This window comes from Clostridium lentum (genome assembly GCF_014287815.1).
Taxonomy (GTDB): Bacteria; Bacillota; Clostridia; order Clostridiales; family Clostridiaceae; genus Clostridium; species Clostridium lentum.
This window is the reverse complement of record NZ_JACOOQ010000008.1, coordinates 1-57,671: the sequence shown is the minus strand read 5'-3', so window position 1 is coordinate 57,671 and position 57,671 is coordinate 1. Positions and strand designations below refer to the sequence as shown.

The following is a 57,671-nucleotide window of genomic DNA, read 5'->3' as shown; positions in this document are numbered from 1 at the left end:
TGATAAATGAAGCAACATTAAAATGGCTTAATGATCCAGAGGTTTTTAGAGTTAATAGAATAGATGCTCATTCAGATCATCTTTTCTATGAAAAAAAAGAAGACTTAAAATTAGGATATAGCATGCCATTAAGACAAAGTTTAAACGGAAAATGGAAATTTAGTTATGCAGTAAATCCTCATGAAAGAATTGCTGATTTTTATAAAGAGGATTTTAATTGTGATAATTTTGATGAAATAAATGTACCAGGGCATATTCAAATGCAAGGTTATGATAAGTGTCAATATATTAATACAATGTATCCATGGGATGGACAAGAATTCTTACGTCCTCCATTTGTTTCAGAAGAGTATAATCCAGTAGGAAGTTATGTGAAGAATTTTGAAATAAAGGAAGAATTAAAGGGTAAAAGAACTTTTATTTCATTCCAAGGTGTAGAAACAGCATTTTATCTTTGGTTAAATGGTAAATTTGTAGGATATAGTGAGGATACATTTACGCCATCAGAATTTGATATTACGGATTTCTTAAAGAGCGGAGAAAATAAGCTAGCGGTGGAAGTATATAAAAGAAGTAGTGCTAGTTGGTTAGAGGATCAAGATTTCTGGAGATTTTCAGGAATATTTAGAGATGTATATATTTATGCAGTACCGAAAACTCATGTAAAGGATATGTTTGTTAAGGCAAATTTAGATAGAAATTATAGTGATGGAATCTTAAGTGTAGCTCTTAAATTAGAAGGCTATGAAGAATGTACTGTAGAAGTAGCTCTTAAAGATAGGCTTGGAGAAATAGTATATAGCAGTGGAAAGGAAGACTTTAATAAAGAAATTTATTTTGATGCAATTATTGAAAACGTATATAAATGGAGTGCAGAAGATCCATATTTATATACATTATATGTAGAAGTAAGAGATAGAGATGATAAGTTAATTGAAATAATACCTCAAAGAATTGGATTCCGTAAATTTGAATTAGTGGATAAAGTCATGAAGCTAAATGGTAAGAGAATTGTTTTCAGAGGTGTAAATAGACACGAATTTAATTATCAAAGAGGTCGTGCTATTACTAAAGAAGACATGCTATGGGATATAAAATTTATGAAACAACATAATATTAATGCTGTAAGAACATCTCATTATCCTAATCAAAGTTTATGGTATGATCTTTGTGATGAGTATGGAGTTTATTTAATTGATGAAGCAAACCTTGAAAGTCATGGTTCATGGCAAAAGATGGGAGTTTGTGATCCAGAGTGGAATATTCCAGGGAGCTTGCCAGAATGGAAAGAAGTTGTTATAGATAGAGCTGCATCTATGCTGCAAAGAGATAAAAATCACCCATCTATATTAATATGGTCATGTGGTAATGAATCATATGCTGGAGAAAATATTTTGAAAATGACTGAGTATTTTCATGAAAATGATGATACAAGAATAGTTCATTATGAAGGCGTATTTTGGAATAGAGATTTTAATGAAATAAGTGATATGGAAAGCAGAATGTATGCAAAACCTTTAGATATTGAAGAATACTTAAATAATAATCCACAAAAACCATATATAAGCTGTGAATATATGCATGCCATGGGCAATTCATGTGGAGGAATGCACTTATATACAGAACTTGAAGAAAAGTATGAAATGTATCAAGGCGGATTTATTTGGGATTATATAGATCAATCTGTGGAAAAAGTTAATGAAGATGGGGAAAAAATCTTTGCTTATGGAGGATATTTTGATGATAGAGCTACAGATTATTGTTTCTGTACCAATGGAATAGTATATGCTGATAGAAAGGCATCACCAAAGGCACAAGAAGTAAAATATCTTTATGCTAATGTAAAGCTTGTAGCTGATAGCAAAGGAGTAAGTATTAAAAATGATAATTTATTTATATCTACAGATGCATATGATTTTGTATGTTATGTAGAACATGAAGGAATTAAAATTTTTGAGACAACTATCAAACCTTCTGTAAAAGCAGGAGAAGAGTTATATGTGCCAATTGATTATCCTCAATTTAAAGAAGAAGGAAATTACACTTATAATATATCTATGAGATTATCAGAAGATACATTATGGGCAGAAAAAGGCTTTGAAGTTACTTTCGGACAAGCCGTAAAGGAAATAGCAAGAGAAAATAATAAAGAAGATCTTTTGAAGAATTATAAAATCCAAGTGGTTCATGGTGATGTAAATATAGGTATTAAAGGTGAAGGATTCACAGCTATGTTCTCTAAGCAAGAAGGGGGAATAATCTCTCTTTGTTATGATGGGATTGAATATATCACTAGAGTTCCTAAGACTTCTTTCTGGAGAGCAACAACTGATAATGATAGAGGAAATAGACATGATTTCAGATGTGCTACATGGCTTACAGCAGGAATGATGCAAAGACCTAGTAGTTTCCATTTAAAAGAAGAAGAGTATAAGATTATCTTAACTTATACTTATGATGTTCCAACTGTTGTGCCTACAAAGAATATCATTGAATATACAGTCACTGGTGATGGAACTATTAGAATTCAAGGAACTTACCATGGAGTAAATGGTCTTCCAGAGCTACCGGTTTACGGAATGGATTTTAAATTAAAGAAGGATTTAAATAGATTTGAATACTTTGGTTTTGGACCAGAAGAAAACTATATAGACCGTAATAAAGGAGCTAGATTAGGCTTATTTACAAGTAATGCAGTAGAAAATATGTCTAATTATCTTGTTCCACAAGAGTGTGGAAATAGAACTAATACTAGATTTGTAAAGGTGGTTAATAAGGAAAATAAGGGATTATGCTTTAGTTATGAAAAAGAACCTTTTGAATTTAGCGTACTTCCTTACAGTGCATATGAGTTGGAGAATGCTCTTCATAAAGAAGAACTTCCAAGAGTTAATTATACTTGGGTGCGTATATTAGCAAAACAAATGGGTGTTGGAGGCGATGATAGTTGGGGTGCACCAGTTCATAGCAGATATTTAATACCATCAAATAAGGATATTAGTTTTACAGTAAATATTTCAAGAGCATAAATATTAATGTATATGGATGCTATAAAAAGAGGAAGTTTGAAAACTTCCTCTTTTTATAGATATATTATATAATAGCATTTTAAATAAAGTCTAATTCTAACAAGTCCAAGGCTAATTCATCTAAGGCTTCGTAGTTATATAATCTACAGCCCATTAGTTTCCAAATTATATCATCCTTTTTAAAGCCTTCCTTATATAGTTTTAAGTCCTTTAATAATCGTTTAAGAGCTCCATTATGGACTCCTAGTATAATTGACAATTCTTTAGGCCAGTAGTACTTTTTTGGTAAGATTTCGTATAGTTTTTGTTGTAATTCGAGCTTGTATTGCAAATCAATCATTTTGTTTTGATGAGGACCGCATTTTCCACGATGATGAAGAGCACAAAGATACTTATAGTTGAGCTCTATATCAAACCCACCCTCACTTCTATAAACAATATGATGCACATCAGCTTTTTCTCCACAAATACTACACTTATACAAACTGTTGCCCCCTTTATCTATATAAATTAATTATATTACGAAACATAATAACATTCAATTCAGAAATTAATTAGGATTTTTATAAGATTTTTACATTTAATTAAAAAACGGTTATAATTATAGTAGAAGTGGTAAATATAGTTTATAGTATATTATATTAATTTTTGAAAGAAAGGTGATAGATATGAAGAATAAATACGATTCTTTTAAGTATTGGGAAAGCCTTATAAGTGAAAATAAAACTATTAGAGGGCATATGTTCATGGATGAACTTCCAACAGAAAAAAGCCTATATATACACACGTTAATTTTTTCAAAATTTAATGGATTAAAAAATATATGGAGTTATTTTCCAGATGAGATGGCTCTTCTTGGATATATACAATATTCATTTTTACAAGAAGCTTTTTATATATGGATAAATGGTAGAAAAGATGTGGTTTCCTATATTCCTATAAAGCCTGTGGAAGAAATAATTAAAGATGGAGAAAGAAGAGATAGGATTACTAGAGAAGAAGCTATTGAAATGAAAAAACAAGTAGATAGAGTTAAGAAGTTATGGTCATTACCTAGAAATAAGATATTATTAGAGCTTAAGAAATTTGTTAGAGATTTTAATAAAGCATGGTATGGTGATAGCACAGAATTTTTATATTTAAAGATATTTAATACACCAGAAGAGCTTTGTGAGTTTGTAATAAACTCTAGTTATATGAGTAGTTCTGTAGAGGAGTTTGAGCGAAATACTAGCAAGAATATAGAAGACTGGAGAATAATTTGTAGTACAGCAGATAAAGATAAGATAACGGGAGAAGCTTTCAAAAAAATTCTATTGAAATATTTAACAGAAGTTATATAGTATTGTTGACAGTAAAATTCCAAAGTGCTATAATTTTATTGTAAACGATAAGCGCTATTAGCTCAGTTGGTAGAGCACCTGACTCTTAATCAGGGTGTCCCCGGTTCGAACCCGTGATGGCGCACCATAAAAACGTTGTGATTAAATTTCACAACGTTTTTATTTTTAATATAAATAATAAAATAATTAAGTGGACGAACAAATGAATAAGGTAAGCATAAGTGCATTACTACCATTATTGATATTTTTAATATCTTATATAGGATTATCGATAATAGCTGGGGATATGTATGGTGTATAAGTTATAATATTATTACAATAGGAAAAGAGCAGCTAAATAATCTAGCTACTCTTTTTTGTAAGTAGGCAGATACTTTGAGAAGAAATTCCTTTACCTTCACCGGTAAAGCCTAAACCTTCTTCAGTTGTTGCCTTTACATTAATTTGACCAATATCTATGTTTAAAGCTTCTGATATATTTTTTCGCATATTTTCTATATGTGGAGCCATCTTTGGCTTTTGTGCAATTATAGTAGAATCTATATTTTCGATAAGCCAATCATTTTCTTTTAATAATGAGCCTACATGTTTTAATAGTTCAATACTTGAAATTCCCTTATATCTATCATCACTATCAGGAAAGTGTTTTCCTATATCACCTAAAGCAGCAGCACCTAATAAAGAATCCATGATAGCATGAAGCAATACATCTGCATCTGAATGACCTAATAATCCAAGGGAATAAGGTATTTTAACTCCACCTAAAATAAGATCTCTATTTTCAACTAATTTATGGACATCATATCCCATTCCTATTCTCATTTTATCACCTCGTATAAATTATAAAACAAATATATTAATTTATAAATAGTAATGGGACTTTAATTAATAATTTGATGTTTTTCTTTTGGTAGTATTATTTAAACGTTTACTACTCTTATTATACTTAGGTAATGGTAAAATTTTAACTAATGAGAATATTATTTTATATAAAATCATTAGAGTTTTTGATTTAATTTTTTTCTTTGTAAAAGTGAAATCAACATATATAACATTTTTTTTACCTCTTTTCATAAAACCACACCCCTCTATATTATTATCTTATGATAAGTAATCATTTTTAAAACCCTTTATGATATAATATATGTAATAAAATTTATATATGTAACAAAATATAAACAGGTAATGGGAGGTCTATATGGATAAGTTTAGAAGAATAATAGGTATCTTACTAATCATTATTGGTGTGGTAATAATTGGTGATGTTGTCTATAAGAAAATTATAACACTTAACAAACAAAAAGAAATAGTAAAATTGTTTGAAAATGGTTTTTCTGAGGGTACTTCTACAGGAGAATCTAGTGAATCTAGTGAATCTAGTGAATCAGTAAATTTAGATGTGGTAAATGGATATAAGCCAATAGCAATGGTTGAAATACCAAGTATTAATTTATCACAAGCATTAGTAGAAGGAATTAGTGATGATGTATTAAAATATTTTTTAGGACATTTTCCAGATTCGGCAGCGCCTGGACAAGTAGGTAATTTTGCTATTGCAGGACATAGGGTATCTGATTATACAGATGCATTTATAAATTTATATAAAGTTTCAGCAGGGGATAAAATTATAGTTAAAACACACGATAAAAAATATACGTATGTAATAGAAGAAAACTATATTGTAAATCCAGATCAAATAGAAGTTTTAGATGCTACAGAAAATGCCACTATCACATTAATTACATGTACAGTGGGAGCAAAGCAAAGAGTTATTGTGAAGGGAACATTACAATCAACAGAAGACTTATAAAAGGTGGAAAAAATGAGTGAATATAAAAAGGGCAAATATAGCTTTTCTTTAGCTCCAGCTTTAGTATTAGTTGGCAAGGAAATAGTTGAAGAAAGAAAGAATCAGGTAGAAAAGTTTATTAGAGAATTAGAGGATTATGACGTAATATTAAGAGATCTGGCAGAGGAAGAAGTTAGCTTTGATTTGAGAAATGATCTTTTAAATATAGCAATGTATATTTCTGAAACTGCAGAAATATACAATGAGTTTTATGAAAAAAAAGAACTTCCCATTAACAAAATAAGTAAAGGTGTTCTTAAGTCAAGACAATTTTTACAAAAATGGCGCGATTATATAATAGTATATTCTTTAATATTAGGGGATTATAATTATAAATATATTGCAGATTATTTAAAGATAATTCAAAAGAAAGAAGATGTTGAAGAGAAAATAGATAATAATGTAATAAGCTTTAATAATATAGATAATTTTAATTCTAAAGATAAAGAGGATGAAAATGATGAATATTCTAATGAAGAGTCAGAAGAGCCATCATTGTTAGAAGATAATTCAGAAAAGGTAAAAGGTGTTATTTTATATAAAAGAAAAGAAAAGGCAATTATCCTTACATCTAGTGGAGAATTCATTAAATCAAAAATAGATAACGAAAATATAGGTGAGGAAGTAAGCGTAAATATAAAAAAGAAGTTTAAAAATATAAAGTTTTATATAGTTATCTTAATATTATTTACAATATGTGGATTATCTATAGGGACATATAAATATTTTAAGGGAGTGACCACTATCATATTTGAAGCTGATGAGCAGATAACATTAGAAGTCAATGTTTTTAACAGGGTAGTTAGAAGTAAATCTAATGTAAGCAATGTAAGAAGCATATTAGAAAAAGTAGAAGTGCAGGATAGAGATGTGGATACTGCTATTTATAAGTTAATAAAGTATTGTAATGAAGAGGAACAGATAAGCAAAGGACAGGTATTGATTACTGTAACAGGAAATGCCATTAAACATGGAGTTTTAAGTGATACAAGCCAGTATATCTCAGAAGAAGGAATTAATGTGAAGTTTAATAATGCAGGGTATGAGTCAAACTTAAAATAATAGCAACTAATGATGATTTTACAATTAAACTAAAGGAAGGTTCATATGAAATCAAATAAAAAGAAAGATCCAATAATAGTACATAATGATAGAGGAGAGAGCATAAGGCTTAATAAATATATAAGTGAATCAGGATTTTGCTCAAGAAGAGAAGCTGATAAGTTTATAGAAAGTGGCAAAGTTACTGTTGATGGAGTGAAAGCAGTTATGGGAACTAAGGTACAAAAGGGCCAAAAAGTAAAGGTAAATGGTAAGCTTATAAGCAAAGTTGAGGAAATGATTTATATAGTATTAAATAAGCCGGTAGGAATAACATGTACTACAGAGCATAAGGTACGCGGAAATATTGTTGATTTTGTTAATCATGAAAAAAGAATATTTCCTGTAGGTAGATTGGATAAGGACTCTGAAGGATTAATTATATTAACTAATGATGGGGATATAGTCAATAAAATATTAAGAGCTGGAAATAACCATGAAAAAGAATATATAGTTAAGGTAGATAAACCTATTAATGATGAGTTTGTTAAAAAGATGAGAAACGGTGTAAAAATATTAGGTCAAGTAACTAAAAAGTGCTATGTGAAAAAAGAAGGTCCTAATACATTTAGAATAATACTTACACAAGGCTTAAACAGACAAATAAGAAGAATGTGTGAAGTACTTGGATATAATGTTACTAAGCTTAAAAGAATTAGAATAATGAATATAAATCTTGGCGAACTTAAAAAAGGTCAATGGAGAGATCTTACAGTAAGAGAGCTTAAAGGTCTTAATAATCTTATTGTAGATTCAGGAAAAACTAAAGAAGTAGACGAAGAGTAAAAGGATTGAGCAGAAGCTCAGTCCTTTTATTTAGTAAGAACATTAAGAAAGTTAAGAATTAAGATAGTGTGTAAATAACTATAACTTTGAGCGAAACGTGTTATAAATTTTTAGCATACAGCAGAGAAGGAAAGATAGAAATTATTAATAAAGTTTAGTAATTACCAGAGACTTTCTAATATATGAATTTATCCACCGAAAATTATAAAATGTGGATAATTCTGTGGATAATTTTACTGATAAATATAAGTAAATTAAAGAAAGTTTTAAATAGTAAAATCATTGTTTATATATAAAAAATTGGAAGTTACGCACATAATCCACAGATGCTTGTGGATAAGTTGTGGTAAACTTGTTGATATATATGTTAATAATTATTTAGAGATTTGTAGATAATAATAAAAAAGATTAGAAAAGTATCGAAAGATAAGGGGTGAAAGTTACATGAAATGTCTAAAAAAGGCTATTTTACTGACTTGTGGAGTTTTATTTTTATTAACAAGTTATCCACAGGGGGTGTTGATAGATTGTGTATTAAATAATTATGCAGAAAAGTATAAAGTTGTGGATAAAAAGTATAAGAGTGAAAATGATTATCTTATTATTGATGTAATTATTCCAGCAATAGAAAACATTGATAGTAACCCTAATATAGATAAACTAAATAATAATATTATAAAGTGGACAGAAGATTGGATAAATGATGTGAAAAAGATTTCTGATGAATACTTTAAGGGATTAGTACCTCCACCAATCGGTCCATATCAACTTTATAGTCGATATAAGGTTACTAATAGTCAGAATATAACTAGCTTTTATATAGATTATTATCAGTTTACAGGAGGGGCTCATGGAATAACAACTAGGCTTTCGTATAATGTGGATAACATAACTGGTAAAGAACTTAAATTAAGCGATTTGTTTAAAGGTGGATATGAGTATAAGAATGTAATTAATTTAGAAATTGCTAATGCTATACAATTTGATAAGGATAAGTACTTTACTGGGAAGGATGGCTTTAAAGGTATTAGTGAAAAGCAAGGATTCTATGTAAGTTCAGGCAACGTTGTAATATACTTTAATGTTTATGAAATTGCACCTTATGTTACAGGAATTCCTGAATTTTATATACCATTTGAAAAATTTGATCAAAAAGAACTTAAATATGAATTACAACCATATAATATAAAAAATATATGAATAGAGTGTACTAATTTTAAGTTTTAATAAAAATTATTTATGAAAAATAAAAAATTATCTTATCCTATAATTAATGAACTATAGGAATAAGATAATTTTTTTATTTTTTAATTATTTTTTTTAGTAAATTTAAGCCCTGATAATATAGCTAATATTGCAACAAATAAACCTGTACATATAGCTATAAATTTAGGAATAAATGATTTCTTTGAATTTATAGTAGATGAAGATTCAATACTGGAAGGTATAACAGTATCATTAACAGATTTATCTATATTTGATGAAGTTGTAGCATTAGCTGAAGAGGTAATACTTTCAGGTGTATTTGTATCAACATCATTTTTAATTTCATTTATATTCTTATTGAGTTCATTAGTAGTATTAGTATTTATAGTATTATTTGCATATGTAATATTTGAACTTTTACTACTAGAAGTATTAATAACAGTAGATGTATATTTGTTATTAGAAGTATTAGAACTAATATTGTTATTTGTATTATCATTTCCATTAGTGTTGCTGCTACTATTATTACTATTGATATTGCTGTTAGTATTACTATTATTACTATTGATATTGTTGTTAGTATTACTATTATTACCGTTGTTGTTAGATTTTATGTATATTTCTTGAGATATAGAAGAGCCATCATCTAATCTAATGTTAATTTTATAATTATTAGAATTAGAACTTATATAAGATAAAGTTTCAATAGGAATAAATAGTTTATTATTTTCAATATACACACTATGTTTAGAATTTCTATAAGTATATCCAGTTCTTAAATAAGAATTATTATCTCTATAAATAACATCTAAAATTTTATTATTAATAGTAATAGAAGTAATTTTAGAACCTTCAGGAATTAAATTAGGAATTTCTATTTCTCCATTAGTATTTGCATTAACATTTATCATTGGTTTAGTAGTTATATTTGTAGAATTAATAACAATTAAATCTGAATATCCAGATAGAGTAACACCATTTGAAAAAGTAAATACAATTTGATGAGTATTTACATCTAGGTTTAATGATTTTAATACATCAGCAGATATAATTATTGAATTATCAGTTGTAGAGAATTTTGATGAATTTAAAATTTTATTACCTATTGTAATATTTTTAAGTTTAGTTCCATCAAAGTTAACATGAGTTATTTCAATTCCCATTGGATTAGATAAATCAAACTCAAAATTTTGAGTTATCATGTTTGGCTGTCTAATAGTATCATCAGTATATTCATCTTTATTCCCTGGATTAAGGATATCATTATCTACTATTTGAATTGCTGCAACACCTGAAACATATGTGCCGTTAGAGAATATAGCAGATGTATAATAAGTACTATTTTTTAAATATAAATCAAAAATAACTTCTTTAGGGATAGTTATGGAGTTTTCAGTTATTTTTAATTTATTTATATCTATTTTTCTTCCATATATATAAAATTCAGTTAAAGTTAATCCTTTAAAGTCTACATTTTTTATAACAACATCAGTAGCATTATCTCTATTGAATACTATAGTTTGTTTTTCTACTTCTGGTTGTATGATTTCAACTTTATCATCAGATGTTGGTGGTTTAGCAATACTATCATTTCCTGAGTTATTATCAGGATTAGGAGTTTCATTATTATTATTATTATTATTATTATTGTTATTATTGTTGTTGTTGTTGTTGTCAGGATTGCTGTTAGGTGGTGGAGTAATTGCTCCAATGTTTTCATTAACTTGTGGAGGCTTAACATTAGCAACATTATCAGAATCAGTTATAGTAATAGATACATAATTTGATATAATTGCTCCATTAGAGAAATGGAAAGCTAAATAGTAAGTACCATTTTTAAATCCTAAATCAAAAATAGCTTCTTTAGATATTACTATAGAATTATCAACAACTTTTACTTTGTTTACGTCCATTTTAGCGCCATACATATATATATCAGTTATAGTTAATCCATTTAAGTCTACATTTTGTATAACCAAATCTTTAGCATCATCTCTATTGAAAACAAAATTCTCTCTGTTTATTGTAGGAATATGAGTGTTTTCAGTATCTCCATTAGGTTTATTATTATCGCTACTACCTTGATCAGGATTAGTTTCAGTATCATTTTTATTATCATCTGGATTATTAGGTGTATCTGTATTATCATTATCATCAGGCTTTTGCTCTGGTTTATTTGTTATATCATCTTTACCACTTGAATCTTCTTCAGGTTTAGAAGAACCACTATCAGAATCAGTGTTAGGTGGTATAGATGGATCATTTATTATATTAATAAAGATATATCCTGATGCATAAGAGCCATCTGTAAAATTTATTGATGTATTATAAAGTCTATTAGGAGTAAATTTTAATGCTAATATTTCTTCTTTAGGGATAGTAATAGAATTTTGAGTTATTCTTAATTTACTTGGATCTATTCTTTTAGCATAAACCATTAACTCAGATACTGTTAAACCTGATAAATCTATATTATCGATAACTAAGTCAGTAGGATGAGCCATATTAAATGTAATAGTTTTTTTAGTCAATCCAGGGATTTTTTTTGCATTTATTGAATTTTTATAATTTTCATAAGAGAAAGTATCAATTGATTGAGCAGATACAACTTGTGCACCTATAGTGCAGCTAACTAATCCCCCAGATAAAAAAACAGCTAATAATTTGTTTTTATTTTTTTTACTCAGTGTATTACGAGCATTTTGTTTTTGCAATATTTCTTTTGTATTCATAAGTAGCTCCTTTATTTAATTTATTGATTAAAGTGATTTTTTCTTTAGTTAAAGCCAATAAGCATTATGAAATAAATATCGAATAAAGTTTAATATAACTTAAATAGGCATGGTAATATTCTATAAATATATAAGAATTTAATCTGTACTGTTAATTGTATTGATCAATAATATTTAATTTTTGCAATAACAGAGTAGTTCACATAAAAGAATGAAATGATATTATAATTTCACAATTGATAAAAAGACCTCATATAATGAAATATAGCATTACATGGAGTTGAAGTGTGTGATATACGCGCTAATTTTAGCAGGGGGAAAAGGCACTAGGTTATATCCTTTATCAAGAATGAATAAACCGAAGCAATTTTTAAAAGTTATAAATAACAAAAGTTTTTTAGAAAATACAGTTGAAAGAATTACTCCCTTAATTAATAAGGATAATATCTATGTGGTAACTAATACTGATTATTTAGATAAAATAAAAAAAGAGTTATCATATATTAATTCTGACAATATATTCACAGAACCTTCAAATAAGGAAACTGCTACATGCATTGGGTTATCAGCAGTGAAATTATTGAAAAAGGATAATAATGCAGTAATGGTGGTGTTACCTTCTGATCATCATATAAAGGGTGAAAAGGAGTATACAGACACTTTATTAGAGGCTATTGAATTGGCCAATAGACGTAGGGGAATAGTAACTATAGGAATTACACCTACAAGACCTGAAACAGGATATGGTTATATAGAAATGGGGGACAGGCTCCAGTCATCAGCTGGTGCTTACAAGATATCTAGATTTACAGAAAAACCTAATATTGAAGTAGCTAAGGATTTCTTGCTTAAAGAAACTTATCTTTGGAATTCAGGCATATTTGTTTTTAGAGCTGATGTTATTTTAAGAGAGATGGAAAAATATCTACCTAAGATATATAAATCATTGATGGAGATATATGTACACATAGGAGAAGATGATGAAGAAGAAGTCATTAAAGAACAATATAATTTAATTGATGGAATATCTATTGATTTTGGAATTATGCAAAAGACAAGAAAAGCATATGTCATTAAAGGCAATTTTTATTGGGATGATATCGGTACTTTTAATGCCTTAAGTAGATATTTAAATAAGTGTAGTGGAAATGAAATAAGTAAAAATGTATATGTACAGGAATGTGAAAATTGCTCTATCTTTGGTGATAAAAATTTAATCATAGGTTTTGGCGTCAAGGATTTAGTGATAGTTGATGCTGGTGATGTTATTTTGGTAATGGATAAAAACAAGGATCAAGAAATTAAACATCTATTAAATGATTTAAATGAAAATGTTGATTACGGAAGCTATATTTAGCTTCCGTTTTTTATGGTAATACAAAAGTTAAATTAACATAACATAAATTATAATATTATATTTTTACTTTTATTTTATGATAGAATTAATACTATAAAAAATGTAGTAGATAGGAGACAATTATAATGGCAAAGCTTACGTTACAAGAGTTAGAATCAACACTTTGGCAATGTGCTGATATTCTTAGAGGAGAATTAAGTGGTGCAGAGTACAAAGATTATATATTTGGAATGTTATTTTTAAAGAGATTAAATGATGAATTTGATGAAGAAAGAGAAGCTAGAAAAAAAGAGTTCCTAGAAGATGGTCTTGAAGAAGATGAAATAGAAGAACTTTTAGAAGATGCTAGTATTTATGAAACTTTCTTTGTTCCAGAACAAGCAAGATGGTCAAAGCTTAAAGATTTAACTTTAAATATAGGACCTGAATTAGATAAGGCATTTAAAGCAATAGAAGATGAGCCTAAAAATTCAGAACTTGTTAGTGTTTTAAGTACAACTAACTACAATGATAAAGAAAAGGTTCCAGATAAGAAATTATCTCAACTTTTAATATTATTTAATAGCATTAATTTAGCTAATTCAAATTTGGAATCAGAAGATATGCTTGGAGATGCTTATCAGTATTTAATTAAACAATTTGCAGACCAAGGTGGTAAGAAAGGTGGAGAATTCTATACTCCTACAGAAGTAGTTAAGATTCTTACTAATATCTTAAAGCCTCAAGAAGGGGATAGAATTTATGACCCAACTTGTGGTTCTGGTGGTATGCTTATTCAAAGTATAGAGTACGTTAAAAAGCATGGTGGAAATCCTAAGAATTTAAGTCTTTTTGGTCAAGAAATAAATCTTTCTACATGGGCAATATGTAAGATGAATATGTTATTCCATGGAGCTAAAGGAGCAGATATTCAAAAGGGTGATACTATAAGAGAACCTAAGCATACAGAAGGTGGAGCATTAAAGGTATTCGATAAGGTACTTGCTAATCCACCATTTTCTTTAAAGAACTGGGGAGTAGAAGAAGCAGAACATGATGCTTTCCATAGATTTAGTTATGGAATCCCACCAAAGTCTTATGGAGATTTAGCTTTTGTTGAGCATATGTTATCTAGTTTAAATATGAAAGGTAAGATGGCATCAGTTGTTCCACATGGAGTTTTATTTAGAGGTTCTGCTGAAGGTAAGATAAGAAAAGGCTTTATTAATGATGATTTAATAGAAGCTGTAATTGGAGTTCCATCAAATATTTTCTATGGAACAGGTATACCTGCTGCTATATTAGTTCTTAACAAGGCTAAGTCAGAAGAAAGAAAAGGTAAGATTTTATTTATTGATGGTAGCAATGATTTTGTTAAAGATGGAAATAAGAATAAGCTTAGAGATGAGGATATAGAAAAAATAGTATCCACATTTGATGCTTTTGAAGATGTGGAAAAGTATGCAACTGTTGTGGATATTGAAACTATTAAAGAAAATGATTGTAATTTAAATATAAGTAGATATGTTGATACTACTGAAGAAGAAGAGCAAGTTGATATCCAAAAGGTTTTAGGAGAAATTGCTGAGCTCGAAAAGAAAGAAGCTGAAACTAAAGAGAAGCTTAGCGGATATTTAAAAGAACTTGGATTTAATGTACTGTAAGGTGGTGATTTAGTGAAGAAGGTTAGAGATGGATATAAGATAACTGAATTAGGTGAGATACCAAGTGATTGGAATATAATGAAACTTAGTGAAGTTGCAGAAATAGTGATGGGTCAATCACCTGATTCATCAAGTTATAATGATACAGAAGATGGAGTGGCTTTCTTTCAAGGAAAAACTGAATTTGGAAGAATTAATCCAGTAGTAAAAAAATGGTGTAATAATCCAACTAAAATTTCTAAGCCATTAGATATTTTAATTTCTGTAAGGGCTCCAGTTGGAGATGTAAATATAAATAATATAGAGGCATGTATTGGTAGAGGATTAGGAGCAATTAGAGCAACAAGTAGTAGTAATTATAAATATCTTTATTATGCTATTCAAAAATATAATAATCAACTAAAAAAGGCATCTCAGGGAAGTACATTTGAAGCAATAAATAGTAATGATTTAAAGGGACTAAAATTACCTATACCACATATTGATGAACAAGAAAAAATAGCTTTAATTCTTTCAACTGTAGATGAGCAAATTGATAATGTTGACGCTCTTATTGAAAAAAATAAAGAATTAAAAAAGGGTTTAATGCAAACTTTATTTACTAAAGGAATTGGACATACAAAGTTTAAGAACACTGAGATTGGAGAAATTCCTGAGGAGTGGGATGTTAAAAAGATTGGAGATATATGTGAAGTTAAAGGTGGAAAAAGACTTCCTAAGGGATATCAATTAGAAGATGAAGATAATGCTTTCCCGTATATAAGAGTGGCTGATATGTATATGGGGGGGATAAGACAAGATGACATTAAATATGTACCTAAGGATATTGTTGATAAGATTAAAAATTATAAAATTTCAAAAGATGATTTATTTATATCAGTTGCAGGTACATTAGGTATAGTGGGGCAAGTTCCATATGAATTGGATGGAGCAAACTTAACGGAAAATGCAGATAAACTATGTAATATACAAATAAACAAGTTGTATTTGATGAAGGTATTACAATCTAATATTGTACAAAGTATAATTGAAGCAGAGCAAACTAAGAGTGCACAACCGAAGTTAGCTTTAACAAGAATAAAAGAGTTTTTAATTCCAGTTCCAAGTGATATAGAACAAGTAAAGATAGCATCAATATTAATGGAAGTCGATGAAAAGATAGGACAATATAAAAATAAGAAACAAAAGTTAGAAGAACTTAAAAAAGGTTTAATGCAACAATTATTAACAGGAATGATAAGAGTTACAGTATAAAAGAAATTTATAAATATATAAGACAACATAAAGAGAGGATATTTAATGAGAGAGTTTAATGTAATAACTGAATTTAAGAATAGTATTAATGCAAATAATATTGAAATTTATATTTATAAAATGAGAGTAAGGGATTTTGAAAATAAACATAATGAAAATTATGATATAGTTAAGGAATTAATTAAGCTAAATAACAATCCTACTATAATTTTCTATGAACAATATATTGCTTCATTTATTGAAATACAAAATTGGGGTAGTGAGAAATATATTGATGTAGAGAAGAGAATTATAACTTTAGATAGTAATGAAAAAAAGATATTGGAAAGATTACTATTAAAAGAAATAAAAGATAGTATAGATAAAGAAAAATATAAGGTTATTAAAAATTCAATTTATATTAACAAACCAGTATATTATGAAAAAGGAATAAAGATAGATAGATATTTTAATTTTGACATTAATATAAATTGTAATAATGAGATTATTATAGGCTTTGATGCAAAACATATTTTTGAATATATAAATACACTAGAGTGTGAGATAAAGAATGATAATGTAAAAATAGGAGATAAGGTTAAAGATTATTTTTATAATTTAACTTATGAATATGTTGGCATAGCTCCATTTACTATAAGTGAAGCTAATGAATATATGGGATGTTCTATAATAGATTATTATGAAAACAAAAATCAAGGTTATATAGTAAATAAGCTACCAAAAGATATGAAAGCTGTATTAGTAAAAAACAATAAAAATAGTATATTTCCTTACATACCAAGTAGATTAAAGAAAGTATGTAGATTTGAGAATTTACCACAAAATGTACTTAAAGATTTTAATAATAGAGTTAAGCAAAAAACAAATGAAAAGATGCAGTTTATGGTTAGTGAAGTTATAAATATAGTTAAAAATAGTGAGCATATAAATGTAGAAAAGATAAATATGTTGTGTGGTAATATTGGATACAAGCTTAAGGATTTACAACATCCAGATTTATTATTTGGAAACTCTAGAGCTCAAAAGTATCCTTTATATGGTCTTAAAAATTTTGGAGTTTATGAAAATAAAACAATTGAAATAAAATATTTTATAGATCCGATATTAGCTAAAAATAACATAAATTTAAAAAAGGTGATAAAGTTTTGTGATGAGCTTGAATGTTTTTCTAATATGTTAGGAGTAAAATTAGATAGGGTAAAGCTTAAGGATAAGGTTAATTTTAAAGAAATAAAAATTGATAATGAAGATATATTCAGTTATGAATTAAAGAAAATAGCGTCTAATTACAATGAAACCACTATAGTTATTTTAAGTGAAGAAAATCTAAGTAAATATTACAATATAATAAAGAAAACATTTAGTGGTGGAAATGAGATTCCAACACAGTGTATTGGATTTGATACTCTTAGTTATAATGAAAAGAATAAAGATAGTATTTTTTTTAATATATTATTAGGTATTTATGCTAAAAGTGGTATACAACCTTGGATTTTAAAAGAAAAGCTAAATTCAGATTGTTTTATAGGTTTAGATGTAAGTAGAGAAAATAAAGTTAATAAAGCAGGAGTTATTCAGGTTGTAGGCAAGGATGGTAAAGTATTAAAAACAAAAGTTATTTCAGCATCACAAAGTGGTGAAAAGATAAAGTTGGAAACATTAAAAGAGATAGTTTTTGAAGCTGTAGGTTCATACGAAAATGCATATGGATGTAGACCTAAGCATATTACTTTTCATAGAGATGGAATAAGTAGAGAAGAACTTGAAAACTTAAAAAATACTATGAATAATTTAGGAATAGAATTTGATTATATTGAAATAACTAAAGGTATTAATAGAAGAATAGCAACAATATCGGATGATAAGCAGTGGAAAACAGTTATGGGAAGATGCTATTATAAAGATGATTCAGCATTTATTTGTACAACTAAACCATACGAAGGAATGGGCATGGCTCAACCAATAAGAATAAGAAGGGTATTTGGTTCTTTAGATATAGAAAAAATTGTTGAAGATGCATATAAATTAACTTTTATGCATGTTGGTGCAATAAGCAAGGTAAGATTACCTATAACAACATATTATGCAGATTTAAGTTCGACTTATGGAAATAGAGATTTAATACCAAGTAACATAGATACAAATTGTTTATATTTTATTTAATATGAAAGAGTCACAGACAAATCTGTGGCTTTTTAATATTAAATAGAAGATTAATAGTTTTTAAAATAGTATATAATTGAGATAATAACTTTATTTATAGGAGAAATTTTTATGAAAAATAAAATAAAAGATATTTGAAATGTACAATAGTATGGCTGAGTCGTCTACAATTCAAGTTGGATTATATCAAAAAATTGCTGAGTTAATAGGAAATGATTTTTCAAAGAAATGGTTTATTGATGATAAATTCAAAGAAGTAAGAGAAGAATATAGAGATGATATTAAAAATAAAGTATCACCTATTAAGATAGAAATAGCAAAATATATAAAGGATAATAGTTTAAATTTTGTAGAAGATCAAAAAAGTGAACTTGAGTTATTAAAAAAAGTTGGTAAAAAGAGTATTGCAGGGGTTATAACTACTAATTATGATTTGTTATTAGAAAATATTTTACTAGGATATAAAACATATATAGGACAAGAAGAATTAATTTTTTCACAACTACAAGGTGTTGGTGAAATATATAAAATACATGGATGTTGTACAAATCCATCTTCAATAGTAATAAATGAAGAGGACTATAAAGAGTTTGATGATAAAAATGCATACTTAGCATCTAAGATACTTACTCTATTTTTAGAACATCCAATAGTATTTATGGGGTACTCTATAGAAGATGAAAATATTAGAAATATATTAAAATCTATAGTTAGATGCTTATCTAAAGAAAATTTAAAAAAGTTAAAGAAAAGATTAATATTCATTGAATGGAGTTCTAATGATGAAAGTGAAATATCATCTCATACATTGAGCTTTGATGATGGAAAAGTAATTGAAATGACTAAAATTAAATTAAATAGATTTGAAGCATTATATGAAGCTATGCTAGAAAATAAAGCTAAATATTCTGCTCCCATATTAAGAAAACTTAAACAAGATATATATGAATTAGTTTTAACTAATGAAGCAACAGAGAAAATGAAAGTTGTAGGATTAACAGAAGATGATAAATTAGAAGATATTGAAGTTGTATTAGGTGTTGGTATACTTTCAGAATTAGGTAAAAAGGGATATGAAACATTTAGTGCAGAAGAAATTTATAATGATATAGTATTTAATCATAAGGATATAAATCCACAAATGATAGTTGAAACAAGTCTACCTAATTTGCTTAAACAGCATAGTAAAAGCATTCCAATATACAAATATATTAAAGAATTTAATGGAGTTTTACCTAGTATAGTAAGCCAGTCAATAAAAACAGAATTTGATGATTTTTTAAATAAAACATTAAAGGAAAGAAGAGAGAGTTTAAATTTAGGAGAGTTTACTATAAAAGATTTAAGAAAAGATTATGGTGATATGAGGTGTTTAGAATATATACCTCTACTTAATAAAGATAAAATATTTATAGAAGAATTGAGTGAATTTTTACAGTATATATTAACAGAATATCCAAAGTTATTAAGTACAGAAGGGAAACAGAGTGATAGAACAAATTTAAAGCGATTAATAAGAATTTATGACTGGATAAAGTATTACAAATAAATTAAAGAGCCCTAATTTAAGCAAGGAACATTCACTTACCTAAATTAGGACCCTTTATAACGATCAGTAAAAAGTACTATATTTTATTAGCGAAATCACCAATAAAATATGCACTATTTATTACATATGCAATTATAATTAAATTATACATTAAATTTGAAAAAAAGCAATAGAAATTAGGGGGATTGGCATGTCGTACTTAGGAAATGAAGAAACCTTAGTAGAGCTACCAGCAATTGAATATTTAGAGAATAAATTAGGCTATAACTTTATTCATGGAAAAGAATTAACTTCTATAAGTGGAGAAAGAGACTCTTTAGCTGATGTTGTATTATCTAAAAGATTAAAAGCTTCATTAAGAAAGCTTAATCCTTGGATGAATGAAGATAATTTAGATAGAGCAATAAGATATATTAGTAGAGCTGATAGTTTAGGAACAGGTTTATTAGAGATAAACGAAAAGATTTATGATGCTCTTGTAGATTTAACTTTTACTGTAGAGCAGGATTTACATGGGGATGGTCAAAAGAAGCATCATACAGTTCATTTTATAGATTGGGATAATGTTGATAACAATGACTTTTTAGTTGTTCGTCAATTTGAAGTTCAAACTTTAAGTGGAAAATCTATTTTCCTTGATATAGTTATTTTCATAAATGGTATTCCTGTAGTTGTTTTAGAAGCTAAATCTCCTTTCTTAGAAAAAGGAAATAATGAGAGCATTGGAAAAAAACAAGCTTTTGAACAATTAAGAAGATATATGAATGTTAGAGATGAAGCTTTAGGTGAAGGAGCTCCAAGATTATTTTATACTAACTTCTTTACTGGAATTTTAAATAGATATAATGCTTATGTTGGAACAATAAGTTCAAAATATAATCATTATTCTCAATGGAAGGACCCATATCCATTTAAAAAAGAAGAAATAGAAAACTACAAAGATTGTGGACAAAATGTTTTTATTCAAGGATTTTTAGAAAAGAAAAATTTGCTTGATTTAATGAGAAATTTTATTGTTTTTGAAGCTGATAATGGAACTGTTATTAAAAAAGTCTGTAGATATCAACAGTTTAGAGCTGTTAATAAAGCTATAGATAGAATTGTTAATGGAAAAGATAAGCTTACTAGAGGTGGAGTTGTTTGGCATACTCAAGGTTCAGGTAAATCTTTAACTATGGTTTTCTTAGCTAGAAAAATTAAGAGAACTACAGGATTAACTGATTCTACGATAGTTGTAGTTACAGATAGAATAGATTTAGATAAGCAAATTTATGCTACTTTTGATAGAACTTTATCTAAAATAACTACTCCGGTTAGAGCAGATAAAATTGATATTATGAAGAAGCTATTATCTAATCCACAACCACAAATAATAATGACAACAATACAGAAGTTCCAAAATGAAACTGAAGAAAGAGAAGTATTATTTGAAGGTAAAAAGATTAAACAAAAATATGCTATAGATTATCCTCTTTTAAGTACAAAACAAAATGTTATTGTACTATCTGATGAGGCTCATAGAAGTCAATATAAAGATACGGCAGCTAATATGAGAACTGCATTACCCAATGCTGTCTTTATAGGATTTACAGGTACTCCAATAGATAAAGAAGATAAATCAACACCAAGAACCTTTGGTGGGTATATAGATAAGTATTCTATTAAAAGTGCAGTTGAAGATGGAGCTACAGTTAAAATTGTTTATGAAGGAAGAAGACCAGATTTACAAGTAGTAGGAGATTCTTTAGAAGAGTTATTTGACCAAGCTTTTAGCGATAGAACTGAAGAGGAAAAGGAAGCTATAAAGGCTAAGTATGGAACTAAAAAAACTGTAGTTGAAAGTGAAGACAGAATTAATGATATAGTAGTAGATTTACTTAATCATTATAAGGATCAAATACTTCCTAATGGATTTAAGGCTCAAATAGTATGTGTATCAAGAGATGCTTGTGTTAAGTATTATGAGGCCTTAAACAAACATATGCCTGAAATATTAGGTCAAGATTTTGAAGCTAAAATAATATTCTCAGGAGATAATAATGATTTACCACACTTAAAGAAGCATTTTACTACTAAAACAGAGCAAGAAAATCTAATTAATAGATTTAAGCAACCTATAAATAAAGATAAACTTTGTTTCTTAATAGTAAAGGATATGCTTTTAACTGGTTTTGATGCTCCAATTGAGCAAGTTATGTATATAGATAGACCACTTAAGGAGCACACATTACTTCAAGCTATAGCTAGAGTTAATAGAACTTGTACTAGAGAAGTAGAGGTAACTTTAGAAAGTGGAAAGACCACAAAAGAAAACATTATAAAACAATGTGGATATGTTGTTGATTATTATGGTATTTCCAACTTCTTAGAAGAAGCATTAGCTATTTTTGATAAAGAAGATTTAGGTAAGCCTATGGAATCATTAGATGATTTATATAATGAAATGCTTTCTTATAGAGAGGCTATAATGTCTATGTTCAGAGGTATAAATAAAAACAATTTAGATGAGTTAGTTAATAAAATTGAACCAGATGATAAAAGGGCGGAATTTGAGCTTATGTACAAAAAGTTTTCTGGAGCAGTAGAAAGTTTATTACCTGCTCATGTAGATACAGATATTTTAAATGATTTAAGATGGCTTTCTTATATTAGAGCTGCTGCAAAAGCTAAGTTCAATCCAAGTGATTCTATAGATATTTCAGATTGTGGTGAAAAGGTAAGAGAAATAATTGAAAATCACTTAAAATCTCTTGGAGTTAGGGGATGGATTGAACCTATAACTTTATTTGAAGATAATTTTAAAGCCAAAGTAAATACTCTAAAATCAGATGAAGCACAAGCATCAGCTATGGAACATGCTATAAAGCATATTATTAATGTAAAAATAAAAGAGAATCCAGTTTACTATGAATCCTTATTTGAAAGACTTCAAAGAATTTTGGATGAAACTAAAAATGACTGGATTGCAAGAAAGAAGCAACTAGAAGAGTTTATTAAAAATGATGTTGAAACAGGAGCTTCTAATAAAGCTAATGATTTAGGACTTGATGAAAAGGAGTTTGCTTTCTTTGAAGTTATTAGAAAGTATTTAGAAGATGATGCAAATGAATTTAAACTTAAAGAAGAAGAGGCAACATATATTAGCGATGAAACAATGGAAATTTCCAAGGAAATAGCGAAAGATGTCAAAGCTGTAGTTAAAGATAATTATGTTATTGATTGGGTAACTAATCAAAGTAAAACTAATGATATTCAAAGAGCTATTAAGCTTATGATAATTAAGAAGTATGCTAAGAGAATTCCTAGAGATGTTAGGGAAAAGATAATGGAACCATTATTAAATTTAGCTAAGATACATTTTGATGTATTAAATTAAAGAGGCGATAAAAATATGAAGTACAGTGTTAAGTACGGAACTAAAAATATAGAATTCAATGTTGAATTTAAGAATAGAAAAACAATGAGTATTTCTGTTGAGCCACCTAAGAGTATTAATGTGGTGGCTCCAGTAGGTACTAGTGAGCAAGAGATCAAAGGAGCTGTTAAATCAAAAGGAGCTTGGATAATTCAAAAACTTTTTGAATTTAGAAATATTGAAAGTAAAAGAGTTAATAGAGAATTTGTTAATGGAGAATCTTTTATGTATTTAGGAAGAAATTACTCTCTACAAATTCATGTAGATGAAAATTTACAGAATGGATCAAGTGTTAAATTATTTAGAGGAAAATTTCATGTTTATGTTAAAGAAAAGAATGATGAATTAATAAAAAAAGCCATGGAAGCTTGGTATAGGGAAAAAACTGATGAACAGGTAAAGAAAAGAATTAAATATTATCAGAAGTTCTTCAATAAAAAGCCAAGTGCCATAAAGGTTAAAGAACAAAAGAAAAGATGGGCTAGTTGCACTTCTAATAATGAACTTTTATTTAATTGGAGATGTGTAATGGCTAAATCTACAGCTCTTGATTATATAATTGTTCATGAGATGTGTCATATGTATTATATGAATCATTCACAAGAGTTTTGGGATTTAGTTTCTTCTGTAATGGCTGATTATGAAGTAAGAAAAGAATGGCTTAGGGATTATGGGATAAAAATGGATTTATAATTAAATATAAATCTAAAGATTACAGAAGGGGATTAGGATTTTATGATAAAAACAATTAAGAATTTTGTTTGCGAAGGAATTATAGTAGCCATAATAGTTGGTGTAATTTTAGATTATAAGAATATACCATCTTCTTTATTATTTTATTGATAATAGCAATGATTTTGTTAATTAAAGAATTAAAAATAGCATTAATATTAAATTATTAACTATAATTATTAGAAAATATAGCAACAATAATTCTAAGAAAAATTAGTTTTATGAAAAGAACTTACATTAACTGATATTGCATGGTTAGAATTTACTTCATTAATGGATAGTAAAATTAGTAAAGATAAAGTAATAGAGTCTGCACTAGAGTTAAGTACAGATATTAGTGATAAAGATGTGAAAAACCAATGTCAAACTATTTTATTATCATTGGCATTAAAATTTAATATTGAAATTAGTGATGAATTAGGAAGGAAGATACGTATGTCACCATTAGGGCAAAAGATATTTAATGAAGGAATTGAAGAAGGAAAAATTGAAAAACAAAGAGAAATAGCAAGAAATTTACTAGATGTATTAAATGACCAAATGATTGCAAAAAAATGTGATTTATCATTAGAAGAAGTAAAGCAGCTTAGAAAAGAATATGAGAATAAGAAATAGGATATGGACATAGATTTTTCTATGACCATATCTTATTTTATTTATTAAGCTGATAATTCTCCAGAATAACCTTGAGATAAAAATCTAGGTGAAGTAAGTTTTATTCCAATGGCGCCTATAGGAGCTGTAATTAATACGCTTAATATGGCTAAAGCTTGCATTATTTCTCCACCAGCTATACCCATTTGTAGTGGAATACCAGCTTTGGCAGATTGAACAGTTGCTTTAGGAAGATAAGCTACTACACAAAAGATTCTTTCTTTTATACTTAAATTTGTACCTATCAATGAAATAAGGACACCTATGGAGCGAATACTTAAGGAAATCATAAGCATAATAACTCCAATCCAGATATATTCACCTACTAAAGTAGGGTTTATGGCCATTCCTACAAAAGCAAAGAGATATAGTTTGCCGTACTTCCATACAACATTAATTTTATCTTGTATATTCTTAGCAGTATCACCTAAATATGTTCTTAAAAAGAAACCATAAATCATAATTGTTAATAATGAATTAAAACCTCCTAAATGAAAATAGTTTTCCACAAATCTTATTAAAAGACAAAGAGAAAATGTGGATAATACTCTTATGTTTTGTGAATTAATATTTTTTAATAAGGCTTTAGTGGCTAATGATAAAATCCAGCCAATAAAAATACTGATAATAATAGTTAAAGGAATAGAAATAAGTTCATTAATAATAGAAACAGATTCACCATTTATACCTGCAAAATAAATGCTGATAAAAGTAGTAAACAGTGTTATGGCTACAGTGTCATCAGCAGATGCTCCAACTAAAAGCATTTGAGGAATAGCTTTATCCTGTCCTATTTTTCTATTTATCAAATCTACCATGGAAGGAACTAAAACAGCTGGACTTACAGCTGCAATAATAAATCCAAGTATGGCACCTTGTACAAAGGTGAATTTTAAAAATATGGTTGCTAAAAAAGCAATGGTCAATCCTTCTAATGTGGCAGGAACAACACTTAATAATATTGCAGGGCGTCCAATTTGCTTCATTTGCTTTAAGCTTATGCCAAGTCCGCCAATGAAAAGTACAGTAACTAAGGCAATATCCTTTAATGTAGGAGCTATATTTAAAGTTGCTTTTGGCACAAGATTAAGAAAAGAAGGACCTATAATCATTCCAATAAGAATCATGCCTATAAGAGAAGGTAATTTTAATTTTTCAGCTAGCTTTCCGCTAAAATGTGCTAAGAATCCTATTAAAATTAAGCTTAAAATAATTAGTATAATTTTAGTTAACATAAGAAACCTCCAGTTTAAAATAATAAAAAAAGCTAATGAATTCCACAACAAAAAAAGTTGTAGAAGTCATCAGCTATTACGCAGTTTTGATATTAATCAAGGGAGAACTTCATTCCCTACGTTAATGAATTATATCAAAATCTATCTTAGTATTCAATATATAAATAAGAAGTAAAAATAGAGGAAATATATGTAAAAAATATAGAGATATGGTATTATATACATATAAGTAAGAGGTAAATGGAGGAGAAATAATGAAAAAGGTTATATTAGCAGCAGTTATAGGAATATCAGCAATGTCTTTTGTTTCCTGTGGAAATACTGAAGTAAATGAAGATAATATTAAAAATAAATATAATGTTGATGAATATGTTGAAAAGGGAGCCACTGTAGAAAAATATTTGCCATCAGGTTCAGTAGTTATGAAGGATTCTAAAGGAACGAAGTTTTATTTAGGTAAAGATAGTTCCTATAAAGTAGCATTAAATGATGAGGGCATAATACTACCATATGTGGATGTAAATGATAATGTTTATTATTTTGATAGTTCGGTAAAAGCTTTACCAGAAGGCTTTGAAAGGTCAGGAAGAATAAGTAGTTATGGTGGGAGTGAAAATTTAGTGAAAAGTGATATTAAGGATAGTTATTCTTTTATTCAGAGTTTAACAGTATATAGTAATCCAAAAGAAAAAGATCTTATATATACACAATATAGAGGTGAAGATACCTATGATGTATGGAAAGTTTATGAAGAGATATAATTAATCTAAGATTAAAAATAATATTATGGAAAATAAAGTCATAAAAAGTGTAGAATAGAGGGAAGTAAATTAATGAGTAAGATTTTTTTAGTGGATTGTGAAAATGAATTTAATGATGATTTTATAGAGCTGTATAATGCTAGAAAAGGAGATGAAGTACATTTTTTTATATCTCCAAATGCCCATAAGATAGATGGATATTTAATGAATAAACTAAAGGAAAAGCAAATAAAGTATTGGTTTGAAGAATGTGTAGTTGATGAAGATAATGATATGGGGAAATGCCTTATAGCCTTTTTAGGAGTTATGATATCTAGGTATCCCTTAAGTGGATGTGAATTTTATATTGTTTCTAATGATAAAGGATATGAAAATCCTGTTACCTTTATAAAAAATACCATTAGAGGAAATTATGAAGTCAATTATATTAATACATTTAAGGTAAGAAATAAGGATATAGAAACAGCTATAACTGAAATTCCTGAAATAGTTTTAGAATAATATAGTAATGATACACATATAATTTTAAAAATAACATAAGCACAAAATATTTATGATTTTAAAAGGGAGTAGTTTAAATTATAGCATCAACAATCCCGGCATTGCCTGGTGCTATAAGCCACCTAATGGTAACGAGACTTTTAATATAATTCTTAAAAAATAAGAATTATATTAAAGGTCTTTTTTATTTATCTAAAAATATTATTTAATAAATGAATGGAGGGATTATATGGAAAAGTTATATGCTAAAGATAGTGAAACTATATTAAAAGAATTTCAAACTACGGAAAAGGGGCTATCAGATAAGGAAGTAGAAAAAAGAATGGAAAGCTTCGGTAATAATGCTTTAAAAGAAAAAAAGAGAAAAGGCATTTTAAAAGTATTCCTTAATCAATTTAAGGATTTATTGGTAGGCATATTAATAGTTGCTGGAATTATATCTATAATTACCGATAATGTTGAAAGTACTTTAGTCATTTTCATAGTAATACTTTTAAATGCAATTCTCGGTACTGTTCAATATTTTAAGGCAGAGCAATCATTAGAAGCATTAAAATCACTTACAGCAGCAAAATGCAGAGTTATAAGAAATGGAGTGAAGCAGGAGATATTATCTAAAGATATTGTGCCAGGAGATATTTTGTTTTTAGAGGCAGGGGATCTTATTGCAGCAGATGGTAGAATAATAGAAAATCATTCATTGCAAGTAAATGAAAGCTCTCTTACAGGAGAATCTTTAGCTGTTGAAAAAAGTGTAGAGGTACTTAGTGATGGGGAAATACCATTAAGTGAACGAAAAAATATGGTCTTTGGAGGAACATTAGTAACTTATGGACGAGCAATAGCTGTAGTAACTGCCACTGGTATGGATTCAGAGTTGGGAAATATAGCAAATTTAATGGAAAATACTAAAGCAAAAGAAACACCATTGCAAAAGTCATTAGATAAGTTTAGTGGAAAGTTAGCTATAATAATAATTACCATATGTATTATAGTATTTGTTTTAGAAATATACAGAAATGAAAGTATATTAAATGCATTGATGTTTGCTGTAGCATTGGCTGTGGCGGCAATTCCAGAAGCGCTAAGCTCAATAGTAACGATTGTATTAGCTTTAGGAACAGAAAAAATGGCAAAAGAAAATGCCATAATTAAAGATTTAAAAGCAGTTGAAGGATTAGGAGCAGTTTCAGTAATATGTTCCGATAAGACAGGAACACTTACACAAAATAAGATGACTGTACAAAAGGTTTATGTAGATAATAAGCTTATTGAAGGACGAGAGCTTAAAAAAGATAATTTAGCACATACATTCTTAATTAATAATGCCCTTCTTTGCAATGATTCAGTAACAGTAGAGGGTAAAGAAATTGGTGACCCTACAGAAGTTGCTTTAGTAAATTTAGGCGAAGAACTTCATTTAGATGAACTGGTTATACGTGAAAAGTATCAGCGAATTTCTGAAATACCTTTTGATTCAGATAGGAAACTAATGAGTACGGTAAATATAGTAAATAATAAGAGCGTATTATTTACTAAAGGTGCGTTAGATGCATTAATTAATAAAGTTAATTATTTGACTACTTCTGATGGTGTAAGAAGGTTAAGTGATGAAGAAAGAAAGAAAATAATACTTGTAAATAAGCAATTATCAGAACAGGGGCTTAGGATTTTAGCCTTTGCTTATAAAGAATTGCAAGATAGAGAAGAAATAACAAAGGAAGATGAAAATGATTATGTATTTACAGGGCTTATTTCTATGATAGATCCACCAAGATTAGAAAGTAAAGATGCTGTTTATAAATGTATAATGGCAGGAATTAAACCAGTTATGATCACAGGTGATAATAAAGTTACAGCAGTGGCTATTGCTAAGGAAATTGGTATAATGTCAAAAGGTGATATAGCTATTGAAGGACTTGAAATTGATAAATTAAATGATGAACAGTTAAAAGATAAAGTGAAAAATATAGCTGTTTATGCCAGAGTTTCTCCGGAACATAAAATTAGAATTGTTAGAGCTTGGCAGGCACTAGGAGAAATTGTAGCAATGACAGGTGATGGAGTTAATGATGCTCCTGCACTAAAGCAAGCAGATATAGGAGTGGCAATGGGCATAACAGGAACAGAAGTATCCAAGGATGCAGCCTCTGTAATACTAACAGATGATAATTTTTCAACCATAGTTAAGGCAGTTGAAAATGGTAGAAATATATATAACAATATCAAAAATTCTATAAAGTTTTTATTATCAGGAAATCTTTCAGCCATAATAGCTGTTCTATATTCAGCTATAATTAATTTGCCTATGCCTTTTGCAGCAGTACACCTATTATTTATAAATTTATTAACTGATAGTATGCCAGCTATAGCTATTGGAATGGAAAAAAGTAATGGTAATTTATTGATGGAGAAACCAAGAGGTAGAAATGAAAGTATTTTAAATAAAGAATTATTAAAAATAGTAGCATTTGAAGGTATTATAATATCTATTTTTACTATAATATCTTTTTATGGTGGAAACCCTCATTTAAATCCTAAAGCGGCATCTACCATGGCATTTTCAACATTATGTCTTGCAAGATTATTTCATGGATTTAATTGCAGAGGAAATAAATCTATTTTTAAATTAGGAATTACTACAAATATATATACTATATTTGCATTTTGCATAGGAGTGCTTTTATTAAGTATAGTTTTGTTTATGCCACCTTTAAAGCAAGTTTTTAATGTTGTGTCATTAAGGGGTAATCAGTATTTGTTATTAATATTTTGTGCAATTATGCCTACAGTAATTATACAATTGTTAAAAATAATAGTTTTGTATAAAAAAGTTCAAAATAAGTAATAAGGAAGCCCAGAAGTTTATGGGCTTCCTTATTAATATATAATAATTTTTTAATCATTATTTTAAAAGGGAATACTAGTAGTAACAATTTTTTTAAAAAATATATAAAATTGTTGACAATAGAAGGTAACAAGCATAATATATAAATATAAACATATGAACAATTATTCATATGAAAAAAGAGGTGCAATTATGGAAAATAATGAAAGAAAAATTGAAAATTGTAATGTAAATATAATTCATGAAGATATTGTAGTAAGAGTTAAGGATAAATTACCAGCAGAAGAAACACTATATGATTTAGCAGAACTTTTTAAAGTATTTGGAGATACTACAAGGATAAAGATAATATGTGCACTATTTGAATCAGAAATGTGTGTATGTGATTTATCTTGTCTTTTAAATATGACACAATCAGCTATTTCACATCAACTTAGAGTATTAAAGTCGGCTAGATTAGTTAAGTTTAGGAGAAAGGGAAAAGTAGTTTATTATTCATTAGATGATGAGCATATAAAACACATATATGATGCTGGATTAAATCATATAAGCGAGTAAAAGGGAGTATGGTTATGGGAAATAAAGAAGAATTGCAATTGACTTTGGAAGGATTAAATTGTGCTAATTGTGCAAGAAAGATTGAAGAAAAAGTTGGCAAGATGGAAGGAGTAAAAGAAAGTAATTTAAATTTTACAACTACAACATTAAATGTAAAGCTAGAAAGAAAAGTTAAGGAAGAGCATGCCATAAATGAAATTAAAAAGATAGTTGAAGCATTAGAACCTCATGTTAAAGTAGAAAAAAAGGTCTCTGGAAAAACAAATGTACAAAGGGCAAAATTTGAAGTAAAACCAACCCTTATAATTGGTACAATATTATATTTAATTGCTGTAATTGGTGATTTCCAAGGAACCTTAGGATTAATATTATTTGGAGCTAGTTATTTATTAATAGGTGGAGAAGTTGTTCTTACAGCAATTAAGAATATAGCCAAAGGACAGGTATTTGATGAAAACTTTTTAATGACTGTGGCAACTATAGGAGCATTTACTATCAATCAATATCCAGAAGCTGTAGCAGTAATGTTATTTTATGAAATAGGAGAAACTATTCAAGGGTATGCTGTTAATAAATCTAGAAGTTCTATATCATCACTTATGGATATAAGAGCTGATTATGCAAATATTATTATAAATGGAAAAGAAAAAAAAGTATCACCTGAAACAGTGAAGGTTGAAGATGTGATTTTAGTTAAACCAGGAGAAAAAGTTCCTTTAGATGGTGTTGTTATTGAAGGGGAAAGTTTTATTGATACTTCTGCACTTACAGGAGAATCAGTTCCAAGAAAAATAGTGCCTAATGATGAAATATTATCAGGTGGAATAAATACTAGTGGTTTATTAAAGGTAAAAGTAACTAAAAAGTTTGGTGAATCTACAGTTTCAAGAATATTAGAGATGGTAGAGAATGCAGCAAGTAAAAAAGCTGATACAGAAAAGTTTATTACTAAATTTGCCAAAGTTTATACACCTATAGTAGTAGTTTTAGCAATATTAATTGCTGTGATTCCTTCAATATTTATAAAAGATGCTTTATTTTCAACTTGGCTTTATAGATCATTGGTATTTCTTGTTGTTTCTTGTCCATGTGCTTTAGTTGTTTCAGTGCCTTTAGGCTTCTTTGCAGGTATAGGTGGAGCTTCAAAAAAAGGTGTACTAGTTAAAGGTAGTAACTATTTAGAACTATTAAAAGATTTAGAAACTGTTGTATTTGATAAAACTGGTACTTTAACAGAAGGAGTATTTAGTGTTACAGAAATAAATACTAATGGCATTGATAAAGAAAAACTTATTGAAGTAGCAGCTATGGCTGAAAGTTTTTCTAATCATCCAATAGCTATTTCTATCATAAAAGAATATGGTAAAGAAATAGATAAGGAAGTTATAAAAGAGTATAAAGAAATATCAGGACGTGGAATAAAAGCTGTAATAAATAATGAAGAAGTGCTTGTAGGGAATTCAAAGTTAATGAATGAATTTAACATTTTATATAATGAAGTAGATTCAATAGGAACAGTAGTATATTGTGCTATAAATGGAGAATTTAAAGGTAGTATAGTGATTTCAGATAAGATTAAGGAGAATGCAGTTGAAGCTTTAATAAATCTAAAGAAAGCTGGAGTTAAAAAGACAGTAATGCTTACAGGTGATAATAAAAAGACGGCATACAAGGTTGGAGAAAAGATTAATATTGATGAAGTTCATTCAGAGTTACTACCATTAGATAAAGTAAAAGAAGTAGAAGAAATTATGAAAAGATCTAATAAGAATGGTAAACTTGCTTTTGTAGGTGATGGAGTAAATGATGCACCTGTACTTGCAAGAGCAGATATAGGTATTGCTATGGGAGGGATTGGATCAGATGCAGCTATTGAAGCAGCAGATATAGTATTAATGAAAGATGATATAAATGCTTTAGTAGATGCAATAAATGTGTCAAAGAAAACTAATAAAATATTATGGCAAAATATAGTTTTTGCACTGGGAATAAAGATATTAGTTATGGTACTTGGAACATTTGGCATAGCTAATATGTGGACAGCAGTATTTGCAGATGTAGGAGTAACCATAATTGCCATAATTAACTCTACTAGATGCTTTCGATAAATATTGACAAAAATCATCAACTTAACTATAATAAAGAAAGTCGAGAACATTTTAGGCATAGGGATGCATACAAAATTATTTTGTATCTTTATATAGAGCCGTTTGTTTAGGCATTTGGCTTTATATTTAGCTAGGGAGACTTATGTATAACGGATCTGCTACGTTATACATAAGTCTTTATTTTTATAATATATATTTAAAAAATGCTTAAAATAAGCTTATAGAAATAGTTGAGTTAATTGTTGGTTAAATTTTGAAAATGTATGAGGGAATATAGATTTAGAAAAAAAAGTATGTTATTATATTATCAAAGTATTTAAAGTTATGGGAGATACAGGGTAATAGAAAATATATTTTTAGGATAATTAAATTATCATGATGTTAGGTAAAATATAGGAAAGTGAGAGAATATACTATGGAAAAGAAGAAAAATGTTTCTATGGCAGTAATAAAAAGAATGCCAAAATACTATAGATATTTAGGAGAACTTGTCAAAAATGATGTTGATAGGATATCTTCAAAAGAATTAGGTGAAAAAATAGGTTTTACTGCTTCTCAAATAAGACAGGATTTAAATAACTTCGGAGATTTTGGTCAACAAGGTTATGGATATAATGTAAAAGAGTTGCATAATCAAATAGGAACTATTCTTGGTGTAGGAAAAGAATACAATGCAGTACTTATTGGAGCAGGAAATATAGGGCAGGCAATAGCAAATTATAGTAGATTTACAGATATAGGTCTTGGAATAACAGCAATTTTTGATGCAAATCCAAAACTAGTAGGTATGAGAATAAGAGATGTTGAAATAAAAGATATAGATGAACTTAAAGAATATCTAGAAGAAAATACTATAGATATGGGAATTCTTTGTGTTCCTAGAATAAATGCACAAAAAGTATGTGATGTTTTGGTAAATGGTGGAGTTAAAGGCATATGGAACTTTGCACCAATAGATCTTCATGTACCAGAAACTGTTAAGGTAGAAAATGTTCATTTATCTGAAAGTTTATTAACTTTAGTTTATCAGATGAATAAATAAGAAATCATAAAAAAGATCAATAGTAATATTGTTCTTTTTTTTATGTTAGTGGATGGAAAATAAAGTTGCAAATGTAAAAAAAAGTTATTATAATTAGAGTGTAATTAAGAATTAAATTAAGATTCACTTTATAAAAGGTATAAATTTTTTTGTTGATATTTGTTATATAATTAACAAATAGTATGTGGGATTGATGTATAGGGAGGCAACTATGGAATTTAATAATGTTCTTTTAGAAAAAGAGGGTAATATTGCTATTGTAACAATAAACAGACCTAAAGCTTTAAATGCTTTAAACTCTGAAACTTTAAAAGAGTTAAATGCAGTGATAGAAGATTTAGAAAATGATAAAGAGATTTACTGTGTAATTTTAACTGGTTCAGGAGAAAAATCCTTTGTTGCTGGTGCTGACATTTCAGAAATGAAAGATCTTGATTCAAAAGGTGGAAAGGAGTTTGGGTTACTAGGTAATAAAGTATTTAGAAGACTTGAAAATTTAGATAAACCTGTCATAGCAGCAATTTCAGGATTTGCTTTAGGAGGAGGATGTGAACTTGCAATGGCATGTGATATAAGAATTGCATCTGAAAAAGCTAAGTTTGCGCAACCTGAGGCAGGACTTGGTATAACTCCTGGGTTTGGTGGAACTCAAAGACTTCCAAGACTTGTTGGTGAAGGAAAGGCAAAGGAATTAATCTATACGTGTGTAATGGTAAAAGCTGATGAAGCATTAGCAATAGGATTAGTAAATAAAGTTGTGCCTTTAGATAAATTAATGGATGAAGCAAGAACTATGGCTAAAGCTATATGTTCCAATGCACCAATAGCTGTTAAAACATGTAAGGATGCTATAAATAGAGGTATGCAAGTGGATATAGATAAGGCTATAGAAATAGAGGTAGGGGATTTCGGAAGCTGCTTTGATTCTTTAGATCAAAAAGAAGGAATGAGTGCATTTCTAGAAAGAAGAGAAAAGAATTTCCAAAATAAATAATAATTTGTTTTAAATAAATGTGTTTAAGTATGTATAAGGGCAATTTATGGGAGGTAAAAGTATGAATTTTACATTGACTAAGGAGCAAGAATTAGTTAGGCAAATGGTTAGAGATTTTGCAGTTAATGAAGTTAAACCAATAGCTGCTGAAATAGATGTAACAGAAAGATTTCCAATGGAAAACGTAAAAAAAATGGGAGAGTTAGGAATGATGGGAATTCCTTTCCCTACTGAATTTGGTGGAGCTGGTGGTGATGTATTATCTTATATCCTAGCAGTGGAAGAGCTATCAAAAGTTTGTGCTACTACAGGAGTAATTCTTTCAGCACATACATCACTTTGTGCTTCATTAATAAATGAAAATGGTACACCTGCACAAAAAGAAAAATATTTAAGAGATTTATGTACTGGTAATAAGATTGGTGCGTTTGGACTTACTGAACCAGGAGCAGGTACAGATGCAGCAGGACAACAAACTACAGCAGTATTAGATGGAGATAACTATATCTTAAATGGTTCTAAGATATTTATTACTAATGGTGGTGTAGCCGATACATTTATAATATTTGCCATGACTGATAAATCAAAGGGAACTAAGGGAATCTCAGCATTTATTGTCGAAAAAGGATTCCAAGGATTTTCAATAGGAAAAAAAGAGGACAAGCTTGGTATAAGAGCATCTTCTACTACAGAGCTTATTTTTGAAAATTGTATAGTCCCTAAAGAAAACTTGATTGGTAGAGAAGGAAAAGGTTTTGGTATAGCAATGAAAACTCTTGATGGAGGAAGAATTGGTATAGCTGCTCAAGCATTAGGAATTGCAGAAGGTGCTTTAGAGGAAGCTATTAAATATATGAAGGAAAGAAAACAATTTGGTAGACCTATATCAGCATTTCAAGGATTACAATGGATGGTTGCTGAAATGAGCACAAAAATTGAAGCTGCTAGATTCTTAGTATATAAAGCTGCATGGTTAAAAGAAAATAAACAACCATATTCAGTAGATGCTGCTAGAGCAAAATTATATGCAGCAGAGGTAGCTATGGATGTTACAACTAAGGCTGTTCAATTATTTGGTGGATATGGATATACTAAGGAATATCCAATTGAAAGAATGATGAGAGATGCTAAGATTACTGAAATTTATGAAGGAACTTCTGAAGTTCAAAAGATGGTTATTTCAGGAAGCTTATTAAAGTAATTAAGGGAGGCTTAAAATAATGAATATAGTAGTTTGTTTAAAACAAGTTCCAGATACAACTGTTGTTAAAATAGATCAAAAAACAGGAACATTAATTAGAGAAGGTGTTCCTTCAATAATAAATCCAGAAGATAAGCATGCCTTAGAAGCTGCACTATGCTTAAAAGAAAGTCATGGAGGAAAAATTACAGTAATAAGTATGGGACCTCTTCAAGCAAAGGATGCTTTAAGAGAAGCTTTATGTATGGGTGCAGATGAGGCAATATTAATTACAGATAGAGCTTTTGGTGGAGCTGATACATTAGCTACATCAAGAACAATAGCATCAGCCATAAGAAATTTAGATTATGATGTTATATTTGGAGGTAGACAAGCTATTGATGGTGATACAGCACAAGTTGGTCCTGAAATTGCTGAACATTTAGAAATACCTCAAGTAACATATGTACAAGATGTTAAAGTAGAAAGTGATGGATTATTAGTTAATAGAGCATTAGAAGATGGATATGAAATAATTAAGGTTAAAACTCCAGTACTTTTAACTGCTATAGCTGAATTAAACCATCCTAGATATATGAATGTTGGAAGGATATTTGCCACTAAGGATAAAGAAATAACTGTATTTACAGCAAATGATCTTGATATTGATGCATCACAAATAGGATTAAAGGGATCTCCAACTAAAGTTAAGAAATCTATGACTAAAGAAGCTAAAGGTGCTGGAGAAGTGGTAAAGGAAAGTGCACCAGAAGCAGTTTCATATGTTTTAGGTAAATTAAAGGAAAAGCATTATATCTAGGATTGCTTAAGGGAGGAATTGAAAAATGAATATAGCAGATTATAAAGGTATTTGGGTTTTTGCTGAACAAAGAGAAGGTAAATTACAAAAAGTTTCTTTAGAGTTATTAGGAGAGGGAAAGAGACTTGCAAATGAATTAGGAGTTAAGCTTACAGCAATATTATTAGGAAATAATGTAGAAGGATTAGCATCTACTTTAGGAGAACATGGTGCTGACGAAGTACTTGTGGCTGAAAGTCCAGAATTAGAACATTATACAACTGATGGCTATACAAAAGTAATTTGTGATTTGGCAAATGAAAGAAAGCCAGGAATTATATTTATTGGGGCTACATTTATTGGAAGAGATTTAGGGCCAAGAGTAGCTGCAAGATTATCAACAGGGTTAACTGCTGACTGTACTTCATTAGCAGTAGAAGTTAGTAATGGTGCTTTATTAGCTACTAGACCAGCTTTTGGTGGTAACTTAATGGCTACAATTGCATGCCCAGATCATAGACCTCAAATGGCTACTGTAAGACCAGGGGTTTTTGCTAAATCTACTGAAAAGAATACTGAATTCGTTGTGAAAAATGTTAAAGTTCAAATAGAACCTTCAGATATAAGAACTCAAGTTTTAGAAATAGTTAAAGCTAATAAAGAAATAATTGATATCGGTGAAGCTAAGGTAATAGTTTCAGGGGGAAGAGGAGTAGGTTCTGAAGAAAATTTTGGATTATTAAAACAGTTAGCTGATATTTTAGGTGGTGTTGTGGCTGGATCTAGAGCAGCTGTTGAAAAAGGATGGATAGATGCAGCATATCAAGTTGGACAAACAGGAAAAACTGTTAAACCTATAATATATGTAGCTTGTGGTATTTCAGGAGCTATTCAACATGTTGCTGGTATGCAAGATTCAGATATGATTATAGCAATTAATAAAGATGAAACAGCTCCAATTATGAATGTTGCTGACTATGGAATAGTTGGAGATTTAAATAAAGTAATACCAGAAATGATTACTCAATTAAAAGAAATTCAAGAAGCGTAAAAATTAAAAATGAAGAAAAAACTAGTTTAGAATTTTATCAATAATTTTTCATTATTCATTAAAAGTTATGGAGGGGAATTGAATGGAAAAGATTTTTGTTTTAGGTGCTGGAACTATGGGAGCCGGAATAGTTCAAGCTTTTGCTCAAAAAGGTTATGAAGTTATTGTAAGAGATATAAAAGATGAATTTGTTGAAAGAGGATTATCTGGAATTAATAAAAACTTAAGTAAATTAGTTGCTAAAGGAAAAATGGATGAAGCTACAAAGGAAGTAGTTCTTTCAAGAATATCAGGAACAACTGATATGAACTTAGCAGCAGATTGTGATTTAGTTGTAGAAGCAGCAATAGAAAATATGGAAATTAAAAAATCTATATTTGCAGAATTAGATGGTATTTGTAAGGAAAGCACAATATTAGCTTCCAATACATCTTCTTTATCAATAACTGAAGTGGCTTCAGCTACTAAGAGACCTGATAAAGTTATTGGAATGCACTTCTTCAATCCAGCTCCAGTAATGAAACTTGTTGAAGTTATTAGAGGAATAGCTACATCAGATGAAACTTTTAATACTGTAAAGGAATTATCAGAAGCTATAGGAAAGAATCCAGTTGAAGTTGCAGAAGCTCCAGGATTTGTTGTTAATAGAATACTTATTCCAATGATTAATGAAGCATCATTTATCCTTCAAGAAGGAATTGCTTCAGCAGAAGATATAGACACAGCTATGAAATATGGTGCAAATCACCCAATGGGGCCTTTAGCACTAGGAGATTTAGTTGGTCTTGATGTATGCTTAGCTATTATGGATGTATTATATAAAGAAACAGGAGATACAAAATATAGAGCAAGTAATATATTAAGAAAATATGTTAGAGCTGGTTGGCTTGGAAGAAAGAGCGGAAGAGGATTCTTTAATTATCAATAATAATTAAGAATTAAAAATTAATGAGGGGTTTCCTTAAGGGGAAATTCCTTTTTATATTTTAAAGAAACTCTATGAGTTTTCTACTTAATTATCAATTAGCAGCATTTTTTATATCTCTATTTTTGATACTTTTATTTTTTTACGTTATAATATAAGAAATAATTATTGTTAATAGATAATTGTATTATTTATAGCTTATAAAAGTTGTTGAGTAATAATCAAGATATTAGTTAAAGATAAAATATAAATAATAGAGCAAAGGATGAGGTGTTTTATGGATTATAGAGAAATAATAGAGTCAAATGATTCAGTGATAATAAAAGGTGTTAAGAATTTTAACATTAAACAAATATTGGAATGTGGACAGTGCTTTAGATGGCAGAGAGTTACTGATACTGATTATATAGTTGTGTCTAATAGGAGAGTAATAGAGATTACTCAAGAAGATGATCAGGTAATAATTCACAATACTAATATGGATGACTTCAAAAATATATGGGAAAATTATTTTGATTTAAATACAGAGTATGGACCATTAAAAGAAGAGTTAAGTAAGGATGACTTATTAAAACAAGCTATAGAATTTGGTTATGGAATAAGATTATTAAACCAAGATCCTTTTGAAATGGTAATCAGTTTTATTATTTCAGCAAGAAACAGTATTCCTTCAATAATGAAGACTATTAAGAAAATTTCAGAAAAGTTTGGTGATAAGATAGAGTATAAAGGTGAAGTGTATCATGCTTTTCCAACACCAGAACAATTAAAGAAAGCAACCCTTGAAGATATACAAGAAACAGGAGCATCTTTCAGAAGTAAATACATAATTGATACAATTTATAATATAAATAGGGCTTTAGAAGCAAAGAAATCAGGAAAGTTAACTGATGAATTAAAGATGTATGATTTAGAGTATATAATGTCACTTCCAACAGATGAATGTCATATTGCATTACAAGCTTTTAAAGGAGTAGGTGCTAAGGTGGCAGATTGCATCATGCTTTTCTCTATGGGGAAAAAGTCTGCTTTCCCAGTAGATGTATGGATTAAGAGAGCAATGATTCATTTCTATGTTGCACCAGATGTTTCATTAAATAAGATAAGAGTATTTGGTAGAGAGAAATTTGGTGAACTTTCAGGTTTAGCGCAACAATATTTATTCTATTATGCAAGAGAAAATAGTATTAATGTATAATTGGTAAAAATAGTCAATATATTTAGTGTATTGACTATTTTTTATAGTTTTAAATTACATAATTATGAAAATATATAATAAATTAACAAAATGTAGTATAATATTATGTGGAGTATTGAGAAGGATTTGATAGGGGGAAAAGATATGTTTCAATTTGAAACTCAACTTAAAAAACTTAAGCATGAGGTTCTAACAGCGGTAGCAAAACTTGCTAAAGAAGATAGTGTAACTTTAAATAATATTGAAAAGATTCCATATGAAGTTATTAAAGGGAATAAGCCCACATATAGATGTTGTGTATATAAAGAAAGAGCTATAGTTTTAGAAAGAGCAAAGCTTGCATCAGGATGTTTAGCTGATGGAGATAAGGTTGAGTATAAGCTTGTTGATATAAGGCCAGATGAACAAATAATGTATGTTATTGAAGCAGCCTGCGATAGATGTCCAATTAATAAGTATAATGTAACAGATTCATGTAGAAATTGTATTGCTCATAGATGCAAAGAAGCATGTAATTTTGGTGCAATAAGCATTGTTAATGGAAAGGCATATATTAATCAAGAGCTATGTAGAGAATGTGGAATGTGTAAAAAAGCATGTTCATATGATGCTATATCGGAAGTTATGAGACCATGTAAGAGATCTTGTCCTACTGGAGCTTTGGATATTAATCCTGAAGATAGAAGAGCAATGATAAAAGAAGAAAAATGTGTAAATTGTGGAGCATGTATGACAGCATGTCCTTTTGGTGCTATTTCTGATAAGAGTTTGATAGTACCAGTGGCTAAGAGGTTAGGTAGAGGAAGAAGAATGTATGCCATAGTAGCACCAGCAATTACAGGACAATTTGGAGCAGCAATGAATTATGGTAAGATTAGAAATTCCATTAAAAAGCTTGGTTTTGTGGATATGATAGAAGCTGCTTTAGGAGCTGATGCAGTAACTGTTCATGAAAGCAATGAGTTTATTGAAAGAATGGAAAATGGTGATAAATATATGACTAATTCGTGCTGTCCTGGATTTTTAAGCTTTATTGAAAAGACAGTATCTACTGAAGTAGGAAAGATTTCAGGTACTGTATCACCGATGGTAGCAACAGCTAAATATGTAAAGGCACAAGATCCAGAAGCAAAAATAGTATTTATAGGACCATGTACAGCTAAAAAAGCAGAAGCTATTAGAAATGGTGTTGAAGGTGCTGTTGATTATGTACTTACTTTTGAAGAACTTTTAGCATTATATGCTGCCTTTGTAGTTAATCCATATGAATGTGAGGAAGATGATGTTACTGATGGTTCTGTATTTGGTAGAAACTTTGGTATGTCAGGAGGATTAACAGCAGCTATAGAAAATTACGTTAAAGATAGTGGAGCAACCATTGACTTCAAGCCAGTAAAAGTTTCAGGTTTAGAATGTAAGAAGACAATGACCATGGCCAAAGCAGGTAGACTTTCAGGTAATTTTATAGAAGGTATGATGTGTGAAGGTGGATGTATAAATGGAGCTGGAACAATAGTTACACCTGCTAAAGCTAAGGCAGCCTTTGTTAAGATAAATAATGGATCTCCTATAAAAGCAGTAATAAAAAATGAAAAGTTAGAAAAATTTAAAGACATTAATCTTGAGAGAAAAGTTATAGTAAATAAGTGATTTAGAAAATATAAATCTTATGATAGAAATATACATCAAAAGATTTACTTTAAATGTAAAAGATATAAAATTTTAAAAAATGAAGGAATGATAAGAAACATAGAGTAAATAAAATATAAATTTAAATATTAAGTTATATTTAACCATTAAAAGGCAATAATAAAAAAAGTAATATTTGAAAAGTAAGGAAAAAGGATATATTATAAAAATATAGATAGTAGCACTCTGAGATGGTGAGTGCTAACAAAAGTGATAGGAGGTATTTTTAAATGAATATTAGACCATTAGGAGATAGAGTTGTTATAAAGAAACTAGAGGCTGAATCAACTACAAAGAGTGGTATAGTTCTAACAGGTACAGCTAAAGAACAGCCACAAGAAGCTAAAGTTATGGCTGTAGGTCCAGGAGCTGTTGTAGATGGCAAAAGGGTAGAAATGGACGTAAAAGTTGGAGATAAGATTTTATATTCAAAATATGCAGGAACAGATGTAAAAGTTGCTGGAGAAGAATATATAATATTAAGACAAGATGATATATTAGCAATTGTTGAATAAAAAGGAGGATAATTATTATGGCTAAAATGATTGAATTTGGAGAAGAAGCAAGAAGAGCTATGCAATCTGGTGTTGATAAGCTAGCTAATACAGTAAAGGTTACATTAGGACCTAAAGGAAGAAATGTTATATTAGATAAGAAGTTTGGTTCACCATTAATCACAAATGATGGTGTATCTATAGCAAGAGAAATAGAATTAGAAGATCCATATGAAAATATGGGTGCACAATTAGTTAAGGAAGTGGCAACAAAGACTAATGATGTTGCTGGAGACGGTACTACTACTGCTACTCTTTTAGCACAAGCTATAATAAGAGAAGGACTTAAGAATGTTACAGCTGGTGCAAATCCAATACTTATAAGAAGTGGTATAAGAAAAGCTGTGGATGTGGCAGTTGAAGAAATAAAGAATATATCAAAGCCAGTAGCTGGTAAGGAAGATATTGCAAGAGTTGCAGCCATATCAGCAGCTGATGAAGAAATAGGAACTCTTATTTCTGATGCTATGGAGAAAGTAGGAAATGAAGGAGTTATCACTGTAGAAGAATCTAAATCTATGGGAACAGAATTAGATGTAGTAGAAGGTATGCAATTTGATAGAGGATATGTAAGTCCTTATATGGCAACTGATACTGAAAAGATGGAAGCATTACTTGATAACCCATTAATTTTAATAACTGATAAGAAGATTACTAACATACAAGAAATTTTACCAATACTTGAACAAATAGTTCAAAATGGTAGAAAACTTTTAATCATTGCAGAAGATGTTGAAGGTGAAGCAATGGCTACATTAGTAGTTAATAAGTTAAGGGGAACATTTAACTGTGTTGCTGTTAAGGCTCCTGGATTCGGTGATAGAAGAAAAGAAATGCTACAAGATATAGCAGTTTTAACAGGTGGAGAAGTTATATCAGAAGAATTAGGAAGAGATTTAAAGGAAGTAACTTTAGATATGCTTGGTCAAGCTGAAAGTGTAAAAGTTACTAAGGAAAATACTACAATAGTAAATGGAAAAGGTGAAAAATCACTTATTAAAGAAAGAATAAATCAAATAAAGACGCAAATCGAAGAAACATCTTCTGAATTTGACAAAGAAAAGCTTCAAGAAAGATTAGCAAAACTTTCAGGTGGAGTTGCAGTAATCAAAGTTGGAGCTGCTACAGAAACTGAATTAAAAGAAAGAAAGCTAAGAATCGAAGATGCTTTAGCAGCTACAAAAGCAGCTGTGGAAGAAGGAATTGTTCCAGGTGGTGGAACTGCTTATGTAAATGCAATTAATAAAGTAGCAGAATTAACTTCAGAAGTTGATGATACACAAGTAGGTATAAATATAATTGTTAAAGCTCTAGAAGAGCCAATGAGACAAATTGCTATAAATGCAGGACTTGAAGGTTCAGTAATCATTGAAAAAGTTAAATACAGTGAAGCAGGAATTGGATATGATGCATTAAATGATAAATATGTAAATATGCTTCAAGCAGGAATTGTTGATCCAACAAAGGTTACAAGATCAGCACTTCAAAATGCAGCATCAGTAGCATCTACATTCTTAACAACAGAAGCTGCTGTAGTAGATATTCCACAAAAGGAAGCTCCAGCACCAGCTCCAGGAATGGGAATGGATGGAATGTATTAATATAAAAAAACACCAAGCAAGTAAAATTGTTTGGTGTTTTTTTATATTTTCATTAAAGTTTTTATTTTTAATACATTATAAATTATTACTAAAATGTTAATAATTTTAATAATTATTATAAATATAAAGGAAGTGTTATATATTTGGAGATTATATTCATTGCAATTATTGGATTATGTATAGGTAGTTTTTTAAATGTATGTATTTATAGAATTCCACGAGAAGAATCCATTATATTTCCACCATCTCATTGCACCACTTGTAGCTATAAATTGCAGAGCTATGACTTAATTCCTCTTTTAAGTTATTTATTTTTAAAGGGGAGATGCAGAGGATGTGGAGAGAGGATATCTATTAAATATTCTCTTATTGAAATGCTCAATTCATTATTATATGTTCTTATATACTGTAATTATGGAAATTCAATTGATTCATTAAAAGGGTTTTTATTAAGTTCTCTTTTAATAGTTATTGCAGGTATTGATTTAAAAACACACTACATATATAAATCCACTACCATCTTTGGGATAGGAGCCTTTATCTTTATAGAGATAATAGATTTATTAATTTCATGGCAAATACCCTGGGAAAATTTATTAGCTGGAGCTTTAGGAGTAATAGTTATTGGAGCAATAGTATTTTTTACTGGAGGTATGGGAGAAGGTGATATTGAGATTGCTTTAATTATAGGATTATTTTTAGGTATTAAAGGGCTTATGCTTGCTTTGTTTATAGCATTTATTCTAGGAGGAATTATAGCTAGCATATTCTTGATATTAAAGTTTAAGGAAAGAAAAGCAGAAATAGCATTTGGTCCATACTTAGCTATAGGAGCAATTATTTCATTATTATATAGTACAGAAATAATTAACTGGTATATATCATTGATGAAAATATAGCATTTTTATTATATAATGAGGGAAGCTTTTATTAGCAACATTAGATTATAGGTATCATCAATGGTGGTAATTATAATAGGGTAAATTATGATATGTCAAAAGTGGAGAAAAATAGATTTGCTAGAGTTGTTTTAATGTTGACAATATAAAGTAAATACTCTATAATTAAAAAAAAAATCGCAAGGCAACAAACATTATGAAAACTTATATATACCCTGAATATGGCAGGGCGTTTCTACCGGAAACCATTAATTTCCGACTATAAGTAAGATTAAATGTCTTTATATCTTATAGAATAAGTTTAAGATTATTAGGCGTATTAACCTTACTTAAAGGTTAATATGCTTTTTTTTACAATTAAATAGATTATATTAGCAATTATTACATATTTTTATATATTTGGAGGGAATAACAATGGCTCAAATTATTAAAACTGCTTACACATTTGATGATGTGTTATTAGTACCAAACAAATCAGAAATTTTACCTAATGAAGTTAGTTTAAAAACTAAATTAACAAAGAAAATATCATTAAATATACCATTAATGAGTGCAAGTATGGATACTGTTACTGAATCTAAAATGGCTATAGCTATGGCAAGAGAAGGCGGAATTGGTATAATCCATAAGAACATGACTATAGAAGAACAAGCTATAGAAGTAGATAGAGTTAAGAGACAGGAAAATGGCGTAATTACTGATCCAATATTCTTAAATGAAGATAACACAGTAAGACAAGCATTAGAATTAATGGCTAAATATAGAATTTCAGGAGTTCCTGTAACAAGAGGAACTAAATTAGTTGGAATAATAACTAATAGAGATATAGTTTTTGAAACAAACTATGATAAGACACTTGATGAAGTAATGACAAAGAGCCCATTAATAACAGCAAAGGAAGGAACTACTTTAGAAGAAGCTTTAGAAATCTTAAAGAAGCATAAAATAGAAAAACTTCCTTTAATAGATGATGATAACAATTTAAAAGGATTAATTACTATAAAAGATATTGAAAAGGCAAAGGCATATCCTAATGCAGCAAAAGATAGTAAAGGAAGACTTTTATGTGGAGCTTCAGTAGGAATTACTAACGATATGATGGAAAGAGTTGAAGCCTTAGTAAAAGCAAAAGTAGATGTTATTACACTTGATACAGCGCATGGACATAGTAAAGGTGTTATTGAAGGTGTAAGAAAAATAAAGAGTGTTTATCCAGAACTTCAAATAATAGCAGGTAATATTGCTACAGCGGAAGCAGTAAGAGACTTAGTTGAAGCAGGAGCTGATTGTGTTAAAGTTGGTATAGGACCAGGATCAATTTGTACAACAAGAATAGTTGCTGGTGTAGGTGTTCCACAATTAACAGCAGTTATGGATTGTGTAGAAGAAGGAAGAAAATATGGTGTTCCGGTTATTGCTGATGGTGGATTAAAGTATTCAGGAGATATAGTTAAGGCTTTAGCAGCAGGGGCACAGGTTTGTATGATGGGTTCAATGCTAGCTGGATGTGAGGAATCTCCAGGAGAAACTGAAATATATCAAGGAAGAACATACAAAGTATATAGAGGTATGGGATCTTTAGCAGCTATGGAAAAAGGATCTAGTGATAGATATTTCCAAAATGGAACAAAGAAATTTGTACCAGAAGGCGTTGAAGGGAGAGTTGCTTATAAGGGACCAGTATCAGATACTATATTCCAATTATTAGGTGGAATAAAATCAGGTATGGGATATTTAGGAGCACCAACATTAGATAATTTATATGAAAATGCTAAATTTGTGGTTCAAACTGCTTCAGGTATAAGAGAAAGCCATCCACATGATATCAATATAACAAAAGAAGCTCCAAACTATAGCGTTAGAGAGTAATACTATAAAAGGACATTAGGAGGATTTCAATGAAGAAAGAATTAATACTAGTGCTTGACTTTGGTGGTCAGTATAATCAGTTAATAGCAAGAAGAGTCAGAGAATGTAATGTATATTGTGAGGTTCATCCGTATAATTTAAGTATAGAAAAAATAAGAGAAATGAATCCAAAGGGAATAATATTTACTGGTGGACCTAATAGTGTATACGGTGAAAACTCACCGCTATGTGATAAAGAAATATTTAATATTGGAATACCAGTGCTAGGAATATGCTATGGATCACAACTAATGGCTTATTTATTAGGAGGAAGTGTAGCAACTGCTCCAGTTAGTGAATATGGTAAAACAGAAGTTAGTGTGGATGCAAAATCAAAAATATTTGAAGGTGTACAAGACAAGACTATATGTTGGATGAGCCATACAGATTATATAGAAAAAGCTCCAGAAGATTTTAATATAGTAGGAAGTACTCCAGTATGTCCTGTGGCAGCTATGGAATGTGTAGAAAAGAACTTATATGCAGTTCAATTCCATCCTGAAGTTATGCATACTAAAGAAGGAACTAAGATGTTATCAAACTTTGTGTACAATATTTGTAATTGTGCTGGAGATTGGACAATGGATTCTTTTGTTGAAAAATCAATTGAAGAAATTCGTGAAAGAATTGGTAATGGTAAAGCACTATGTGCATTATCAGGTGGTGTTGATTCATCAGTAGCAGCAGTTCTTTTATCAAAAGCAATTGGTAAGCAATTAACATGTGTGTTTGTTGATCATGGTTTACTTCGTAAAGATGAAGGTGATGAAGTAGAAGCTATCTTTGGGCCAGAAGGACACTATGATTTAAACTTTATTAGAGTAAATGCACAAGATAGATTCTATGAAGCTCTTGCTGGAGTAGAAGATCCAGAAAGAAAGAGAAAAATTATTGGTGAAGAGTTCATTAGAGTATTTGAAGAAGAAGCTAAGAAAATAGGTATGGTAGATTTCTTAGTTCAAGGAACAATTTATCCAGATATAATTGAAAGTGGTCTTGGTGATTCAGCAGTGATAAAATCTCATCATAATGTTGGGGGGCTTCCTGATTATGTTGATTTTAAAGAAATAATTGAACCTTTAAGATTATTATTTAAGGATGAAGTAAGAAAAGCAGGATTAGAACTTGGTATACCTGAAAAATTAGTATATAGACAACCATTCCCAGGACCAGGATTAGGTATAAGAATAATTGGTGAAGTAACAGCTGAAAAGGTAAAGATAGTTCAAGAAGCTGATGCAATTTATAGAGAAGAAATTGCTAAGGCTGGTTTAGATAAAGAAATCGGGCAATACTTTGCAGCGTTAACTAATATGAGATCTGTAGGAGTTATGGGTGATGAAAGAACTTATGATTATGCAGTTGCACTTAGAGCAGTAACTACAAGTGATTTCATGACAGCAGAATCTGCTGATCTTCCATGGGAAGTACTTGGAAAAGTAACAACTAGAATAGTAAATGAAGTTAATGGAGTTAACCGTGTATTCTATGATTGCACAGGAAAACCACCAGCTACTATAGAATTTGAATAGTTGAAACTGAGCTGTAAAGCCTTTGTTTACAAGGGTTTTACAGCTTTTCCTTTAGAGGCAGTTCACTGAAATATCAAAACTGCTTTTTTATAAAGGTTGATTTTATTCTTTAAAAGAAATTGCTTAATTTTTTTTAAAATAAAGTAATAGTGTTTTACTTACAGTAAAAGAAATTACAGAACAAATAGCAGTTTCTATCAAAGCTTGTACACCAACCATAGATAATATTAATAAAAATGGATTAGTTAAACCAGTAGCTTGACTTAATCCTTGTATATAGTCAGTATTATAAAAAATTAGCATTAATAAGCTCATGTAAAAAAATGTGTTTAGCAAAGGAGCTGATATGCTACCAATTAAACAACGAAAATTATCATGTTTTGGTAGAAGTTTTTTTAGACCTAAGACAATAGCTCCAGTGGATAATCCCATTAAAATACGTCCACCTACAGTAACAATAAAGCTACCAATAATACTGGCTGAGAACATAGCTTGTGTCATCAAGCCAGTGCTGGAAAATCCTTTAGCAAAACTTATAAGACCAAAGACTAAACTAAGTATTAGTCCTTCAATTGGTCCTAAAACAATAGCTCCTACTGCTACTGGAATGGAAAGAAGAGAGGCTGCAATAAATCCTAATTGCAGATAACCAAGTGGAGTATAGCCCATAAGTAGTTCTAGTGCAATCAATAAGGCCAATTGGCACATACGACGCACGTCAAAATTTAATGTTTTCATATTTAAATTACCTCCTGCTGCTGTCTCCTATAAAGTGGAGTATAGCGCATATTTTTTGTAAATCAGTTTTTATTCTACAATTATCATTAATTTTTTTCAAGAAGTACGAGGATTTTAAAGCTATAAAGAAACAAAAAATCATTTGTTGTTGACTTGGACTAGACTCTAAATGCTATAATCTGAAAAAAGATGTAAGATGATTATGATAATTTTTTTTGTGAAATAAAAGATAAGTTTTACAGGAATTAAGATAAATGTAATAAATAATATAACTTATGTAATGTTTTTTATGATAAAATATTAAAGTTAAATCAATAAAAAAAGAAATAAGGAGTTAACTATGGACATTATATTAATTTTTAAGGCAATAATACTAGGTATTGTTGAAGGAATTACAGAATGGCTACCAGTAAGTAGTACAGGACATATGATTTTAGTTGATGAATTTATCAAACTTAATGTGTCACCTGCATTTAAAGAAATGTTCTTTGTAGTAATTCAATTAGGAGCTGTAATGGCTGTTGTAGTACTTTATTGGAAAAAGTTGTTTCCATTTTCAACAAGTGAAAAATTCTTAGTAAAAAAAGATACTTTTCAAATGTGGTTTAAAATTGTAGTTGCATGTATTCCAGCAGCAATAGTAGGAATATTATTTGATGATAAGATTGACGAACTATTTTATAATTATCAAACTGTTGCATTAGCATTAATTATTGTTGGTATTGCATTTATTATAGTTGAAAAGAAAAATAAAGGAAGAGTGTTTATGAAAACAAAGCTTTCTGATATTACATATAAGGATGCAGTTATTATTGGATTATTTCAACTTATTGCAGCAATTTTTCCAGGAACATCTCGTTCAGGTGCAACTATAGTTGGTGCAATAATATTTGGAGTTTCAAGAGGGTTAGCTACAGAATTTACTTTTTTCTTAGCGATACCAGTAATGTTTGGGGCAAGTTTACTAAAAATATTAAAATTTGGACTTACATTTACAGGAACTGAAATATCAGTATTATTAATTGGTATGATCGTAGCTTTTATAGTATCTATGATATCAATTAAATTCCTAACAGATTATGTTAAAAAGCATGATTTTACTGTTTTTGGATGGTATAGAATAATCTTAGGAATAATAGTTATATTATATTTTTTAGGAAAGACATTTATTTTTTAATATATATTTAAAAGTGTATATATGGAAATAACTTTCGATATTAGTTAATAAAAAGGAACTGTCACAATAGCGGATAAAAAATCTGTTAGCGATAGTTCCTTTTCTATATTTTTATAAAATTTAAGGAATATTTTATGATATATATAGACATTATTTAAAAATAGATTGAAGAAAAATTACAAATTAGTATAAAATAAATATGTGAAATAAGTTTAAAGAATTTTTTATATTTAAAAAGTTATGATAAAATCAAATAGGATAAGTTGGAAAAGGGGAAAAAAATGGACTTTAAAAAGAAAAAAAAAGATGGAGTTATATTTGCATTATTGATTGTTATAGTAATATCAGGAGCACTTATATTAGGCAGAGATAAAATATTTACTTCAGAGGTAGATAATAACATACACTTAGAAGATGAAAGCAATATAGTAACTGAAGGAGAGACTGAAAAAGCATCAGATAATAATGAAGAATTAGAAAAATTACTGAACATAAAAAATAATTCCTTAATGATGTTAGTAAATAGAAATAATACTTTAAGTTCAGATTATGTACCAGATGAACTTGTCTTAAGTGAAATAGACTTTGTAAGTTATATTGAAACAAGATATTTAGCAAAATCAACAGCTGAAGCTGCAAAAGCAATGTTTGAAGCAGCAAAGGAAGATGGCATAACTTTACTTGGAGCTTCAGGATATAGATCTTATGAGGTACAAGAGAGCCTTTATAATTCAAGAGTTGTAAATGAAGGACAAGAAGAAGCAGATAGGTATACAGCAAAACCAGGGCAAAGTGAACATCAGACAGGATTAGCTTTAGATATATTAAGTGAAGATTATCAAGATATGGATGATAATTTTGATTCTACAGAAGCTTATGCATGGCTTAAGGAAAATTGTTATAAATATGGCTTTATCCTTAGATATATGAAAGGAAAAGAGAATATAACAGGTTTTTTATATGAGCCATGGCATTATAGATATATAGGAAATAGTGAAGTGGCAAAAGAAATTATGGATAGGAATTTAACTTTTGAGCAATATATAGAAGAATTAGATGCAAAAATTCAAGAGCTAAGTTAAAGATATAAAGATTTTATTGTTAAAAATTTATACAAATAGATAAAATGTGTTATAATTAACTATGTTAATGATTTCACGATTCAATGGAGGTAAATAGATGAATAAAGGTTTAAGTTTAGATTTGTCAAAAGTAATGCCATATGCAGACTTTTCTGAAATAGAAAAGATGGAAGCTATGGTGAAATGCGCACATGAAACAGTTCATGAAGGAACTGGAGCAGGAAATGATTTTTTAGGATGGTTAGATTTACCTGTTAATTATGATAAGGCTGAATTTGATAGAATTAAAAAAGCAGCAGAAAAAATTAAGAGTGATTCAGATGTACTTGTAGTAATAGGTATTGGAGGATCATACTTAGGTGCTAGAGCAGCAATTGAAATGCTTAAAAATCATTTCTATAATGTTTTAGATAACAGTAAGAGAAACACTCCACAAGTATTCTTTGTTGGAAATAACATAAGTTCAACATATGTAGCTGATCTTTTAGAAGTAATTGAAGGAAAAGATATATCTGTTAACGTTATTTCAAAATCAGGAACAACTACTGAACCAGCTATAGCGTTTAGAATATTTAAAGACTATATGGAAAAGAAATATGGTGTTGAAGGTGCTAAATCTAGAATATATGCTACTACTGATAAAGCAAGAGGAGCATTAAAGAATTTAGCAGATACAATGGGATATGAAACTTTCGTTATTCCAGATGACGTAGGTGGAAGATTTTCAGTATTAACTGCAGTAGGATTATTACCAATTGCAGCAGCTGGAATTAACATAGATGATATGATGCAAGGTGCAGCAGATGCAAGAGAAAAGTATTCAAATCCTTCAATTAAGGAAAATGAATGTTATCAATATGCAGCTATGAGAAATGCTTTATATAATAAAGGTAAAAATATAGAAGTATTAGTTAACTATGAACCAGCTTTACATTACTTCAATGAATGGTGGAAGCAATTATATGGAGAATCAGAAGGAAAGGATCAAAAAGGTATTTTCCCAGCAGCAGTAGATTTCTCAACTGATTTACATTCTATGGGACAATTCATTCAAGATGGATCAAGAATAATGTTCGAAACAGTATTAAATGTTGAAAATCCACTTAAAGAAATTGTTCTAGAAGAAGCAGAAGTTGATACAGATGGATTAAACTTCTTAGCCGGAAAGACAATAGACTTTGTTAATAAGCAAGCATTTAAAGGAACTTTATTAGCTCATAATGATGGTGGAGTTCCAAATATGGTATTAAATATTCCAGAATTAAGCGCTTACTACTTTGGACAAATGGTTTACTTCTTTGAAAAAGCATGTGCAATAAGCGGATACTTATTAGGTGTTAATCCATTTGACCAACCAGGTGTTGAAGCATATAAGAAAAATATGTTTGCTTTACTTGGTAAACCAGGCTATGAAGAATTAAAAGCTGAATTAGAATCAAGATTAAAATAATATGACAATAATTGTAGATGGAGATGCCTGTTTAGGTATCTCCATTATTTTAATTAATATAGATGGAACTTAGAATAAACTATAGATAATAATGTATGGTTTATTCTTTTTTTACAGTTTATAGACAAATTTCAACTGTAAAATTAAAAAAAATTGCTGTATAATTACATTAGGGAAAATATGTAAAAGAGGGACTTGTTAGAGAGAGGTGCATGTATATGGGGGATATGTTAATAGAATTAAATAAAAAAAATGATTTATCTATAAATGAAGAAGTTGAAATATCAGTTTCATCTGAATTAAAAGATATAATAAATTATAAATTCATAGAAGGATATGATGGAGTATGGAACTCTATTCAGGATTATTCAGCAAAACAAAAATGTACATGGACTCCTAAGAATGTTGGAAGATATATGATTATGGTCTTAGGAGAAACTAAAGACTCTAGTAAGCCTTATTCTGAGAGGATAAACGTAGTAGTCAATGATAAGGTAAGGCTTATAAAGGATGTTCAGTTTGAAAAAAATAAGTTGCATATTGGAGATAAGATTAATATATCTGTACTATCTGATGAAGAACTATTATTATATAGATTTTGGATTAAGGGAGAAGTAGATTGGGAGCCTCTTAGAGATTATGGTACAGATAATTTATTTAGTTTTACAGCTAATAGTGCAGGACAAAAGGAAATATTGATTGAATGTAAAAGAGTAGATTCAGTAAATAATGTTGATGATTTTACTGTTATAAAATTAGAGGTAAAAGATATAGAAGAAGTAGAAATAACTGACTTTAAAACACTTACACCTAATATGATAGTGGGAGAAGAGCTTATATTTGTAGTGGAGGCTAATTATGATACTAAAAGGCCTTTGTTATATAAGTTTTTAAAGATATTACCAAATGGAAAAATAGTATGCATACAAGAATTTTCTTCTAAGAAAACAGTTGCTTTTAAGGAAAATAAAAGTGGTGAGTATAAGCTTTTATGTTATGTACGTGATATGCTCTCTAACAAAGAATATGATGATAGGGCAGTGATTTTATACAAAGTAAAACAGTATGAGCCTATAAAGATAAAAAGATTTGAGGCAGATATGTCATCTCCACAAAAGGCTAATATACAAATTAATTTAAATGTAAGAGTTATTGGAGGTAGAGAAGTTCTTTATAGATATATCATAGATGGGCCAATAGCTGATGATAGTGGATATATTAGAAGTAATAGTTATTTATGGACTCCAGAGGAAGAAGGTGAATATACAATAACCTTGAAAGTAAAAGATATTTCCTATAAGGGAGATTATGAAGATATAACTAAAATTCCATATATCATCAATGCAAGAGGTGAAAGACCAGTGAGGATAATAGATCTAAAATGTGATGGTGGAAAATATGTACTTAAGAATAATCCAGTAAATATAAAATGTAAAGCCTGTGGAGGTAGCAAAATTTTATACCAATTTAGGATTTTTAAAGATGGCAAACTAAGAGAAAGTATTGAATATGATAAAGGTAACTGGTTAAGCTTTATCCCTGATGAATGTGGTGAATACGAAATAGAAGTAAAGGCAAAGGATTTTTATTCAGCGAAAGAGTATGATTCAAGCATATCTACTGTTATTAAAGTACAAGACTTTATTCCAGCAGAAATAAAATATGTTTTATCAAATAGTAAGGAAATATATATTGTTAATGAGACTATAGATATAGAAGTAATAATGGAAAATACCAATAATTCATTAGTAAGGTTTGTTACTTCGATTAATGGACAAGAAGTTGAGGATACAGGTTATGTTGAAAGCAAACTTTTAAGGCTTAAGCCAAGATGCCAAGGTAAATACAATGTTAATATATTTGCTAAGAATGCTAAGTCATCTAAGGAGTATGATAGTAGGGAGTTATTTTCCATATATGTTCATGAAGTTATTCCAGTGAATGGAACTAAAGTTTTTGCATCTTCTGACGAAATAAAAGTAGGCAGGGATATTACCTTTGAAGCAGAATCTCAAGGGGGAAAAGATGTCTGCTATGAATTTTATATGATGAATAAAGGAAACTGGATTTTGGTGCAAGAGTATAGTAAAAAGAAATATTATAGCTTTATACCATTTGTTAGTGGAAAATATAAAATATTAGTTTTAAGCAAGAGTTTTTATAAGAAAGTTAATTATGAAGACTACGATATAATGGAATTTAATGTAGAAGAGTAATAAACATATACAAAGGAGAAGAAGTTATGGATATATCATCTGTAGAGCAATATATAGGATATACGGTAGCTAGTCAGTTAATGAAAGAGTCATTGGGGGATGGCATGGAGTATGAATTAGTATTTCAGGCATTGCTTGAACAAATGCAGAATAATAATGTATCATCAGAAGTAAGTGAAGAAGAAATTAAGGATATTATATCTAATTCATCTGTTAGTCTTGATTCGCTTCCTTTAATTAGAAATGGAGATAATATACCGTTATATGGAAATAAAAGTCTTACTTATAATTTAAGCGATTTATCATCTTTAGGTATAACAAGTAGTAATGATATAAGTGGTATTGATACAAGTTATTATGAAAATACTGATTTATCAGAAATATATGATACAGTAAATAAATATGCATCAATGTATGATGTTGACCCAGCATTAGTACTTGCAGTAATAAAAGCAGAATCTAATTTTGATGCAAATGCAACATCAGGTGCAGGAGCAATTGGACTTATGCAAGTTATGGATTTTAACTTAGAATCATTAGGTGTAGTTAATGGTTATGATATAGATGAAAATATAAGAGCTGGTGTAAGTATTCTTAAAGGTTATTTAGATGACTGTAATGGAGATATAGCTATGGCACTTATGGCTTATAATGCAGGACCAGGAACTATGATGAATAGAGGTGTAATTTCATCAGAACATCTTTATAAAATGCCTTTAGAAACACAAAACTATGTACCAAAAGTATTAACATACTATGATGAATATAATAGATAATTTATTAAAGTAGACAAACATATTTAGCTGTTTTAGTAGTTATTAGAATAAATTATGGAATATTTTTCAATAAAAAATTATAAAAATAATTATTGATATAAGTTTTTATAATTGGTATAATGAATAAAAATTATAGAAATTCGATAAAGAGAAAGAGTAAGTTATAGGATGTCCTACAGAGAGTTGGTGTATGCTGAAAGCCGATGTTCAAAATATAGCTGAAAATCATCTCCTAGAAGCAACGCAGAAAAGAAATGAGTAAGTGTTGACGTAGTCTTTCCACGTTACAGGATAAGCGTATTGATAGATGCGAGCAGAGTGCTATAAAAGATTAATATATAATTGATTTTTTATAGAATTAGGGTGGTAACACGGATGTAATCCGTCCCTTGAGTAATCAAGGGGCGGTTTTTTTATTTATTGAAAAACTATAATTAAGTAATATTAATAGGGGGAAAACAATATGAAAAAATTATCAAGAAAGGATCTATTATTTTTAGGACTAATGCTCTTCTCACTGTTTTTTGGAGCAGGAAATCTAATATTTCCACCATTTTTAGGACAATCAGCAGGAGATAAAGTATGGATTGCATTAGGGGCATTTTTAATTACAGCAGTAGGATTTCCAATATTAGGGGTTATTGCTGTAGCTAAAAGTGGAGGTTTAGAAAAATTAGCTAGAAGAGTAAATCCTCTTTTTGCGTCTGTATTTACAGTACTTATTTATTTATCTATTGGACCTTGCTTAGGAATTCCAAGAGCAGGAAGTTTACCATTTGAAATGGTGGTATCTCCATATTTACCAAGTCATATGTCAGAAACCATAGCTCGTTTATTATTTACTTTAGTATTCTTTTCAGTGGCATATTGGCTTTCATTATCGCCAACTAAGTTAGTTGATCGTATGGGAAAAGTATTAACACCAACATTATTAACTTTAATATTTGTAATTGTTATAGGAGCATTCTTTAAGCCATTAGGTTCATATGGTGAAGCAACAGGTGCATATGTAAATTCACCATTTGTTACAGGTTTCTTAGAAGGATACTTAACAATGGACACTATAGCAGCATTAAACTTTGGAATTGTTATTGCACTTGCTATTAAAACAAAAGGTGTTAAAGAAGAAAAAGCTGTAGTATCAACATCAATAAAAGCTGGATTTATTGCTGGTGGTTTACTTGTGTTAATTTATGCAGCCCTTGCACATTTAGGAGCAACTAGTGGAGGAAGATTTGGTGAAACAGCAAATGGAGCAGTTACATTAACAAATGTTACTACTTACTTATTTGGTAAACCAGGTGCAGTATTACTAGCAGTAATATTTACTCTTGCATGTTTAACAACAAGTGTAGGGTTAATTAGTTCTTGTAGTCAATATTTTGCAAGCTTATCTGATAAAATAAGTTATAAAGGATGGGTAAGAATTTTAGCTCTTTCAAGTATGATTCTTGCTAATATGGGATTAACAAAGATTTTATCTATTTCAGTTCCTGTTTTAGATATGATTTATCCAATAGCTATTATGCTAATTGTTTTAGCTATGGTTGATAAATTTATAAAAGGTAGCAGAATAGTGTATTCATTAACGATTTTATTTACAGGAGTAGTAAGTGTAATTTATGGATTAAAAGGTTTTGGTATAGAATTAGGTGATAAAATATTTGGTAATTTACCTCTTTATACTGAAGGTTTAGGTTGGTTAGTTCCAGCAATATTAGGTATAGTTCTTGGATTAATCATTAGTGCTATAAAAGAAAAATCACAAATAACAGAAGAAATTGTAAATGAATAAAAGTATAATTTAAAACAAAAGTGTTATAGAAGTAATAAACTTTACTTTTATAACACTTTTTTAAAGTACAGGAAAGTATAAAATTTTCGATGGCTGAAAGTTATATGTTATCTAGCATTCAGCCTTTAAATATGTTAAATTTATTAATTATAAATTAGAGGTTTTTACATATGAAAAAAGGTAAAATAAAAATAATACTAGAAGATCACTGGCATGGGTTCTTAAAAATATATGAAAATAA

Annotated in this window: 44 protein-coding genes, 1 tRNA gene, 2 riboswitches and 1 other annotated feature (1 of these 48 running past the window's edge); of the genes, 39 read left to right on the top strand and 6 right to left on the bottom strand. The window is 29.1% G+C overall.

What is annotated here, in order from left to right; genetic code table 11:
* Nucleotides 1-3,029: the 3' portion of a beta-galactosidase, LacZ type gene (gene lacZ, locus H8R92_RS06205; RefSeq protein ID WP_186834988.1), read on the top strand. The gene continues 1 nt to the left of window position 1, outside the view; the window shows 3,029 of its 3,030 coding nt (coding positions 2-3,030); its start codon straddles the left edge of the window (only 2 of its three bases are visible, at nt 1-2); the stop codon is at nt 3,027-3,029.
* A gap of 79 nt (nt 3,030-3,108) precedes the next feature.
* Here lacZ and H8R92_RS06200 read toward each other — a convergent pair whose 3' ends face one another.
* Nucleotides 3,109-3,513, bottom strand: a complete 405-nt coding sequence (locus H8R92_RS06200; protein WP_186834987.1) for an HNH endonuclease signature motif containing protein — start codon at nt 3,511-3,513, stop codon at nt 3,109-3,111.
* A gap of 184 nt (nt 3,514-3,697) precedes the next feature.
* Here H8R92_RS06200 and H8R92_RS06195 point away from each other — a divergent pair, with 184 nt between their 5' ends.
* Together H8R92_RS06195 and H8R92_RS06190 are read left to right on the top strand one after the other, a co-directional pair.
* Nucleotides 3,698-4,372 carry a hypothetical protein gene (locus H8R92_RS06195; RefSeq protein ID WP_022212052.1) on the top strand — a complete coding sequence of 225 codons (675 nt, stop codon included), beginning with the start codon at nt 3,698-3,700 and terminating at the stop codon, nt 4,370-4,372.
* Nucleotides 4,373-4,423: 51 nt separating this feature from the next.
* Nucleotides 4,424-4,499 (top strand) — tRNA-Lys (locus H8R92_RS06190).
* Between the two features lie 215 nt (nt 4,500-4,714).
* Here the strand turns inward: H8R92_RS06190 and ispF are convergent.
* Nucleotides 4,715-5,194: a 2-C-methyl-D-erythritol 2,4-cyclodiphosphate synthase gene (gene ispF, locus H8R92_RS06185; RefSeq protein WP_186834986.1), complete on the bottom strand. Its 480-nt coding sequence runs from the start codon at nt 5,192-5,194 to the stop codon at nt 4,715-4,717.
* A 63-nt stretch (nt 5,195-5,257) separates the two neighbouring features.
* On the bottom strand, nt 5,258-5,446 hold the full coding sequence (locus tag H8R92_RS06180) for a hypothetical protein (RefSeq protein ID WP_186834985.1): 189 nt from the start codon (nt 5,444-5,446) through the stop codon (nt 5,258-5,260).
* Nucleotides 5,447-5,570: 124 nt separating this feature from the next.
* Between H8R92_RS06180 and H8R92_RS06175 the strand changes: the two genes are divergently transcribed.
* The 4 genes from H8R92_RS06175 (at nt 5,571) to H8R92_RS06160 (ending at nt 9,308) form a co-directional block, all read left to right on the top strand.
* A complete protein-coding gene (locus tag H8R92_RS06175) occupies nt 5,571-6,182 on the top strand; it encodes a class D sortase (RefSeq protein WP_186834984.1) in 612 nt (203 codons plus the stop codon).
* A 12-nt stretch (nt 6,183-6,194) separates the two neighbouring features.
* Nucleotides 6,195-7,283 carry an anti-sigma factor domain-containing protein gene (locus H8R92_RS06170; RefSeq protein WP_022212056.1) on the top strand — a complete coding sequence of 363 codons (1,089 nt, stop codon included), beginning with the start codon at nt 6,195-6,197 and terminating at the stop codon, nt 7,281-7,283.
* 45 nt (nt 7,284-7,328) lie between these two features.
* Nucleotides 7,329-8,108: a 23S rRNA pseudouridine(2604) synthase RluF gene (gene rluF, locus H8R92_RS06165; protein ID WP_022212057.1), complete on the top strand. Its 780-nt coding sequence runs from the start codon at nt 7,329-7,331 to the stop codon at nt 8,106-8,108.
* Between the two features lie 444 nt (nt 8,109-8,552).
* Nucleotides 8,553-9,308 carry a DUF3298 and DUF4163 domain-containing protein gene (locus H8R92_RS06160; protein ID WP_186834983.1) on the top strand — a complete coding sequence of 252 codons (756 nt, stop codon included), beginning with the start codon at nt 8,553-8,555 and terminating at the stop codon, nt 9,306-9,308.
* Nucleotides 9,309-9,415: 107 nt separating this feature from the next.
* Here H8R92_RS06160 and H8R92_RS06155 read toward each other — a convergent pair whose 3' ends face one another.
* A complete protein-coding gene (locus tag H8R92_RS06155; RefSeq protein WP_186834982.1) occupies nt 9,416-12,046 on the bottom strand; it encodes a hypothetical protein in 2,631 nt (876 codons plus the stop codon).
* A gap of 289 nt (nt 12,047-12,335) precedes the next feature.
* Between H8R92_RS06155 and H8R92_RS06150 the strand changes: the two genes are divergently transcribed.
* From H8R92_RS06150 to H8R92_RS06115, 8 genes are all read left to right on the top strand, one after another.
* Nucleotides 12,336-13,403, top strand: coding sequence for a mannose-1-phosphate guanylyltransferase (locus H8R92_RS06150; protein ID WP_186834981.1), 1,068 nt, complete (start codon nt 12,336-12,338; stop codon nt 13,401-13,403).
* A 125-nt stretch (nt 13,404-13,528) separates the two neighbouring features.
* Nucleotides 13,529-15,046: a type I restriction-modification system subunit M gene (locus H8R92_RS06145; RefSeq protein WP_186834980.1), complete on the top strand. Its 1,518-nt coding sequence runs from the start codon at nt 13,529-13,531 to the stop codon at nt 15,044-15,046.
* A gap of 12 nt (nt 15,047-15,058) precedes the next feature.
* On the top strand, nt 15,059-16,300 hold the full coding sequence (locus tag H8R92_RS13485; protein ID WP_186834979.1) for a restriction endonuclease subunit S: 1,242 nt from the start codon (nt 15,059-15,061) through the stop codon (nt 16,298-16,300).
* Between the two features lie 45 nt (nt 16,301-16,345).
* Nucleotides 16,346-18,463: a Piwi domain-containing protein gene (locus H8R92_RS06135; RefSeq protein WP_186834978.1), complete on the top strand. Its 2,118-nt coding sequence runs from the start codon at nt 16,346-16,348 to the stop codon at nt 18,461-18,463.
* Between the two features lie 151 nt (nt 18,464-18,614).
* Entirely contained in the window at nt 18,615-20,012 is a 1,398-nt protein-coding gene (locus H8R92_RS06130) for an SIR2 family protein (RefSeq protein WP_186834977.1), read from the top strand.
* Between the two features lie 190 nt (nt 20,013-20,202).
* A complete protein-coding gene (locus H8R92_RS06125; RefSeq protein ID WP_186834976.1) occupies nt 20,203-23,388 on the top strand; it encodes a type I restriction endonuclease subunit R in 3,186 nt (1,061 codons plus the stop codon).
* 15 nt (nt 23,389-23,403) lie between these two features.
* Complete coding sequence (locus H8R92_RS06120; protein WP_186834975.1) at nt 23,404-24,120, top strand: M48 family metallopeptidase; 717 nt, start codon at nt 23,404-23,406, stop codon at nt 24,118-24,120.
* Between the two features lie 312 nt (nt 24,121-24,432).
* On the top strand, nt 24,433-24,774 hold the full coding sequence (locus tag H8R92_RS06115; protein ID WP_186834974.1) for an RpnC/YadD family protein: 342 nt from the start codon (nt 24,433-24,435) through the stop codon (nt 24,772-24,774).
* A gap of 44 nt (nt 24,775-24,818) precedes the next feature.
* Here H8R92_RS06115 and H8R92_RS06110 read toward each other — a convergent pair whose 3' ends face one another.
* A complete protein-coding gene (locus H8R92_RS06110) occupies nt 24,819-26,048 on the bottom strand; it encodes a cation:proton antiporter domain-containing protein (protein ID WP_022212068.1) in 1,230 nt (409 codons plus the stop codon).
* Between the two features lie 53 nt (nt 26,049-26,101).
* Nucleotides 26,102-26,174: riboswitch (Fluoride riboswitch) on the bottom strand.
* Between the two features lie 128 nt (nt 26,175-26,302).
* Between H8R92_RS06110 and H8R92_RS06105 the strand changes: the two genes are divergently transcribed.
* The 18 genes from H8R92_RS06105 (at nt 26,303) to guaA (ending at nt 48,196) form a co-directional block, all read left to right on the top strand.
* Complete coding sequence (locus tag H8R92_RS06105) at nt 26,303-26,809, top strand: hypothetical protein (RefSeq protein WP_186834973.1); 507 nt, start codon at nt 26,303-26,305, stop codon at nt 26,807-26,809.
* A 72-nt stretch (nt 26,810-26,881) separates the two neighbouring features.
* Nucleotides 26,882-27,310: a PIN domain-containing protein gene (locus tag H8R92_RS06100; protein ID WP_022212070.1), complete on the top strand. Its 429-nt coding sequence runs from the start codon at nt 26,882-26,884 to the stop codon at nt 27,308-27,310.
* A 229-nt stretch (nt 27,311-27,539) separates the two neighbouring features.
* Nucleotides 27,540-30,158 (top strand): calcium-translocating P-type ATPase, PMCA-type, encoded by a 2,619-nt coding sequence (locus tag H8R92_RS06095; RefSeq protein ID WP_186834972.1) that lies wholly within the window; start codon nt 27,540-27,542, stop codon nt 30,156-30,158.
* Between the two features lie 192 nt (nt 30,159-30,350).
* The gene (locus H8R92_RS06090) at nt 30,351-30,716 is read left to right on the top strand and encodes an ArsR/SmtB family transcription factor (protein ID WP_186835012.1); all 366 of its coding nucleotides are present in this window, start codon (nt 30,351-30,353) and stop codon (nt 30,714-30,716) included.
* Between the two features lie 14 nt (nt 30,717-30,730).
* Nucleotides 30,731-32,824: a heavy metal translocating P-type ATPase gene (locus H8R92_RS06085; RefSeq protein WP_186834971.1), complete on the top strand. Its 2,094-nt coding sequence runs from the start codon at nt 30,731-30,733 to the stop codon at nt 32,822-32,824.
* Between the two features lie 415 nt (nt 32,825-33,239).
* Entirely contained in the window at nt 33,240-33,866 is a 627-nt protein-coding gene (locus tag H8R92_RS06080; protein ID WP_186834970.1) for a redox-sensing transcriptional repressor Rex, read from the top strand.
* 211 nt (nt 33,867-34,077) lie between these two features.
* A complete protein-coding gene (locus tag H8R92_RS06075; RefSeq protein WP_186834969.1) occupies nt 34,078-34,860 on the top strand; it encodes a short-chain-enoyl-CoA hydratase in 783 nt (260 codons plus the stop codon).
* 61 nt (nt 34,861-34,921) lie between these two features.
* Entirely contained in the window at nt 34,922-36,061 is a 1,140-nt protein-coding gene (locus H8R92_RS06070; RefSeq protein ID WP_186834968.1) for an acyl-CoA dehydrogenase, read from the top strand.
* A 19-nt stretch (nt 36,062-36,080) separates the two neighbouring features.
* Complete coding sequence (locus H8R92_RS06065; protein ID WP_022212076.1) at nt 36,081-36,860, top strand: electron transfer flavoprotein subunit beta/FixA family protein; 780 nt, start codon at nt 36,081-36,083, stop codon at nt 36,858-36,860.
* Nucleotides 36,861-36,885: 25 nt separating this feature from the next.
* A complete protein-coding gene (locus tag H8R92_RS06060) occupies nt 36,886-37,890 on the top strand; it encodes an electron transfer flavoprotein subunit alpha/FixB family protein (protein ID WP_022212077.1) in 1,005 nt (334 codons plus the stop codon).
* An 82-nt stretch (nt 37,891-37,972) separates the two neighbouring features.
* A complete protein-coding gene (locus H8R92_RS06055; protein ID WP_022212078.1) occupies nt 37,973-38,818 on the top strand; it encodes a 3-hydroxybutyryl-CoA dehydrogenase in 846 nt (281 codons plus the stop codon).
* 274 nt (nt 38,819-39,092) lie between these two features.
* Nucleotides 39,093-40,013 (top strand): DNA-3-methyladenine glycosylase family protein, encoded by a 921-nt coding sequence (locus tag H8R92_RS06050; protein ID WP_022212079.1) that lies wholly within the window; start codon nt 39,093-39,095, stop codon nt 40,011-40,013.
* Nucleotides 40,014-40,157: 144 nt separating this feature from the next.
* Nucleotides 40,158-41,663, top strand: coding sequence for a 4Fe-4S dicluster domain-containing protein (locus tag H8R92_RS06045; RefSeq protein WP_022212080.1), 1,506 nt, complete (start codon nt 40,158-40,160; stop codon nt 41,661-41,663).
* Between the two features lie 269 nt (nt 41,664-41,932).
* Entirely contained in the window at nt 41,933-42,217 is a 285-nt protein-coding gene (groES, locus tag H8R92_RS06040; protein WP_022212081.1) for a co-chaperone GroES, read from the top strand.
* A gap of 17 nt (nt 42,218-42,234) precedes the next feature.
* Nucleotides 42,235-43,857 carry a chaperonin GroEL gene (gene groL / locus H8R92_RS06035; RefSeq protein ID WP_022212082.1) on the top strand — a complete coding sequence of 541 codons (1,623 nt, stop codon included), beginning with the start codon at nt 42,235-42,237 and terminating at the stop codon, nt 43,855-43,857.
* Nucleotides 43,858-44,000: 143 nt separating this feature from the next.
* Complete coding sequence (locus H8R92_RS06030) at nt 44,001-44,756, top strand: prepilin peptidase (protein WP_022212083.1); 756 nt, start codon at nt 44,001-44,003, stop codon at nt 44,754-44,756.
* Nucleotides 44,757-44,940: 184 nt separating this feature from the next.
* Nucleotides 44,941-45,038, top strand: a riboswitch (purine riboswitch).
* Nucleotides 45,039-45,170: 132 nt separating this feature from the next.
* On the top strand, nt 45,171-46,625 hold the full coding sequence (gene guaB, locus H8R92_RS06025) for an IMP dehydrogenase (protein ID WP_022212084.1): 1,455 nt from the start codon (nt 45,171-45,173) through the stop codon (nt 46,623-46,625).
* 29 nt (nt 46,626-46,654) lie between these two features.
* Nucleotides 46,655-48,196, top strand: a complete 1,542-nt coding sequence (guaA, locus tag H8R92_RS06020; protein ID WP_022212085.1) for a glutamine-hydrolyzing GMP synthase — start codon at nt 46,655-46,657, stop codon at nt 48,194-48,196.
* A gap of 123 nt (nt 48,197-48,319) precedes the next feature.
* Here guaA and H8R92_RS06015 read toward each other — a convergent pair whose 3' ends face one another.
* The gene (locus H8R92_RS06015; protein ID WP_022212086.1) at nt 48,320-48,934 is read right to left on the bottom strand and encodes an ECF transporter S component; all 615 of its coding nucleotides are present in this window, start codon (nt 48,932-48,934) and stop codon (nt 48,320-48,322) included.
* A 340-nt stretch (nt 48,935-49,274) separates the two neighbouring features.
* Here H8R92_RS06015 and H8R92_RS06010 point away from each other — a divergent pair, with 340 nt between their 5' ends.
* The 6 genes from H8R92_RS06010 to brnQ all read left to right on the top strand — a co-directional run bounded on the left by H8R92_RS06010 (nt 49,275) and on the right by brnQ (nt 57,430).
* A complete protein-coding gene (locus H8R92_RS06010) occupies nt 49,275-50,111 on the top strand; it encodes an undecaprenyl-diphosphate phosphatase (RefSeq protein WP_022212087.1) in 837 nt (278 codons plus the stop codon).
* Nucleotides 50,112-50,392: 281 nt separating this feature from the next.
* A complete protein-coding gene (locus H8R92_RS06005) occupies nt 50,393-51,193 on the top strand; it encodes a M15 family metallopeptidase (protein WP_022212088.1) in 801 nt (266 codons plus the stop codon).
* Between the two features lie 97 nt (nt 51,194-51,290).
* A complete protein-coding gene (locus H8R92_RS06000; protein WP_022212089.1) occupies nt 51,291-52,643 on the top strand; it encodes a glucose-6-phosphate isomerase in 1,353 nt (450 codons plus the stop codon).
* A gap of 218 nt (nt 52,644-52,861) precedes the next feature.
* Nucleotides 52,862-54,859, top strand: coding sequence for a triple tyrosine motif-containing protein (locus H8R92_RS05995; protein WP_022212090.1), 1,998 nt, complete (start codon nt 52,862-52,864; stop codon nt 54,857-54,859).
* A 26-nt stretch (nt 54,860-54,885) separates the two neighbouring features.
* Complete coding sequence (locus H8R92_RS05990) at nt 54,886-55,635, top strand: lytic transglycosylase domain-containing protein (protein ID WP_022212091.1); 750 nt, start codon at nt 54,886-54,888, stop codon at nt 55,633-55,635.
* A gap of 134 nt (nt 55,636-55,769) precedes the next feature.
* Nucleotides 55,770-56,028, top strand: a binding site (T-box leader).
* 70 nt (nt 56,029-56,098) lie between these two features.
* The gene (gene brnQ / locus H8R92_RS05985) at nt 56,099-57,430 is read left to right on the top strand and encodes a branched-chain amino acid transport system II carrier protein (protein ID WP_022212092.1); all 1,332 of its coding nucleotides are present in this window, start codon (nt 56,099-56,101) and stop codon (nt 57,428-57,430) included.
* Nucleotides 57,431-57,671 lie beyond the last annotated feature (241 nt).

What these genes read in the sequence shown, in the direction of transcription:
- H8R92_RS06195 (WP_022212052.1), top strand. Translation starts at nt 3,698, where the DNA reads ATGAAGAATAAATACGATTCTTTTAAGTATTGGGAAAGCCTTATAAGT.
- ispF (WP_186834986.1), bottom strand. Translation starts at nt 5,194, where the DNA reads ATGAGAATAGGAATGGGATATGATGTCCATAAATTAGTTGAAAATAGA.
- H8R92_RS06180 (WP_186834985.1), bottom strand. Translation starts at nt 5,446, where the DNA reads ATGAAAAGAGGTAAAAAAAATGTTATATATGTTGATTTCACTTTTACA.
- H8R92_RS06175 (WP_186834984.1), top strand. Translation starts at nt 5,571, where the DNA reads ATGGATAAGTTTAGAAGAATAATAGGTATCTTACTAATCATTATTGGT.
- H8R92_RS06170 (WP_022212056.1), top strand. Translation starts at nt 6,195, where the DNA reads ATGAGTGAATATAAAAAGGGCAAATATAGCTTTTCTTTAGCTCCAGCT.
- rluF (WP_022212057.1), top strand. Translation starts at nt 7,329, where the DNA reads ATGAAATCAAATAAAAAGAAAGATCCAATAATAGTACATAATGATAGA.
- H8R92_RS06160 (WP_186834983.1), top strand. Translation starts at nt 8,553, where the DNA reads ATGAAATGTCTAAAAAAGGCTATTTTACTGACTTGTGGAGTTTTATTT.
- H8R92_RS06155 (WP_186834982.1), bottom strand. Translation starts at nt 12,046, where the DNA reads ATGAATACAAAAGAAATATTGCAAAAACAAAATGCTCGTAATACACTG.
- H8R92_RS06145 (WP_186834980.1), top strand. Translation starts at nt 13,529, where the DNA reads ATGGCAAAGCTTACGTTACAAGAGTTAGAATCAACACTTTGGCAATGT.
- H8R92_RS06135 (WP_186834978.1), top strand. Translation starts at nt 16,346, where the DNA reads ATGAGAGAGTTTAATGTAATAACTGAATTTAAGAATAGTATTAATGCA.
- H8R92_RS06130 (WP_186834977.1), top strand. Translation starts at nt 18,615, where the DNA reads ATGGCTGAGTCGTCTACAATTCAAGTTGGATTATATCAAAAAATTGCT.
- H8R92_RS06125 (WP_186834976.1), top strand. Translation starts at nt 20,203, where the DNA reads ATGTCGTACTTAGGAAATGAAGAAACCTTAGTAGAGCTACCAGCAATT.
- H8R92_RS06120 (WP_186834975.1), top strand. Translation starts at nt 23,404, where the DNA reads ATGAAGTACAGTGTTAAGTACGGAACTAAAAATATAGAATTCAATGTT.
- H8R92_RS06115 (WP_186834974.1), top strand. Translation starts at nt 24,433, where the DNA reads ATGGATAGTAAAATTAGTAAAGATAAAGTAATAGAGTCTGCACTAGAG.
- H8R92_RS06110 (WP_022212068.1), bottom strand. Translation starts at nt 26,048, where the DNA reads ATGTTAACTAAAATTATACTAATTATTTTAAGCTTAATTTTAATAGGA.
- H8R92_RS06105 (WP_186834973.1), top strand. Translation starts at nt 26,303, where the DNA reads ATGAAAAAGGTTATATTAGCAGCAGTTATAGGAATATCAGCAATGTCT.
- H8R92_RS06100 (WP_022212070.1), top strand. Translation starts at nt 26,882, where the DNA reads ATGAGTAAGATTTTTTTAGTGGATTGTGAAAATGAATTTAATGATGAT.
- H8R92_RS06095 (WP_186834972.1), top strand. Translation starts at nt 27,540, where the DNA reads ATGGAAAAGTTATATGCTAAAGATAGTGAAACTATATTAAAAGAATTT.
- H8R92_RS06090 (WP_186835012.1), top strand. Translation starts at nt 30,351, where the DNA reads ATGGAAAATAATGAAAGAAAAATTGAAAATTGTAATGTAAATATAATT.
- H8R92_RS06085 (WP_186834971.1), top strand. Translation starts at nt 30,731, where the DNA reads ATGGGAAATAAAGAAGAATTGCAATTGACTTTGGAAGGATTAAATTGT.
- H8R92_RS06080 (WP_186834970.1), top strand. Translation starts at nt 33,240, where the DNA reads ATGGAAAAGAAGAAAAATGTTTCTATGGCAGTAATAAAAAGAATGCCA.
- H8R92_RS06075 (WP_186834969.1), top strand. Translation starts at nt 34,078, where the DNA reads ATGGAATTTAATAATGTTCTTTTAGAAAAAGAGGGTAATATTGCTATT.
- H8R92_RS06070 (WP_186834968.1), top strand. Translation starts at nt 34,922, where the DNA reads ATGAATTTTACATTGACTAAGGAGCAAGAATTAGTTAGGCAAATGGTT.
- H8R92_RS06065 (WP_022212076.1), top strand. Translation starts at nt 36,081, where the DNA reads ATGAATATAGTAGTTTGTTTAAAACAAGTTCCAGATACAACTGTTGTT.
- H8R92_RS06060 (WP_022212077.1), top strand. Translation starts at nt 36,886, where the DNA reads ATGAATATAGCAGATTATAAAGGTATTTGGGTTTTTGCTGAACAAAGA.
- H8R92_RS06055 (WP_022212078.1), top strand. Translation starts at nt 37,973, where the DNA reads ATGGAAAAGATTTTTGTTTTAGGTGCTGGAACTATGGGAGCCGGAATA.
- H8R92_RS06050 (WP_022212079.1), top strand. Translation starts at nt 39,093, where the DNA reads ATGGATTATAGAGAAATAATAGAGTCAAATGATTCAGTGATAATAAAA.
- H8R92_RS06045 (WP_022212080.1), top strand. Translation starts at nt 40,158, where the DNA reads ATGTTTCAATTTGAAACTCAACTTAAAAAACTTAAGCATGAGGTTCTA.
- groES (WP_022212081.1), top strand. Translation starts at nt 41,933, where the DNA reads ATGAATATTAGACCATTAGGAGATAGAGTTGTTATAAAGAAACTAGAG.
- groL (WP_022212082.1), top strand. Translation starts at nt 42,235, where the DNA reads ATGGCTAAAATGATTGAATTTGGAGAAGAAGCAAGAAGAGCTATGCAA.
- guaB (WP_022212084.1), top strand. Translation starts at nt 45,171, where the DNA reads ATGGCTCAAATTATTAAAACTGCTTACACATTTGATGATGTGTTATTA.
- guaA (WP_022212085.1), top strand. Translation starts at nt 46,655, where the DNA reads ATGAAGAAAGAATTAATACTAGTGCTTGACTTTGGTGGTCAGTATAAT.
- H8R92_RS06015 (WP_022212086.1), bottom strand. Translation starts at nt 48,934, where the DNA reads ATGAAAACATTAAATTTTGACGTGCGTCGTATGTGCCAATTGGCCTTA.
- H8R92_RS06010 (WP_022212087.1), top strand. Translation starts at nt 49,275, where the DNA reads ATGGACATTATATTAATTTTTAAGGCAATAATACTAGGTATTGTTGAA.
- H8R92_RS06005 (WP_022212088.1), top strand. Translation starts at nt 50,393, where the DNA reads ATGGACTTTAAAAAGAAAAAAAAAGATGGAGTTATATTTGCATTATTG.
- H8R92_RS06000 (WP_022212089.1), top strand. Translation starts at nt 51,291, where the DNA reads ATGAATAAAGGTTTAAGTTTAGATTTGTCAAAAGTAATGCCATATGCA.
- H8R92_RS05995 (WP_022212090.1), top strand. Translation starts at nt 52,862, where the DNA reads ATGGGGGATATGTTAATAGAATTAAATAAAAAAAATGATTTATCTATA.
- H8R92_RS05990 (WP_022212091.1), top strand. Translation starts at nt 54,886, where the DNA reads ATGGATATATCATCTGTAGAGCAATATATAGGATATACGGTAGCTAGT.
- brnQ (WP_022212092.1), top strand. Translation starts at nt 56,099, where the DNA reads ATGAAAAAATTATCAAGAAAGGATCTATTATTTTTAGGACTAATGCTC.